Genomic DNA, 57,212 nt, shown 5'->3' with positions numbered 1-57,212 from the left:
CGCGGTGGGCCTGCTCGTCGGTCTCGGCCACGTAGATCGGTACCGAGAACGCGATCTTCTCCGGGTCGGGCGCGATCCCGATCTCCTCGGCCGCGCGCCGGTACCCGTCGAACCAGCGGCGGACCACGCGCGTGTCCGCGTACACCGACATGTACGTGTAGCCGTGCTCGGCGACGAACGTCATCGTCTCGGTGCTGCCCGCACCCGGGATGTAGATGGGCGGGTGCGGTTCCTGCAGCGTCCGCGGCCACACGTTGACGTACCGGTACTCGTAGTTGGGGCTGATCCACTGGAACGGCTCGTCGGCCGTCCACGCCTTGATGATCAGGTCGTGGGCCTCGTTGAACCGGTCGCGGGACCGGGTCGGGTTGACGCTGTGCCCGAAGTACTCCCAGCCGATGCCGCGGACGAAGCCGGAGACCACCCGCCCGTTGCTGAGGTGGTCGAGCATGGCGATCTCCTCCGCCACCCGGAGGGGGTTACCACGCACCCCGATCGCGTTGCCGAGCACCATGACCTGCGCCCGCTCGGTCCGTCTGGCGAGAGCGGCGGCCATGATGTTGGGCGACGGCATCAACCCGTACGCACTCTGGTGGTGCTCGTTGACGGCGATGCCGTCGAAGCCGAGCCTCTCGGCGTACTCGAGTTCGTCGAGGTACCGGTGGTAGAGCCGGTTGCCGAGTGCCCGGTCGAAGAACTTACGGGGGAAGTTCAGTGACGGCGACGGGTACCTCTCGTCGAAGTCGTCCGGCAGGTACGGGTAGGGCATCAGGTGGAAGAAGACGAACTTCATCGGCGCGCTCCACTCTCGTCGGCACCCGTCGTCAGGAACTTGGTGATGAGCTCGGCGAATTCGCCGGGGCGTTCGAAGTACATGGCGTGACCGCACTTCTCGACCAGCGCGAACCCGGCGTCCGGGATCCGTTCGGCGTACCGCCGCCCGTGCTCCACCGGGACGATCTTGTCGCCCGAGGGGCAGACCACCAGCGTCGGCGCGGTGATGCGGTGCAGCCGGCGTTCCAGCTTCGGGTTGCACAGGAACGGGTTCCACGCGAACCGGGCGAACGCCGTCATGTCGCGGTACGCGGTCAGCACGTCTTCGATGCTCGGCTCGGCGGGAAAGAGCGCCGAGGCCTTTGCCGGGTCGGCGAAGAGCGCACCGGGGAGCTGGTCGGGCGTCAGCAGGAACAGGTCGGTGACCGGGTGGTCGGGAAGCCGCAGCCCGGCCGGGCCGAGCAGTACCAGCGAGCCGATCGCATCCGGGCGTGCGACGGCGAGCTCGGCCGCGACCCAGCCGCCGAACGAGGCCCCGACGACGTGCGGACGCTCGAGCCCGAGCCGTTCGATGAGGTCGAGGTAGTGGTAGACGAGGTCGTCGACGCCCTCGACCTCGGCCAGCTCGTCGGAGCCGCCGAACCCCGGGTGGTCGGGCGCGAACACCTCGAACCGCCGCGCGAGCAGTTCGTGGAATTCGTGCCACTCCCCCGCCCCGCCCGCTGCGTGCAGGAAGAGAACCGGGGTACCCGCACCGCCCCGGAACAGCTGGACCCGGCCACCGGGGAAATCGAGATATTCGACCGTTGCCTGCCCTACGTCGTTGGCCACCTGCGCCACGGCACACCTCCCGCGTCCGTCCTGCCGATGTGGACGTTGCCGACGGTAGGAGCCCGGTAAGCCGCCGACGAGCCGCTTTCCGCACCGTCGGGCCGGTTCCCGCACGCTGGTTGACTTTCCCGGCGTATCGCGGTGATTCTGCACATCAGCCGTCATGCATGGAGGTGGCCATGCCCGCGCCGTACGCGTCCATGGACGAAGAGCAGGACATCCGGCTTCCGCACCCCACCGTGATCCGCACCGGGGTCATGTCCGAGGCGAGGACCCGGACGCAACGACTCCTGAACAACATCCACCACATGAGGGTGCTCGACCGCGAGCGCCGCTTCCTCGCCCGCGTCCAGTACCGGTCGGTCAACGGACTGGGCCTGATGTCGTCCACGTACGGACCGGCCGTCGAGATCACCTGCTCGCCGCCGATCAGCCTGGTGACCGTGAGCTTCGTGTACGGCGGCGCGATGCTCACCGAGGTCGCCGGGCACACCGTCGTCGCCGGTGGCACGCGTGCAGCCGTCTTCTGCTACCGCGACACCGTCGCGATGCGGTGGACCCCCGGCATGCGGCAGCTCATGCTGACCGTCGAGAAGCCCCTCGTCGAGCGGTACCTGCGGAACCTGCTGGACGAGCCCATCCACCAGCCGGTGGTCTTCCAGCCGGAGCTGGACCTGGAGAGCGGGGGCCAAGGCGTGACGGCGGCGGTGCAGACCCTGCGGCTGGCGCTCGAACGGTGTGGCAAGGCCGGCCCGCCCCCGGTCCTGGCCGCGGAGATCGAGCACGGCATCCTGACGGCGCTTCTGCTGGGCCAGCGGCACAACTACACCGACGCCATCTTCTCGGCACGCTCGCTGCCGGCGCCGCGGGTCGTTCGCCGGGTCGTCGAGCTCATCCACTCGTCGCCGCAGACGGCCTTCACCGTGGCCGACCTGGCCGCGTTCGCCGGCACCAGCGAACGCTCCCTGCACGCGGCGTTCCGCCGGCAGCTGGGTACCTCACCCATGTCGTACGTGCGCCGTCACCGCCTCGAACAGGCGCACGAGGAACTGCTGCGGCTGGATCCCGCCACCGGGGTCACGGTCACCGACGTGGCGATGCGTTACGGGTTCACTCACACCGGCCGGTTCGCGGCCGCGTACCGGGCGCGGTTCGGCGAACCACCCTCGGCCACGCTGCGCCGCTGACTCAACGTGATGGTTTGCGCGCGTACTCCCCCAGCCCCTGTTCCAGCATCGCGAAAGCGGTCCGGCTCAGCTTGCGGACGTCGTCGCGCTTCGCGCGCTCTCGTCGGCGAGCGCACCGGCCTGCCAGGGTGACGGCAGCGAACGCGCCTTCCGGTCGAAGGCGCGTTCGCGTGTCATCACCGTCCGGTGACCGCCGCTACCCGGGCGGCCGAACTATGCCGCTAAATCTGTTTGCAGCTCTTGTCCTGGAACATCATCAACGCGGGCCAGATGTAGACCTGCACAACCGTGCACCAGTTGCCGGGCGAGTACGTCCACGTGGCGGTGTCGCCGTAACACATCTTGCCGTCCAGATCACTGAAGCAGGTGTGCTCGGTCTTCCCGAGGTAGTTGGCTCCGCCGTTGGAGTAGACCTCGACCGACACCCGCGCCTGGTTCCACTGGTTGTAGTTCATGCAGGAGAACACACCATCGAACTGGATCCGTCCGCTCTTGTTCCACGGGTACATGGCCATCGCGTAGCAGTCGTCTCGCGGGGATGCCTGGCTCATCGTACTGACGGTGGACTGCTTCGCCGTGGCGGCGGAGCTCCCCACCTCAGCGGCGTGTGCGGGCGTTGCCATGAGGCCGAACACTGCCGCCGCGACACACGCGATCAGTCCTCGCCGTAGCTGCGCCGGTCGATTCATGAACGTTCCTTCCAGATCGTCACTGGTTGATCTCTGTACGCTCCACTGTCGTTCGGCCGGCATCCCGGGGCCAGGACGGCGAGCGGACATTGAGCGGACATTGACCGGACGGCACGGCCGGTTGCCCGTGCCGACGACCCATGAACGTCGGGCAGCCGGCGGACGCGCCGTCGTCAGCCCGGCCGGGTAGCGGGATCGCCGGCCTCGACACGAAGGTCGGCCGCCCGACGCCGGTGCTCGGCGGCGTGGTCGGGTCGACCGGCGCGCTCGTGCACCTCGGCGAGGAGGGCGTGGGTGCGGGTCAGCTCCAGTCGGGCGCCGGTGCCGCGCAGGGCCGTCACCGCGCACTCGCCGTCGCGGCAGGCCTCGGCGAGGCTGCCGACGGCCAGCTGGACGCGGGCAAGACAGGTCAGCGCCTGGGCGCGCAGGGTCGCAAACCCCATGTCGGTACTGACCCGCAGCGCCTCCCGGGCGAGGTCGGCGGCCTGGTCGTACCGGTCCTGCCGGGTCAGGACGGCGGCCAGCCCGATCAGGGCGGTGGCTTCGGCGTACGGGTTGCCGATCGTCCGGGCCGACTCGAGGGCCCGCTCGTGGTGGTCACGTGACCTCTGACAGCAGCCCAGTTCCCGGTACACCGTGCCCAGGACGTTGAAGGCGTCGGCACGGAACTTCTGGTAACCCGTGCCGTCGGCCAGTTCGAGAGCGGCGCCGGCCAGTTCAAGGGCCTCGGCATGACGGCCCGCGTCGCGGTGCGCCGCCGCCAGGCCGTTCAGCGCATCCGCCTGGCTTCCCCGATTGCCCAGTTCCCGGTGGAGTGCGACGGCGGCGTCCAGATGCGACACGGCTTCGTCGAGGTACCCCATCCGTTGCTCGGCCTGACCGAGGTTGGTCAGCGCGAACGCCTCGCCGCTGCGCGAGCCGGTCTTCTGGTACAGCACGATCGCCTGCCGGGCATGGTCGGCGGCCTGTTCCAGGTCTCCGAGGTCCGCGTGCAGGTACGCGAGGTTGTTGAGGTTACTGGCCTGCCCCGCCAGCCGGCCCAGTCGCCGGTTGATCTCCAGTACGTCGGCGAGCCGGCGGGCGGCCTGCTGCCGGTGGCCGAGTTCGATGTCGATCGCGGCGACGTTACCCATGGCGGCCGCCACGCCCTCCTCCCAGCCGGCGAGTCCGGCCAGCTCACACGCCCGCAGGTACTGGTCGCGGGCCTCGGCGGCCCTGCCGCGCAGCCACTGCGGTGTGGCCAGGCCGATCCGGGCGGCCGCCTCGCCGGCCAGGTGCCCGGCCGCTCGGGCGGCGCGCAGCGCGGCGGTGGCGGCGGCGAGCGCGTCCGGCACGTGCATGCCGAGCGCGAGCACTCCGCGCGCGGCGTCGGCGAGCAGCCAGGCCACCGGCAGGGGCCCGTGGTCGGCGGCATGGGAGATCGCGGCGACCAGGTTGGCCCGCTCGGAGTCGAGCCAGGCGACCGCCGTGGTGCGCTCGTCGAAGACCGCCGAACCGGATCCGGCGGGCACCGGCAGCCGCACCAGATGCGGGTAGACGACCCGGGCGGCCGCGTCGGCGGTGTGGAGGTAATAGTCGAACAGCCTCCCCAGGGCGGCCCGTCGCGCGGCCTCGTCACAGTCGTCGTACACGCGGCCGGCCGCATACGCGCGTAGCAGATCATGGCAGGTGTAGCGGTCGGGCACGTGCTCCTCGAGCAGGCACGCGGCGGTCAGGTGCGCGACCGCCTGAGCGGCCTCGCCGGTCGTGGCGTCCAGCAGCGCGGCCGCCGCGGCGACCGTGAGATCCGGGCCAGGTACGAGGCCGACCAGGCGGAACAGACGGCTGGCCGCGGCCGGTAGCGCCGCGTACGACAGATCGAAGGTCGCCCGTACCGTCGCCCGCTCGTCGCCGGTGACCGTGAGGGCCGCCAGTCGGTTGCCGTCCCGTAGGTCGGCGGTGTACGCGGCGAGGCTTCGCCCCGGCCGGGCCAGGTTGGCTGCGGCGACGCGCACCGCGAGCGGGAGGTACCCGCACAGCCGGGCCAGGTCGGCCGCTGCCGTCGGCTCGCCGTCCACCCGCTCGGCGCCGAGGATACCGGCCAGCAACGTCCGGGCCTCGTCCGGCGAGAGCACCTCGAGGAACAGTTCCCGGGCGCCGTCCAGCGCGACGAGTCCGCCGAGTCTCCGCCGGCTGGTGACGACCACGAAGCTGGACGAGCCGCCCGGCAGCAACGGGCGCACCTGCTCGGCATCGGCGGCGTTGTCGAGGAGCACCAGTACCCGCCGGTCGGCGAGCACGCTGCGGTACATCGCGGCGGCATCCTCCAGTCCAGGCGGTATCCGTTCGGGCGCGACACCGAGCCCGCACAGCAAGTGCCCCAGCGCCTGGACCGGTGGTACGGGCGGACGCGGGTCGTAGCCGCGGAGATTGACGTAGAGCTGGCCGTCGGGGAAGCGGCGACGGGCCCGGCTGGCCCAGTGCACCGCCAGCGCCGTCTTGCCGACGCCCGCGCTGCCGGTGATGGCCACGACGACGGCATGCGCGTCCGGCTGCCCCTCGTCCGGGAGCAGACCGTCGAGCTCGGCAAGATGCGCGGCCCGGCCGACAAACCCCGTCGGCTTCGGCGGCAGTTGGGCCGGCCGGACCGTACCGCCGTCCGGCGACGGCGGGGGTACCGGCCGGGCCAGCGTCACCGGGCCGGGTGCGGGCGTCCTCAGCCCGGGGTCGCCGGTCAGTATCGCCGTGTGCAGCCGCTGAAGGTCCGGACCGGGTTCGACGCCGAACTCGTCGACCAGCCGCCGCCGTAGCTGCCGGTAGGCGGCCAGCGCTTCCACATGGCGGCCGGCGCGGTACAGCAGGCGCATCCACTGTCCGACGAACACCTCGCGGTGCGGATACTCATCGACGAGTCGGCCGAGCTCACCGCTCACGCGCTCGTCGCGCCCGAGCGCGAGTTCCCATTCGACGTACTCCTCGAGGGCGGTGATGCGCTGCTCCACCAACCGGGTGGCCGCCGACCGGATGAAACGGCCGTCCATTCCGGTGAAGGGGTCGCCACGCCACAGTCCCAGGGCCGCCCGCGCACCGTCGGTCGCCTGCTCGAGCCGGCCCTGGCGCGCCAACAGCCTGGCCCGGTCGAGGTTCTCGGTGAACCGCCGGGCGTCGACGCACCCGGGCTCGATCGCCAGCCGGTACCCGCCGTGACCGGCGACGACGATGTCAACCGGCGCGCCGGCCGCCACCAGCGCACGCCGCAGCGCTGCCGCGCCATTCCTCACCTGCTGATCAGCGCTGGACGGAGCGTTTCCGTCCCACAGGGCGGCCGTCAGGTTCGACAGCGTGACCGACCGGTTCGGCTCCAGCAACAGGGTGGCGAGGATCCTTTCCACCCGGGGCGGACCCACCGCCACGACGCGACCCCCGACCGCCGCCTCGAGCGGCCCGAGAACGCGAAAATCCACGCGGTCCTCCCCCATCACCCCGCATCCACGCATCGTACCGATAGGCCTCGATAGCTCCGACACGTATCGAATGACACACGTGTGACACATGTGTGACGAAGGCCGCCACGCTGTCGGCACACAGACGGACACCGGTGTCCGTCCGAGAGGAGCCGTAGTGCCGCGCACTGTGATTGATGAACCCGACGCCGGCCTCGCAGCACTGCTGCGCGGCTTCCGCCAGCGCGCGCTGCTGACCCAGGAGGAGTTGGCCGCGCAGACCGGCTTGAGCGCCCGTACGATCCGCCGGTTGGAGTCCAGCCAACTCCTGCGGCCGCGCGCCGCGACGATCCGGGTACTGGCTGGTCACCTGGGGCTCAGCTACACCGAACAGTGCGCGCTGGTGGTGGCCGCGGTCACGCCCTCCGCAGTCGAGCCGAGCGAGGCCGACCAGCCACCGGTGCCGGGCGGCCCGAATGAGCTGCCCCGCGACATCGCGGACTTCACCGGCCGGTCCGAACTGATCGCGGCGGTCAGCGCGGCTGTCGAACTCGTACGGGCGGCCGCGGTGAACGACCGCTGCGCCCTGCGGCACCGGCACGCCGGTCCGCCTGGCCAGCTCGCCGATGCTCAGCAGCGGAGTGTCCTCGACATGCACACCGGCCCACCATCCGGTCCCTCCCGGTGGGAAAGTCAACCCGGTTGAGCCAGGCCAGGGTCCGGGCGGTGGCGCCCTTCGTCGAAGCCCTTCCCCGTGGCCGGTCGTCGTCCGGTTGCCAGCAGGTACGCCAGGGCTCCGGCCCCGTTCGGTGTGATCCTGCCAGATCCAATGCATTCTTCTTTTGAAGAATTCCAGTTTTGGATCCCCCGTCCGGGGTACGGCGGAAGACCTGCCACACCCGCCGATGGAGGAACTCGCCGATGGATGCCAGCAAGCCTGCCAAGGCCGTCAAGGACGTCGTGGAGAACGCTGCCGAGAAGGTCGCCGACCTCCTGACGCCGGACGTTCCCGGCTCGCCGGGCAGTGCCCCGGCGACTCTCGAGGAGCCGACGACGCCGCACGACCCGTTGCCGCCGAAGAAGGAGCAGGGCACTCCCGAGACCGTCACGCCGACCGGCGCGACGACCGGTGTACCCGCCCCCGCGAAGGCTCAGCAGGGCCCCTACCTCACGACCGCGCAGGGAGCGCGGCTGCGTGACACCGACCATTCGCTGAAGGCCGGACCGCGCGGTCCGATCCTGATGCAGGACCACCACTTCCGCGAGAAGATCATGCACTTCGACCACGAGCGCATCCCGGAGCGCGTGGTCCACGCCCGCGGCGCCGGAGCCCACGGCGTGTTCGAGGGCTACGGCACGGCCGAGGGGATGACCCGGGCGGGCTTCCTGAAGAAGGGGAAGAAGACTGACGTCTTCGTCCGGTTCTCCACCGTCCTCGGCTCCCGCGGATCGGCCGACACCGCCCGGGACACCCGCGGCTTCGCGACGAAGTTCTACACCGACGAGGGCACCTTCGACCTCGTCGGCAACAACATTCCGGTCTTCTTCATCCAGGACGGCATCAAGTTCCCCGACGTCATCCACGCGGGCAAGCCGCACCCGGACCGCGAGATCCCCCAGGCCCAGAGCGCGCACGACACGTTCTGGGACTTCGTCTCGCTGCACACCGAGGCGCAGCACCACACGATGTGGAACATGTCCGACCGCGGCATCCCCCGCTCGTACCGGACGATGGAGGGCTTCGGCGTCCACACCTTCCGCCTGGTCAACGCCGCCGGGGAGACGGTGCTGGCCAAGTTCCACTGGAAGCCCAAGCTCGGCGTGCACTCCCTCACGTGGGAGGAGTCGCAGATGCTCGCCGGCATGGACCCCGACTACCACCGCCGGGACCTGTACGACGCGATCGAGGCCGGCGCCTACCCCGAATGGGAGCTCGGCATCCAGGTCTTCCCCGACACCCCGGACGAGACCTTCGAGGGCATCGACCTGCTCGACCCGACCAAGATCGTGCCCGAGGAGCTGGCACCGGTGCAGCCGATCGGCAAGATGACGCTCAACCGTACGCCCACGAACTTCTTCGCCGAGGTCGAGCAGGTCGCGTTCCACCTCGGCCACCTGCCGCCGGGCATCGACGTCACCAACGACCCGCTGTTCCAGGCCCGGCTGTTCTCCTACCTGGACACACAGATCACGCGGCTGGGCGGCCCGAACTTCTCGCAGATCCCGATCAACCGTCCGCACGCCGCGGTCAATGACATGTTCCGCGACGGCCTCCACCAGCACGCCGTCCACGCCGGGGTCGCCCCCTACCGGCCGAACTCGCTCGACGGGGGCAACCCGTTCGTGGCCGGCGACGAGGAGAACGCGTTCGTCGACGTACCCGTGAAGGTGGCCGAAGCGAGCAAGGTCCGCGCCAACCCCGTCTCCTTCGACGACCATTACAGCCAGGCCCGCCTGTTCTGGCAGAGCATGTCTCCGGTGGAGAAGGAGCACATCATCCGGGCCTACACCTTCGAGCTCGGCAAGTGCTACGAGCAGGCGATCAAGGAGCGTCAGCTCCAGTGCCTGGCCAACATCGACCCTCTCCTGTGCCAGGAGGTCGCCACCGGCCTGGGCCTTCCCGCGCCGGAGCCGACCGTCCCGCTCGCCGACGTCGTGCCCAGCCCCGCGCTGTCGCAGGTGGGCAAGGAGTGGCCGGCCGACGGCCGCATCGTCGGGATCGTCGTCGACGACGACACCGACCTCGACGACGTCCGCGCGCTGCGCATGGTGGTGTTCACCGCCGGCATGGTGCCGCTGCTGATCGCCCCGCACGGCGGCATGCTCGGTGACATGCCCGTGCAGCGGACCTTCGCCACCGGCCGGTCGATCGAGTTCGACGCCCTCCTGCTGGCTGCCGCCCCGGCGCCGGCGCCCGACGCGATGCCGGCGCGCGACGCCAAGGCCGGCGCGAACGGCCCAGCGGCGGACAACTCGGCGGCCGTGGATCCGCGCGTGACGCTCCTGATCGACGAGTGCTGGCGGCACGCCAAGGCGATCGGCGCCTGGGGTGCCGGCGTCACCGCGCTCAAGCAGGCCGGGGTCACCGGTACGCCGGGCGTCGTCTCCGGTGACTCCGGGGAGAACGTCTTCAGCGACGTGCGGCAACTGATGGCGTCCCACCGGGTCTGGGAGCGGTTCCCGGCGTCGGTCGCCTGACGACATCCCGCGGGGCCGCCTTTCCACGTCACCGGAGAGGCGGCCCCTTCGGTTCGTCTGCGCCACGCCGCCCGCACCCGTCGCGCACCCGAAATCACCTCGCCCGAGCCCCGTCGCGGCCGATCGACTTCAGGAGTGAGGGGGTGTGCTGTCGTGCCTGACCTGCCCGTAAGTCGCCGGCCCGGGCTGGCGCGATGGTCCTCCCGGATGGCGATCGCGGAACTGCCCCGGCGTGCGCTGGTCTACGTCCTCGCCGTGGATCTGCTGTGCGTCGGATGGCTGCTGGCGACCGCCCGGCTGGCGACGCCGACGACGCGTGACGCGACGGTCGCCGCGCTCCTGCTGGGGTGCATCGTCCTGACCGTGGAAGTCTCCCGGGTCGCCATCCCGAGCGGCAGCAGGCTCGGCACGGTGTCGCTGGACGGCGCGTGGACGCTCTCGGCGGTCGTCCTGCTGTCACCCACGGCGGCCGCGCTGGTCGTCGCGGCGGCCACCGTATACCTGCGGATCCGCCTGGCGGGCCGGGACCACTGGTACCGGGTGATCTTCACCGTACTGGCCATGGCGAGCACGTACTCCCTGGCCAGCACCGCCTACCAACTGACCGGCCTGCCCTCGATCGCCTCGCACCCGTCGGCGGCGAACCTGGCCGCGGTCGTCGTCTGCCTGCTCGGCGGCGAGCTTGTCGATTTCGTCGTCGTCGGCCTGGCGATTCGCGCCTCCGACCCGAGCATCCCGTTCCTCAGCGCGATCGGCCTTCGCCGGGTCGGCGTCTACGCGACGGCGGCGAACCTCGGCCTGGCGGTACTGGTGACCATCGCCGGTACCGTGTCGCCGCTGTTCATCGTCGCCGCCATCCCGGTGGTCATCGCCGTGCAGCCGCTGATGCGGTACGAGGGCCTGGAGATGGCCGCGCGTACGGACGCCAAGACGGGCCTGATGCGGCACGAGACGTGGCAGCAGGAGTGCGCGGTGCGGCTGAGCCCCGCCCGCGACGCCGAGGACGCGGTCATCATGGTCGACATCGACCACTTCAAACGCTTCAACGACGGGTACGGGCACCTCGCCGGCGACAAGGCGCTGCGAACCGTGGCGGGGTGCATCGCCCAGAGCATCCGCCCCCAGGATCTCGTGTGCCGGTTCGGCGGGGAGGAGTTCGCGGTCTTCCTCGCGGCGACGTCCGTGGCCGAAGCGACCGCGGTCGGTGAGCGGATCCGACGCGCGGTCATGCTCCGCCCCGCCGTGGACGCGCCCAGCAGCCCGGACAACCCGGCACCCACGATCACCGTCTCCGTCGGCGTCGCCGCCGCCCCCGGCGGCACGGCGCTGGAGGACCTGGTCGAGCGTGCGGACAAGGCGCTCTACGACGCCAAGAACAGCGGCCGCAACCAGGTGCGGCAGGCTCCCGGGGTAGGGGGGATCATCCCCCCGTACCGGTGACGTCCGTCGTACGGGCTGTTGACGCCGGACGCCCGCTGTCATCGACAGGTGCGGGACCGCCGATGACAGCGGGCGGTCGGGTCAGCCCGCCAGGTCGGGGCGTCGGTCCGCCCAGGGACGGGCCTGCTCGAGCTGGGAGGCCAGCCGGATCATCATCCCCTCGGCGCCGAGTGCGCCCACGAACTGGGCGCCGATCGGCAGCCCGTCGGGCGTCCAGTGCAGCGGAACGCTCATGGCCGGGCGGCCGGTGAGGTTCGCCAGCTGGGTGTACGGCACCCATCCGAGGTGCTCGGCGATGAGCTGGTCGACGATCGGGGTCAGCCGGAGCAGTCCGCTGGCGCGGACGGCGAGCGTCACCTTCTGCGCCAGCCGCAGTGCCGGCGGCGGATCGAAGGCCCCGATGCGCGGCGGCGGGGTTGCGGTCGTCGGGGTGAGGAGCAGGTCGTACTCCTCGTGGAAGGCCGCGAGCCGCCGCACGTGCTCGTGCCGGCGCTCGATCGCGCGGATCAGCGCGACCGGGCGGGTCGCCCGGCCGAGTGCGGCGATGAGCAGGGTGTCGAGCTCGAAGCCCGAGTCGCCGGCGCCACTTGCCGCCTTGGCCTCGTCCACGGCGTCGGCGGCGTGGACGAACCACGTGGTGAGGAAGTCCTTGGCCAGGGTGGCGTCGTCGAACGGCGCCTGCGTCAGCTGTACGACGTCGTGGCCGAGCGCGGTGAGGAGCTCGGCCGTCTCCACCGCCGCCGCCACGGCCTCGGGGTGCGGGTCGGAGTTGATCGAACTGGCGGTGCACACGCCGATGCGAAGACGTCCAGGCTCGCGCCCCACCTCGTCGGCGTACGGCGTCGTCGGCAGCGCCGGCAGGTACGGCGAGACGGAGGTGGGGCCGGCCAGTACGTCCAGCATCGCAGCGCTGTCACGCACCGAGCGCGAGATGACACCGTTCGTGGCGGTACCGCCGAGGCTCTCGCTCTGCGCGGGCCCGGCCGGGACCAGCCCGCGCGAGGGCTTGAGACCGAACAGGCCGCACGCCGAGGCCGGGATGCGGATGGACCCGCCACCGTCACTGGCCGCCGCGCACGGCACGATGCCGGCCGCCACCGCCGCCGCCGAACCACCCGAGGAACCCCCGGGCGTGTGGTCGGTGTTCCAGGGGTTCCGCGCCGGACCGAACAGGTCGGGCTCGGTGATGCCCTTGGCGCCGAACTCCGGCGTGTTGGTCTTACCGAAGATGACGAGGCCGGCGTCGAGCCAGCGCTGCACCACAGTGGCGTTCTCCTTCGCCGGTACCGCCGCCAGCGCACGGGAGCCGTTGCTGGTCGGGTAGCCGGCGAGGTCCTGGTACAGATCCTTGATGAGGAAGGGCACTCCCGAGAAGGGCGCGCCCGGACGCTCCACGGCGACGGCCGGGGCGATGTCGACCACGATCGCGTTGATTCGGGGGTTGACCGACGCCGCCCGCTCCCGGGCGGCGTCGAGCAGCTCGGCCGGCTTGACCTCGCCGGACCGTACGAGTTCCGCCAGTCCCACCGCGTCATAGTTCTGATAACTATCCATATGTCGAACTCCTCCCGACGCGGCGCGTTGCCACTCTGGACGCGGTAGAGCCGGCCTGGCCCCGCGGCGGCTGTCACGGTACTTGCCGACGTGTCACATCGAGAAGAGCTGTTTGATCATTTTCCGGCTCGGCAACTCCGGTCAGGACGACATGACGTACCGGACGCAGCGCAGGAACAGGATCCCGGTGCGGATCCGCGAGCGCTGCGGCGACCGTGCACTGAGGACCGACCGGTTCCGGGCGGTCTCGGCGAGCGTGTCGAACGGCGCGAACGGGAAGTCGTAGATGTAGACCCGGCCGCCCGGGCGGAGGACCCTCGCCAGCTCCGGTACGGCGGCCTCGGGGTGGTCCCAGTGGTGCAGGCTCAATGAGGAGACGATCAGGTCGAACGAGCCGTCCGGGAACGGCAGGCTGGTGACGTCGCCGACGTGCGCGGAGGCCCGCTCCCCGAAGGGGCGGAGGTTGCGCGTCGCCGCGGCGATCATGTCGTCGGACAGGTCGACGCCGGTCAGCCGCATGTCCGGGCGGCGTTCGGCGAGCTCGACCAGCAGGACGCCGGGGCCGGTGCCGACGTCCAACACGGCGCCACCGTGGGGCGCCGTGTTGGCCACATCGGCGGCCAGCCGGCGGTACACGCGGCGCAGCACCCGCCTCGACATGAAGTCGTAGATCCGGCTGGACCGGCCCTGGAAGACCTCGGGCAGGTTGTGGCCCCTGCCGTGGAGCAGACCGTGCATGGCAGCCTCCTCTGAGTTGTGTGTTACAACCCTCATCGACGGTACGGCTGAGAGTTGTAGAGCACAACTGTTGTTCGGGGCGGGGTGGCGACGTGGGAACAGATCAGGTGGACCCCGCGGAAGCAGTGCGCCTCCACGACCTGCTGATGGACCTCATCCGGGCCGCCGGCCTGTTGCAGCCCGACGAGGCCTTCGCCGGGCACCCGGTCTCCCTGTCGCAGGGGTTCGCACTGCATGAACTGGATGCCGACACGCCACTGTCCCAGCGCGAACTGGCCGAGCGGCTGCGCCTCGACAAGAGCAGCGTCAGCCGGTTGGCCGCGGAGATGGAGCGCAAGGGTCTCCTGGTACGCGAGCGGGATCCGAACAACCAGCGACAGTACCGGCTCCGCCTGACCGACAAGGGCCGCGCCATCCACGTACAGATGCGAACGACCTTCCACAAGCAGTACGAGTGCTGGGTGACCGCGATGACCCAGCACGAACGCGCCGCGCTCCTCGAGGGCCTACCGGCTCTGGTCAGGGTGATCCGACAGCACGTCGACTGATCGGACATCTCTGCTGTACCGCCCACCGTCACCCCTGCACCGCATCATCATGTCGGCGCGCCGACACCCGGAGCGGGTCATGGACGCCTGCGGGCTCGCAGAACGGCGTCGTGAATGGCGACCTCGTGGCCGTGGGGGTCGGTGGCCGATCGGGCCCTGGCCTCGGCTACGACGATGTCCCACCGGTCCGGATCGAGGCCGGCCGCCACCTGCTCGGCCGTGAAGAACAGCTCCGGTACGGCGGGGCGCGGCATCGTGGTCTGCAGATCTGAGGGGTGGTGGCCGACGATGAGCAGCGTGCCGCCCGGCGCGACGGCTGCCGCCAACCGGCGGAACAGCGCCTCGCGCGATGCCGACAGGTGCACGTAGTGGGCCGAGACCAGATCGAAGCGTTCCTCGGGGGGCGCCCAGCCGGTCAGGTCCGCCTGCACCCAGTCGATCCGGTTCACGGCGTCGGCGCCGAGGGTTTCGGCGTGTTCCCGCGCGCGGTGCAGCGCGGCGGTGGCGAAGTCCACCGCCGTCACCCGCCAGCCGCGCGAGGCGAGCCAGATGGCGTCGGCCCCCTCGCCGCACCCCGCATCCAGGGCCGCGCCGGGCCCGAGCTCCCCGACCTCCGCCACGAGCTGCGGATTGGGCCGTCCACTCCAGACCGCGGTATGGCCGCGGTAGCGCTCTTCCCAGAACTCCTTGCCGAATTGTTCGTACACAATGAACTCCTTCCGTGGTTCACGTCATAGCCGTCGCTCAGCTCGTCGGCACCGTGACCACCTCCACGACAACCATGCGGGCGCACCGGCCAGTACGGCAAGCTTTGTTGCTGTTCTGGCAAGCTGGAGGCATGGACGACGACCTCGACCAGGCGCTCGACGCGGTCGGACCCCGGCTCCGCGCGCTGCGGCGGCAGCGCGAGACCACCCTCGCCGACCTGTCGGCGGCGACCGGCATCTCCGTGAGCACCCTGTCCCGGCTGGAGTCGGGCACCCGCCGGCCGACCCTCGAGCTCCTGCTCCCCCTGGCCAGGGCCTACGGCGTCACGCTCGACGAACTCGTGGACGCCCCACCGACCGGCGACCCGCGCATCCACCTGCGCCCGGTCACCCGCCACGGCCTGACCATGCTGCCCCTGACCCGCCGATCCGGCGGCATCCAGGCGTACAAGCTCGTGATCGGAGCCAGCAGCCGCCGGCGGGAGCCCGACCTGAAGACCCACGAGGGCTACGAATGGCTGTACGTCCTCAATGGACAGCTGCGGCTCGTGCTCGGTGAACACGATCTGGTTCTCTCCCCCGGCGAAGCGGCCGAGTTCGACACCCGCGTACCGCACTGGTTCGGGGCGGCCGACGCCCACCCGGTCGAGTTCCTCAGCCTGTTCGGCGGGCAGGGCGAACGCGCACACCTCCGCGCCCGCCCCATGATGAAGGACCCGACCGGACGACCCGACCGGGACTGACCGTCAGCGGCGGACCAGTCCTCGCAGCCACCCGCTCACCCGTCCCCGGACGGGACGGGTACGCCTCCGGGTCCCCTGGCCGATCCAGGACGTGTCGAAGACACCGGGGCGATCGGCGAGGACCGCGATCTCCGGGGTCGGTAGCCGTACCGGTGCGGGGCCGCCGGTGAAGCAGGTACAGCGCCCCTCCGGGTGTACGTGCCGCCATCCCCCGGCCCCGGGGTCGGCGGCGCACGGCACCGGATCGACCCGTGCCCTGGTCAGCCGTTGGCGGCCCATGGCGCTCCTCATCGACTCGGGGAGGCGGTAGAGGAACGCCACCGCTCGTTGGAGAGGTCACCCTACGACATCCGCGGCCCGGCTCGTCGGACGTGTCGTCGACCCGCGGCTACACCTGCTCGGTGGCGGCGCCGCGGGGCGCCCCGGTCCTGACCCTGCCGGTGGCGTGGCGAGCGGCACGGTACCCGAAGAGACGGCCGGTGCGATGGTGGAGCCCGGGCCGGGGTAGGTGCGGCCCATGACCGAGGCGGTGGTGTTGCCGGGCCGCGTAGAGCCCGGCGATGGGCGCGCCGTCAACCGGACGATCCGGTCCGGTTGTGCGTTAAGCTAACACCGTGCCAGGCCCACGTCGAGAAAATCGAGGTCGCAACGCCGCGGCGGCAAACCGGACGGCCCTGCTGAGCGCGGCGCGCCAGCGGTTCGCCGTCGACGGATTCGACGCCTCACTCAGCGCTATCGCCCGGCAGGCCGGAGTGGGTCAGGGCAGTCTCTACCGCCACTTCCCCGACCGGATCAGCCTGGCCGTCGCGGTGTTCGACGACAACGTCGCCGAGCTGGAGACCCTCGCCGCCCGGCCGGAGACGTCGCTGGACCACCTGCTCAGCCTGCTCACCGAGCAGACCATCGCGTCGGTCGCGTTCATCGACATGCTGCGCGCCTCGGATGACGACCCGCGACTGCGCGGCGTCGTCGAACGGGTGACCGAGGTGCTCGGCCGGAAGCTGCGCGCCGCGCAGCGGGAGGGCGAGGCCCACGAGTCGGTCGCCCCACGCCAGCTGCTGCTGGCCGTCGAGATGGTCGCCGCCCTGATGGCCAAGACGCCCGCGCGAACCCGTCGCGACGTCGCCGGCCAGGCCTGGGCGATGCTGCGCCCGTCGATCTTCCGGTGACGTCGCGCCCCAACCACCCCTGAGGAGACCTACATGAAGCTGGCGGGGAAGGTCCTGGTCGTCACCGGGGCCGGAAGCGGCATCGGCCGAGCGGTCGCGCTCGAGGCGCTCCGGCGCAGAGCGAAGGTCGCCGCCGTCGACCTCAACCGGACCACTCTCGAGGAGACCGCGAGCCTGGCCGCGGCCGACGGCGACCTGTCGACCCACCCGCTGGACATCACCGACCGGGCGGCCGTGGAAGCACTGCCCGAGCAGGTGACAGGGCGGTTCGGCGCCGTCGACGGGATCGTGCACTGCGCCGGGATCATCCAGCCCTTCGTCACGCTGCGAGACCTCGACTACGCCGCGATCGAGCGGGTCTTCGCCGTCAACTGGTCAGGGACGCTGTACCTGACGAAGACGTTCCTGCCGCCGCTGCTCGCCCGGCCGGAGGGGCACATCGTCAACGTGGCGAGCATGGGTGGCTTCCTGCCGGTGCCCGGCCAGACCATCTACGGCGCGTCGAAGGCCGCGGTCAAACTGCTGACCGAGGGCCTGCACTCGGAGTGCGCCGGCACGAACGTCCACGTCACCGCGGTCTTCCCCGGCGGGGTCGCCACGAACATCACCACGAACTCGGGCGTGGCGATCCCGGTGGGCGACCCCGAGGCCGCAGCCCAGGCTCACAAGATCACAACGCCGGACAGGGCCGCACGCGACATCCTCGACGGCGTGGAGAAGAACGCGTACCGGGTGCTGATCGGACGGGACGCGAAGCTGATGGATCTGCTGTACCGCGTCAACCCGCGCCGCTCTGCCGGCCTCATCGCCGACAAGATGAAGGATCTGCTGCGCGGATGACGCGGGCGGCACGCGGTACGCGGTACACCGGATCCAGCACCACGGTACGCCGCCTTCGTGCCAGGCGAAAACCCGGCGCGGGCATCCGGTCAGCGCGGGTCGAGCGCCCGGTTGATGGCGTTCAGCAGTACGTCTGCCTGGATCGGTTTGCTGAGCAGGCTCACCTCAGACGGCATTGTCTTCTGAATGGTCAGCAAGGGCTCGGCGTATCCGGACATGTAGACGACCCGCAGGTCCGGGTGGCTGGCCAGTAGTTCCCGGGCCAGGTCGTGGCCGAGCATCTGGGGCATGACCACATCGGTGAGGAGCAGGTCTATCGGGCCGGCGTGCTGCCGGGCCACAGCGAGCGCCTCCGCACCGTTGGCGGCCGTGATGACGTGGTAGTTGTTGCGGGTCAGGATCCGCTCGGTCAGGGCGCGCAAGTTGTCCTCGTCCTCGACGACGAGTACCGTCTCGCCGCGTCCCTGCCGTGGCGCGGCGGTGACGGTCTCACCCGAAGGCGTGGTGTCGGAGGTGGCCGGCAGGAGAACGGTGACAGTGGTGCCGACGCCCGGCTCGGAGTAGATCTGGGCGTACCCGCCCGCCTGAGTGACGATGCCGTAGAGAGTGGCCAGACCGAGACCGGTGCCCTGGCCTACCGGCTTGGTGGTGAAGAACGGCTCGAACGCGCGCTCAACGGTGTCCGGGCTCATGCCGGTGCCGGTGTCGCTGACGCGTAGCCGGACGTAGGCGCCGAGGCGGGCGCCCGGGTGGTGGGCGGCGTAGTGCTCGTCGATGGCGAGGTTGTCGGTGTCGATGACGAGGATGCCGCCGGCGGGCATCGCGTCGCGGGCGTTGACTGCGAGGTTCACCAGCACCTGCCCGATCTGGCCGGGATCCACCTTCACCGGCGAGTCGGCACGAAGCCGGGTACGCAACTCGATGTCCTCGCCAAGGGTGCGCCGCAGCATCTTCTCGATGTCGACAACGATCGCGTTGAGGTCGATGACCTCGGGGTTGACGACCTCACGGCGGGCGAACGAGAGCAGTTGCCGGGTGAGGTCACTGGCCCGGTCGGCTGCCTTCAGGACCTGGGTGAGGTCGTCGTGCGCTGCCTGCCAGTGGGCGTCGGCGCGGGCGGCCAACTCGATCTCTTCCGCGGCAAAGGTCGCGTAGCCGACGATGACCCCGAGCAGGTTGTTGAAGTCATGGGCGACGCCGCCGGCGAGCTGACCGAGGCTCTCCATCCGCTCGGATTGGCGTAGCCGCCGCTGGAACTGTTCCTTTTCGGTGACGTCCTCGATGACCGCGCACCGGGCGGGCACGCCGTTGAAGGTCAGGGCGTGGGATGTGCCTACGACCGTGATGACGGTGCCGTCCTTCTTGACGTGGCGCACCGGGCCGCCCCGGTCGGTAGCGGCCATGGCCCGGAGGGACTCCGTCATCGCCGGGCGGTCCTCGGGCAAGCGTATGTCGGCAAGTGTCATTGAGAGGAACTCGTCGCGGGAGTACCCGTAGTGCGCCACGGCCGCGTCGTTGACCTCAAGGAATGCGAGGGTCAGCATGTCGACCACCCACATCGGGTACGGGTTGTTGTCGAACAGTTGGCGATAGCTGCGCTGCGACTCCTGGGCGGCTTTCTCGGCGTGGCGGCGTTCGGTCAACTCGTGTCGCACCGCGTGGGCCAGTGCGTCGAAATTCTCGGCGAGCGCGCTCACCTCCGCCGGCCCGCCGGCCGCCGCGGAGACCTGGCGCTCCCTGTCGTCGACGGTCGCGGCCTGTACCGCCAGGCTCAGCCGGCCGATCGGGCGGGCTATCCTCCGGTACACGACGAACGCTGCGGCGAGCGCGACGAACAGGCCGAACACGACGATCAGGAACTGCTGTCGCGCCAACCGGCTGGCTGCGGCGATCGCGCCGGCCCGGTCGGCGCCGGCGTAGACCCGCCATCCGAGTCCTTCGACGTCGGCGTGACCGTACAGTCTGATGGCGCCGGTGACGTCGGGGTGCTCACCGGAGCCAACTCGGGTACCGAACGGTGTCCGCTGCAGCGACGCTCCGGCCCAGCGTTCCGGATCCACGGACCGGGTCAGTGCCGTCGTGCCGTCGGCGGTCGTCACCAGGAACTCCAGTCCGCGTGGGCCGCCGTAGTAGGCCGCCATCTCCGGTCCGAGCCAATGAAGGTTGATGAACCCGGCCATGACCCCAAGGCCGGGTACCGGCACCGTCACCAGGGCTGCGGGGCGACCGGTGGCCGGGTCCGGTACCGGTGCGGACAGCACCGGTTCCTGCCGGGCGTGGGCCAGCCAGGCCGCACCGGCGTACCCGGTCCGGGTGGCGGGTGCCGGCGGCAGTGAGGAGCAGACCACGGACCCGTCGGCGCGCAGCAGGTCAAGGTGCCCGGTGTCACCCCCGCCAGGTAGCTCGAACGACAGTGCGCAGGTACTGGGGTCGGCGTAGACCTGGGCGATGCCCGGATGCGCTGCCACCTGCGTAACGCTCCGGCGTACCGCCGCGACGGCCCTGCCCGTTTCGCCCGCCGCCATCCGGGCGCCGAAGGACGCGTCCGCGCTGGCTGCCCGAAGCGCCTCACGGCGGCTTTGCACCCACCCGTACCACGTGCCGGTGGCTGCGGCCACGACGAACAGCACGACCAGTCCGATCAGGTACCGGCGTAGCGGCCAACCGCGGCGGCGGGCGTTCGGCTCGGCGAACGGACGGGTCAGGGGCATGCTCATGGCGTTTCCGCAGCCGACGTCGGCCAATGGCGCATTCGGGACTCCTCGACCTTCACCGCATACCGACGAGGCCGCCCAGAACCGTCTGCTGCAGGATCTCACGCCAGTTACGTAACAAACCGCTACATAGTAGGCGAGCAGTTGTCGGCGGCGACAAGCCGGCCTTTGGGCTCGTCGGGTTCCTCCGGGCCGCGACCTTCCACAGGCCCGGCATGTACCACAATCTGCGTCCTGGAGGGCTTGCGGCGGGCGACAACGGCATGGTCGACGGTTGGACACCTCGTACCGAGATCTTCGGCGTTGTCCGGTAGGACTGGCCCGTTTGACGGAACGAGGAATCGGAGACTCTATGCGCATGCGTAGATGGCCGGTCGGTCTGGTTATGTGGTTGCTCGTCCTCGCCGGTGCCGAGCTGGCGTGCTTCGCGGCGATCTGCCACTTCTTCGTGCGAACCGAACACGGGCAGATGCTCGACCTGGTGGCGTTGACCGGCAACACAGTCGGACAGTCCCGGGTCGAGGGTCCGGTGGACACCATCCTCAACACCATGTCGGCGCTGTCGCTGGCGATCGCCACGGCGGTGGTCGGCTTCATCGCGCTGATCCGGCGCCGGGTCGCGCTCGCGGTCGGCGCCATCCTCCTCGTGGGCGGCGCCAACGTGACGACCCAGCTCCTCAAGCAGATCATCTACCGGCCCGAACTGGGCGTCGACATGGAGCGCGCGGCGGCCGGCAACAGCCTGCCCAGCGGGCACACCACGATCGCCGCCTCGGTGGCGGTCGCGCTCATCCTGGTGCTGCCGGCCCGGCTGCGCGGAGTCGGCGGCGTACTCGGCGCTCTGTTCGCCGCGGTCGCCGGGGTCGCGACCCTCTCGGCCGGCTGGCACCGCCCCAGCGACGCGATCGCCGCCCTCCTGATCGTCGGTGCCTGGGCGTGCGCCGCCGGGGTCTTCATCGTCATCGCGCAGCACCATCACGGCGGCGTCGAGTACGGGCCGGCGAACCGGTTCGCGGTGCGCGCCCTCGCCGTCGCCGGCCTCGTGCTGCTGGCCGGCTGCGGTGTCGCGGTGATGCTGACCGAACAGGTGCTGTCGACCCCGCCCGACGAGTTGAGCCGGCTCCGGCTGCTGACGGCCTACGCCGGGGGCGCGATGGGCATCGCCGGCACGGCCGGCCTCGTCCTGGCGTTCGTCCTCGCGACCGTTCACCGGGTCGTGCCACAGCTCGTGCCGCCGCCCGTCGAGGAAGCCGACCGGGAGATGGCGGCCGTGGCGGGCTGACCCGTCAGTCCCGCCGGGGCTCGCCCGCCTGCTCCCAGATGGACTTCATCTCGTTGAGGGCCTGCTCCATGATGTGCACCATCGCCTCCCTCGCCCGCCCGCCGTCGTGGCGCAGGATCGCCTGCGCCACGTCGGCGTGGTGCTGGAGCGCCTGCTCGTCAGGGTGGTGCGGCATCAGCTCGTAGTGGTGGCGGCCGGTGAGCACCTCCGCCACGAGTTCCTGCAGCTTGACGAACATCTCGTTGCCGGAGCTGATCAGCACCTGCCGGTGGAACTCGATGTCGAGCCGCAGGAACTCGTCCTGGTTGCCGGCCTTGCCCGCCGCCCACATCTTCGCGGCGAGTCCGACCAGGTCGCTCGCCGCGTCCGGAGTGGCGCGCTCGGCCGCGAGGGAGGCCGCCTGCGGCTCGACCGCGGTGCGCAGTTCAGTCAGGGAACGGAGTTGCGCAATTCGGTCACCGGACGCCAGCCGCCACCGGATAAGCTGCGGGTCGAAGACGTTCCACGAGCTGGCGGGGCGGATCTGGGTGCCCACCCGGCGCCGGGTGTCGACGAGCCCCATCGACGCCAGGACCCGCAGCACCTCACGGACGACCGACCGGGACACGGCGTACCGGTCGACCAGCTCGTCGATGTAGAGGACGGAACCCGCCACCAACCGACCCGAGCAGATCGCCGTGCCGAGCTGCTCGAGCAGGCGTGCGTGCAGTCCTGTCTGGGCGGCGCCAGGTGAGGGGTCGACGTCTGCCAACGGCGGGGTAGCCATCGACAAAACATACCAGTCACGTAAAGGTTCTTGCATACGTCAGATTTATTGGCCTAGCATCCCCGCATTAGGCGGATGTATTGGACACATGGCGCCGGTGTTACGGCAGGGCAGGCGCGCTGAGAGGCCAGCCTCGACAGAAGTAGGAGATGCGCATGTTGCGTCGGTCGGTCATAGGAGGGTCGCTGGCCGTGGCCGTGGCCATCGGCCTGTCGGCCTGTGGCGGTAGCGGTGGCGGCGAGGGCGACACCGGGTCGAAGACGGTTCGCGTGACGCTCGCGAACCACGTCTGGACCGAGAACCTCAAGAAGGCGCTGCCCGCGTTCGAGAGTCAGAGCGGCCTCAAGGTCGAGATCACCCAGCTCGGTGAGGACCAGCTCTCGGACCAGTACAACGTCAAGCTGAACGCGGGCTCCAGCGACCTCGACGTGATGATGTACCGCCCTCTCCAGGAGGGGAAGCTGTTCGCGAAGAACAAGTACCTGGCCGACCTGTCGGACCAGACCAAGGCGAGCAAGGACTGGGACTTCAGCGACTTCCAGGCCGGCCCGGTGGAGGCCACCTCGTACAAGGGCAAGCCGGTCGGCGTACCGATCATCACCGAGCGTGAGGTGCTCTACTACCGCAAGGACCTGCTGGCCAAGGCCGGCCTGACCGCCCCGCCGAAGACGCTCGACGAGCTCAAGACCGCGGCCGCCGCGGTGAAGGCCGCCGACCCGGGCGTCGCCGGCTTCGTCGCCCGTACCGGTAAGTCCCCGGCGGTCACGCAGTTCTCCAGCTACCTCTACAGCTTCGGTGGCGACTTCGACTCGGGCGGCAAGTCGGCCGTCAACAGCGAGGCAGCCAAGAAGGCGTACGCCTTCTACGGCGGGCTCATCAAGGACAGCGGCCCGGCCAACGTCAGCACCGACATGAGCTGGCCCGAGGCGATGGCGATCTTCACCCAGGGCAAGGCCGCGTTCTACACCGAGGCCGACTCGCTGTACAAGAACGCCACCGACCCGGCCAAGTCGAAGGTCTCCGACACGGTCGGCTTCGCGCCGTTCCCGGCCGGCCCGGCCGGCTCCAAGCCGTACAACATTCCCTCGTGGGCGCTGGGCATCAACGACGCCTCGAAGAACAAGGCCAACGCCTGGAAGTTCATCGCGTGGGCCACCGGCAAGGAGCAGACCCTCGCGCAGCAGAAGTCCGGCGTCCCGAGCGCCCGTACGTCCGTGTGGGCGAACCCGGAGGGCACCGCGACGTACCCGAAGGACCTCGCCGAGGCCATCGCCGCCAGCGCCAAGGGCGGGGTCGGTCACGACCGGCCGCAGGTCGTGAAGGTCGCCCAGGCCCGTGAGATCGTCGGCCAGCCGATCGTGGACGCGATCACCGGCAAGGAGCCCGGCGCCTCCGCGGACACGGCCAACCAGGCCTTCCAGAAGTTCCTGGACGACGAGCAGAAGTAGGCCGACCTCAGGTGGCGGAGCCGACCGCTCCGCCACCTGAGTCGACCTGGAGAGAACTGATGGCTACCGTCACCACACCCGCCCCGGCATCCGACACGTCAGCGTGGTCGCGCTGGGCCAACGACCACCGCAAATGGCTCTTCGCGGCGCCCGCCATGGCGTTCGTCGCCGCGCTCATCGTCTTCCCGCTGGCCTGGACGGTCTACCTCAGCCTGACCGACGCCGAGGGGTCGGTACGGGCCGAGTCCGAGTTCATCGGCTTCAAGAACTACCTCGACGTGCTCTCCGACACCGACCGGTTCTGGCCGGCCGTGGCGCGGACCGTCTCGTTCACCGGTATCGCGCTGCTCTTCGAGGTCGTCGCAGGCATGGGGATCGCCCTGCTGCTGTGGCGGCCGTTCCGCGGTGAGCGGTGGGTACGGGTGGCGATCCTGATGCCGCTGGTGGCCACGCCGGTCGCGGTCGGCATGATGTGGCGCCTCATCTTCGACCCCAACATCGGGATGGCGAACCAACTGCTGGGCTGGGTCGGGATCGGGCCGCAGCCGTGGCTCGCGGGTAAGGCCTCGGCGCTGCCGACGACGATCTTCATCGACATCTGGCAGTGGACCCCGATGGTCGCGCTGATCCTGCTCGCGGGTCTGACCTCCCTGTCGGACGAGCCCCAGGAGGCGGCGCTCATCGACGGCGCCAGCACCTGGCAGCGGTTCCGGCACGTCACCCTGCCGCTGGTGATGCCCACGGTGATCGTGGCGGTCCTGCTGCGCGGCATCGACGCCCTGAAGACGTTCGACATCCTCTACGCCACCAAGGGCAAGGGCGGCGGCTCGTTCCACGAGGTCGAGACGCTCAACGTGTACGCCTACGGGCTCAGCTTCGACTACAACGAGTACGGCGTCTCCTCCACCGTCCTCATCATCTTCTTCCTGATCATTATCGGCTTGATGTGGGCCCTGACGGCCCGCCGGAAGAAGGAGGCCCAGCGATGAAGACCCGTACCCCCTACCGGGTTTTCCGCGTGGTCGCCCTGGTCGTCGTGGTGCTCTCGATGGTGGCGCCGCTGCTGTGGATGGTCGCGGCCTCGTTCAAGACGAACGTCGACATCTACGACTCGAGCAAGGCGCTGGCCTTCTCGCCGACCCTGGAGAACTACACCAAGGTCCTGCAGCAGGCGAACTACGTCCAGTTCATCGGCAACAGCCTGTGGGTCGCGTTCGCGGCCACCGTGCTGTCGCTGATCCTGGGCGTGCCGGCGGCGTACTCGATGAGCCGCTTCAGCATGAAGAAGTCCGCGCTCGTGGTGCTGATGGCACGGGTCATCCCCGGCGTGTCGCTGCTGGTGCCCTGGTACTACGTCTTCTCCAACCTGCGCATGGTCGGCGGCTTCACCGTGCTGATCCTGAGCCACATGTTCGTGTCGCTGCCACTGATCGTGTACATCATGATGGGCTTCTTCGACGGCCTGCCGATGGAGCTCGAGGAGGCCGCGCTGGTCGACGGGTTGACCCACATCGGTGCGTTCCGCCGGATCACGCTGCCGCTGTCCATGCCGGGCATCGCGACCGCCGGGATCCTGTCGTTCATCTTCTCCTGGAACAACTTCATGTTCGCGCTCGTACTGTCCGGGGCCGACACCAAGACGCTCCCGGTCGCGATCTTCGACTTCGTCGGGTACGCGAGCATCGACTGGGGCGGGCTGATGGCCGCGGCGACCGTGGTCACGCTACCGATCATGCTGATCGCGCTGTTCGTCCAGAAGTACGTCGTCTCCGGCCTGACCGCCGGCGCCACCAAGGGCTGAGGGCATGACAACGACAATCACCAGGGTCGAGACGTTCCTCGTCCCGCCGAGGTGGCTCTTCGTCCGGGTCGAGACCGAAGGCGGCATCGTCGGCTGGGGCGAGGCCACCTGCGAGGGGCGGTCGGAGACCGTACGCACCGCCGTGGAGCAGCTCAGCGAGCTCCTGATCGGCCGGGACGCGCTGCGCATCGAAGACCACTGGCAGGTGATGACCAAGGGTTCGTTCTACCGGGGCGGGCCGATCCTCGCCAGCGCGGTGTCAGGGCTCGACCAGGCGCTGTGGGACATCGCCGGCAAGCACTACGGCGCGCCGGTGCACCAGCTGCTCGGCGGCCCGGTCCGGGACCGGATCCGGGTGTACGGCTGGGTCGGCGGTGACGAGCCGAGCGAGGTGCGCGACCACATCGCCGCCCAGGTCGAGGCCGGGCTGACCGCGGTCAAGATGAACGCCTCCGGCCGGATGAGCCCGGTCGCGTCCGTCGCCGAACTCGACGAGGTGGTGCGGCGGGTGGAAGCCGCCCGCGACGTGCTCGGCAACGACCGCGACGTCGCCGTCGACTTCCACGGCCGGTTCACCCTCGCCAACGCCCGCCGGGTCGCGCCGCTGCTGGAGCCGTTCCGGCCGTTCTTCCTCGAGGAGCCGGTGGTACCGGAGAACTCGCACCTCATCGGCGAGTTCGTGCGGTCGACCAGCACGCCGGTGTCCACCGGCGAGCGGCTGTACAGCCGGCAGGAGTTCCTGCCCGTGCTCCAGGCCGGCATCGCGGTCGCCCAGCCGGACCTGTCGCACGCCGGCGGCATCACCGAGGTACGCAAGATCGCCGCACTGGCCGAGGTGTACGACGTGCAGCTCGCGCCGCACTGCCCGCTCGGGCCGCTGGCCCTCGCGGCCTGCCTGCAGGTCGGGTTCGCCACGCCCAACTACCTGATCCAGGAGCAGAGCATCGGCATCCACTACAACCAGGGCGCCGAGGTGCTCGACTACTGCCTGGACAAGACGCCACTGGCCTTCGTGGACGGGCACATCGAGCGGCTGACCGGGCCGGGTCTGGGCATCGAGATCGACGAGCAGGCGGTACGGGAAGCCGACAAGCGCGGTCACGCCTGGCGCGGCCCGGTGTGGCGGCACCCCGACGGCTCGTTCGCGGAGTGGTGAGCGGGATGGCCGTCGACTTCACCGCCCAGCTCGCCGCCGCGCGGATCCTGGCGATCATCCGGGGTACCGACACGGACGCGGCGATCGCGGCCGGACGGGCGCTGCTGGCGTCAGGGGTACACCTCGTCGAGGTGGCGCTGACAACTCCGGGCGCGCTGCGCGCCATCGAGGCGATCCGCTCCGACGCCCCTTCGGGTTCCCTGGTTGGCGCGGGTACCGTGCTCACACCCGCCGCCGTCGCCGACGTCGCCGCGGCGGGGGCGCAGTTCGTGGTGACCCCCGCCGTCGTGGAGTCGATCGCGGAGGCGGCCCGCCGGGGACTGCCGGTCGCGGCCGGTGCGCTCACCCCGACCGAGGCGTACAACGCGATCGCGATGGGCGCGTCCGTGGTCAAGCTGTTCCCGGCGTCACTCGGCGGTCCCGCGTACCTCAAGGCCCTGCGTGACCCCTTCCCGGACATCCCGTTCGCCGCGGTCGGCGGCGTCGGCCTGGACCAGCTGCACGGCTACCTCGACGCCGGCGCGATCGCCGTCGGCGTCGGCAGCCCCCTGGTGGGGGACGCCGCGTCCGGCGGCAGCCTGGACGACCTGCGGGCCCGGGCCCGCGCCTACCTCGCCGCGGTCGCGGAACGGCCGGCATGACCCTGATCCCCGACGTCCTCACCTTCGGCGAGTCCATGGTGTCGCTGCGCTCCGCCGGGCCGCTCGCGGACGGCGGCGCGCTGGGCATGCACCTGGCCGGCGCGGAGTCCAACGTCGCCATCGCCCTGGCCCGGCTCGGCCACCGGTCCGCGTGGGCCGGCCGGGTCAGCGCCGACGAGCTGGGCGAGTACGTGCTGCGCCGGCTGCGCGGCGAGGGCGTCGACACCGGCGGCGCGGTCCGCGACGCCGAGCGGCCGACCGGCCTGATGTTCCTGGAGCAGCGCACCGCCGACCTGACCCGGGTGCAGTACCGCCGGGCCGACTCGGCCGGTTCGGCGCTGGCGGTCGACGACCTGCGCGGGCCGCTGGCCGCCGGCGCCCGCGTCCTGCACCTCACCGGGATCACCCCGGCCCTGTCCGAGAGTGCCCGGCAGGCCACGCTGTGGGCCGCGAAGACCGCGTCGGCCGCGGGCATCCCGGTCTGCCTCGACGTCAACTACCGGGCCCGGCTCTGGTCGCGCGACGAGGCACGGGCGGTCCTGGCGCCGCTGTCGTCGTACGCCTCGATCGTCGTCGCCTCGGAAGACGAGCTGGACCTCGTCGGCGACCCGGGCGCGGACGGCCCCGCAGTCGTTGCCGGCCTGCGCGACCGCGGCGCCGGGACCGTCCTGGTCAAGCTCGGCGCCGCCGGCGCCCGGGCGTACACCCCCGACGGCGTCCACACCGCCGGCGCCCTGGCCGTGACCGCGGTCGACACCGTCGGCGCCGGCGACGCCTTCACCGCCGGGTACCTGTCCGGCCGGCTCGACGGCCTCGACGTCGCCGGTTGCCTGCGCCGCGCGGTCACGCTCGGCGCCTTCGCGGTGTCGAGCCGCGGCGACTGGGAAGGCCTGCCGCGCCGGGACGAACTGTCGATGCTGGACGGCCACGAGCCGGGAAGCACCATCCGCTGAACCACCTCGCAGTAGCACCGCAGAAAGGTACGCCGTGAAGATCGTCAGCGCGGACGTCATCGTGTCCAGCCCCGACCGCAACTTCGTCACCCTCAAGATCACCACCGACGAGGGGCTCACCGGCCTGGGCGACGGCACGCTCAACGGACGTGAACTGTCCGTCGCGTCATACCTGGCCGACCACGTCGTACCGCTGCTGATCGGCCGGGACCCGCACCGCATCGAGGACACCTGGCAGTTCCTGTACCGCTCGGCGTACTGGCGGCGCGGGCCGGTCACGATGGCCGCCATCGCCGCCGTGGACGTGGCGCTGTGGGACATCAAGGCGAAGGCCGCCGGCATGCCCCTGTACCAGCTCCTCGGCGGCGCGTCGCGGACCGGCATCATGGCGTACGGCCACGCCTCCGGCCGCGACCTGCCGGAGCTGTTCGACTCGATCCGCTCGCACCTCGAGATGGGCTACAAGTCGATCCGGGTGCAGACCTCGGTCCCGGGCATCAACGCCGTGTACGGGGTGGCGGCGCAGCCCGGCACCGACGGCAAGCGGTACGACTACGAGCCGGCGCAGCGCACCCCCCTGCCGGCCGAGGAGGACTGGGACACCCGCGCGTACCTGCGCCACCTACCCGGTGTCTTCGAGGCGGTCCGCAACGAGTTCGGCCCCGACCTCCCGCTGCTGCACGACGGCCACCACCGGATGACGCCGATCCAGGCCGCCAGGCTCGGCAAGGCGCTCGAACCGTACGACCTGTTCTGGCTGGAGGACTGCACCCCGGCCGAGAACCAGGAGGCGCTGCGACTGGTCCGCCAGCACACCACCACTCCCCTGGCGATCGGCGAGGTCTTCAACACAGTCTGGGACTACCAGACCCTCATCCGCGAGCAGCTCATCGACTACGTCCGCTCGGCGGTCACCCACACCGGCGGCATCACCGCCATGCGCAAGCTGCTCGACTACGCCGCGCAGTACCAGATCAAGTCGGGTATCCACGGCCCCACCGACATCTCCCCCGTCGGCATGGCCGCCGCGCTGCACCTCGACCTGGCGATCCACAACTTCGGCATCCAGGAGTACATGCAGCACGGGCGGCTCACCAACGAGGTGTTCCGGCAGTCCTTCACGTTCACCGACGGCTACCTGCACCCCGGCGACCAGCCCGGGCTCGGCGTCGAGCTGGACGAGGTGGCGGCCGCCCGGCACCCGTACGTGGCGGCCTACCTGCCGTTCAACCGACTCAAGGACGGCACCGTCCACGACTGGTGACGGCGCCGAGGTCATAGGGTGCGCCCATGACCAATCCCGCCGGCACGATGCCGCCCCGCCCCGACCGGCTCTTCGTCGCTGACGACATCCTGTCCGGCCGGGTCCGGCTTGATGCGTACCCGTTCCGCTACATCCTGATCGGATCGTCACCGTCGCGGGCGGTGGGCGTGGCGTTCGGCGGCCGGTCCGGCGCCAACGCGATGATCGACGTGATTCTCACCGCCGTGGAGTTCCTGGAGGACCACGGGTGGGAACTGGTCAGCATCGACCAGGGCGGCACGGTCGCCTGCATGCGCCGGGCCCCACGCCGCTAGCCACGACAACCTGGCCGTGCTGGCCGGCCGGCCCTCGACCGGGCTCTTCGAAGACGTCCTCGCCTTCGAGGAGTCGTTCGGCGCTGCACGGCGAGCGCAAGGAGGACGCCGCGCTGCCGGTGAGCTGGCGGCGATCGACTCCTGTGATTCAGCGCGCGCGGCGGTAGTGCATGGCCACCGCGCCGTTGCGGAGCGGCTCCGCTGAGAGCAGCTCGAGCCGGCGCGTGCCGGGCAGCCCGCCCTGGTGCAGCGTCGGGCCGTGGCCGGCGATCCTGGGATGGACGAGCATCTTGTACTCGTCGATCAGGTCGAGCCGGTCGAGCTCGGTCGCGAGCTTGCCGCTTCCGAGGAGGACCCCGGCCGGGGTCGCGTCCTTGAGCTTCTGCACGCCCTCGCGCAGATCACCGGCGATGTGGTGGCTGTTGGCCCACGGGAAGTCCTTGCGCGTCGACGACACCACGTACTTGGGTTTGGCCTCCAGCTTGACCGCCCACTCGCGCATGGCCGGCGGCGCCTCCTCGTCGCCGCGGGCGACGGCTGGCCAGTAGCTCTCCATCATCTCGTAGGTGACGCGACCCCACAGCATTGCCCCGCCCTCGTCCATGAGACGGGTGAAGAAGGCGTGCGTCTCGTCGTCGGCGATGCCCTCCTGGTGGTCGACGCAACCGTCCAGGGTGAGGTTGAGGCTGAAGGTAAGCAGTCCCATGGCCGGCGAGTCTAACGCCACTACGGCGTCGGCCCAGGCGGCGTCGCGTCAGCGAGCTCGAGGTGCACGCGCCCCGGGTCCCAAACTCACGCCGAAGGAAGCGCGCCGGAAGACACCAGGACCCAAACTCGCGCTCAGTCGGGATCGCTACTCGCGGCTCAGAACCATGTCATCCAACACCATGAACGTTCGTGGTCACGGCACTAGCGACGACAACCTGGCCGTGCTGGCCGGCCGGGTCTAGCGGATCAGGCTCCGCGACGCATGGCCTCGTACGTCTCGCGCAGATCGCGGGCCTCGAGCAGGCCACGCGACTCGGCCGCTGCCACTACTTCCAGCGCCCGCCAGTGATTCGACGGAACGACGCGGCCGGACTCAAGCGCGTTCTGCGCGTGGGCGCACGCTTCATCGAGCTTTTCGACGGCGAGAAGCGCGAGCGCCAGGTCGAGTTGGGCGGATGCGACCCGGCGGGGCCAGCGTCCAGCGGTCTCGGCGGTCCGCATCCGGTAGATGACCTCCCGCGCGTACGACTCGGCTGCGGGATCCCCGACCCATGCGAGAGTGGTCGCGGTGTACGCGACCGCCTTGCCCGGGTCGTAACGGTAGTGGTGTTCGGGGCGGTCCGGTCTGGGCATGGGCGAGACCAACTTGGCTACCCGGTTGAGCGCGTCAGAGGTCTCCTTGCGCTGTCCCAGTCGTGCCCACGCGCGTCCCTCCTGCGCGGTGGCCTGTACGTGAGCCGAGCTGCCAGGTGGCGCAATCCGTTGCGCTGCTTGGGAAAGCGCGAGCGCATGGGAATAGTCGCCGTCGGTCAGGACGCTCCACGCCTTCGTCTCCAAGCACCACGCATGGATCTCGGCGTGCCCGGCTTGTAGCGCCAGGGCCTGCGCGGTACGCAGATGAGCCCGCGCGGCTCGATGGTGTTTGAGGTCGATGTCGAGCGTGGCGGCCAGCAGCGACAGCCAGCCTCCGACGACCACGAGACGCTGGTGCTCGCCGAGAGTCTTGCGGGCCTCCACGAGACGCGCCACGTACGACAGGTGCCGTCGCACGGCTTGCAGCAGCTCGTCGGGCGGAGTCACCGGGTATCGGGTCGCCAGGTCGTCCACGGCCTGCTCCAACCGGGCCAACGTCTCTTCCCCGACGTCGGTCACCGCGACTCTCCTTGCCAACTCCAGCGACTCAAGCTCTTGATCTGGCGAGCCGTGGTCGAACCGCGTCGATGACGAGCCGTCCGCGATAGCGAGCGCGACCGTATCCAGGCTTCCCCGTGCGGCAAGACCGAGAGTGATTCGCGCATGATCAGGCATGGCACAGCCATCCGCGATGCGCTCCAGGACGTCAATGGCCATGACCTTGCGCCCAGCCATGATGCGACTAACGTAGCCCTGTTCCAGACCGGCCGCGATACCGAGCTGAGTCTGGCTCGCGCCGGTGTACCGCTGGATCAGCTTGAACAGCGCTCCCACGTCGCGGTCGCGTAGCCCGGCCGCAACGTCATCGCGGTGCCAGAATTCGTCCGGCACGCGCAGCGGTTCGAGGCCCCGATTCGGCATGTCCACTCTCGGTCCGCGCAATCCTCTGGCCCGAGCATATGCCGCGTCTTCGCACCGGTCGAGGAATGTCATGTCACGGTGACATGGCCGGCCTACATGGGCCTGCTTCGCTGCTTCCGCGACGGTGTCTCGTACGAAAGACAACCCGCGGTTCCTCGCTCACTAGCAGGCACCGGGGCGGGTGCTGGGCAACGGGGACGGCGTCAGAACCGCCTGCTGCCTTCGACCCCGCTCGCCTCGGTGCCGCTCCATCGATGAGGGGAGACAGGTCGTGAACGCGCCCCAAGCATTGCCCTACGATCCGGACAACCCGCCGATGAACCCGCCCGACGGTTGCGAGAACCGGCTCATGTGGCAACTCGCACGGCGACTGTTCGGCGACCACCGGCCAGGACTGGACGGGTACTGCCTGGCGTGCCGGCCCTACCAGTTCTACCCGTGCGTCGGACGGCAGCTCGCCGACATCGGGCTGGCGGCGGCGTACCACCAACCGGACGGCGCACCCTGGCGCGTGCCACGCGCGGGCACCCGCGATCCGGGTCGGAGCCGGGCATGAGCGTGCTCAAGCCCGGAGACGAGGATCTGCACTACTCCGATGGTTCTCATCGCTGGATGTGCCCGGACCTCAGGCGCGATGAGGACGTCTGGTCGGAGCGGGTCAAGGACCACATGCGAGCGCACGGCTACCGGCGAGACTCCCCTAGCCGATTGATCATCACGCCGGCTCGTCGGCAGGAAACGGAGCACGGATAGACCGGAGCCCCCTTGGACATGCCGCAATCGTCAGAGCATGTCCTCGTTGCGGCGACGGCGGATCGGCGCCACGTACGACGCGAAGGCGGCCAGGTAGATGCCGCCGGCACAGACCACGTCGGCGGTGGTGGCCTGGTCGGTCATGACGGTGGCCCACCAGTAGTAGCCGAGCCCGTTGTTCGGGTACCCGAACAGCATGCAGGCCATCGTGTACGTCAGGGCCGGCAGCCAGGTGAGGTGCGGGTAGCCCAGGGCCAGCACGATCAGCCCCAGCCCGTTGTAGATGAGCAGGTTGCGGACGATCGCGCCCCAGCCCGCCGGCGAGCCGACGAGGATGCCGGCGGTGGTCGCGAGGCCCGCGGCGGTGGTCCAGGCGGCCGCCCAGACCGCCCGCGCCAGCTTGGCCCCCGGCGGGTCGGGCAGCGGCAGCCGGGCGGTGTTGTCGCACGCGATCGCCGCCGCCGCGCCCGCGATGACGGGGAGCAGGAGCAGGGCCGACATCGGTGAGATCAGGCGCACCATGCCGAAGTCGGAGAACGACACCTGGGAGAGTACGAGCGAGCCGACCGCGATGACGGCCAACGTTCTGCCCGCGGTCGCGGTGGAGTGGACGCCGGCCCACGCCCGGAGAACATCCCAGCGGCCGGAGCCGGCACTCGATGCCGGGCCCGGCCGCGTGGCGTTCGGTCGGCTCACAGCCGGGCGTCCAGGCGGCAGTTCGCGAAGTTGTCCAGGACGGTACCGACCTCCTGCGGGCTCAGCAGCTTCGGCGGCATCGGCGTCATGACCTCCTGGACTCCGGCCAGGCTCAACCAGGTGACGAGCAGGGAGAAGTAGTTGAACGTGAACTGCTCCATGTCGACCCCGCCGATGGAGGGGTTCTGGACGAAGTCGCAGTGCGTCGGGTTGAGGATGGCGCTGGCGGCATCCTGCAGGGTGAACCGGCCACCCTCGTAGACCTCGGTCGGCAGGTAGAGCGCGAACACCCCGGGGCCGGTCGGGTGGTAGCTGCGGCTCTCCTCGACGATCCGCTCGGGTACGAACCTCGGGTAACCACGGGCCTGGGCCGCCTCGGCCAGCGTGTTGACCGACCGGGTCACGAGGTCGGCGTACCGGCTGTGCTCGGGGTACAGGCAGATCTGCGGTTTCGTGCCGGTACACGCCGTCGGCGGCTGAGGCGTCGACGTGTACCGCTGGGACGGCAGGGTCGCCGGTGCGACCACGATCGCGGCCACGGCGGCGACGGCCGCTGCCGCCGCGCCGATCGACGGTACGCGTACCCCCGAGCGGGACCGGACCCGCAGGCCGAGGAGGACGGCCGCGGTGGCGATGAACAGGCCGGCCTGCGCGGCCAGGTAACCGGTGTTGAACGACTTGCCGATCATGGTGATGGTCGCCGCGCCCAGGTTCAGCAGCTGGAACGTCGGCTTGCCGGCGAACGCACCGCCGATGACGTAGCTGAGCGCGAACGCGCCGACGCCGCCGACCAGGCCCGCCACCAGGGTGCTGGTGAACCGGCCGATCGCCGATCCCAGGGCGACGTACCAGACGATGCCCAGGCACTGGACGAGCGCGCCGGCCAGCAGCGACCACCAGCTCACGCTGGGCTGCGAGACCCCGCCGGCGACCAGGGCGACCACGATCGTGGCCAGGTGCAGGCAGACCAGGGGTACGGCGCACCAGGCCGCGGCGCGCAGGTATGCCCATCCGGGCCGGGCGACCGACAGTACGAGGTGGATGTTGCCCGGTCGGGACAGTCGGGCCGCGTCGATCGCGGCGACGCCGGCGCACGCGGGGCCGATGATGAACAGCGAGATCGCGAACCAGTCGACGGTCCACAGCCCCTCGCCGCGCCACGGCGCGCCGCGCAGCAGGAAGTTCGTCACCTCCATGCCGAGGGCCGGTACGACCAGCCAGGGACCGAGCAGGGTGCGCAGCGCGTACCGGATCCGCGACGTCATGCCGAGGCTCCCATCAGGTTCGCGATCGACCGCTCCAGGTCGGTGTCGCCGGGCGCGTCCGGAGTCGCGCGCTGCTCCAGACCGGCCACGTCCCCGTCGAACACGACCGTGCCCTCGGACAGGACGACCACCCGGTCGGCGAGTCCGCGGATGTCCTCGACCAGGTGGGTCGAGACGATGACCACCTGGTCGCCGCCGAGGTTGGCGATCGTCTCCCGCAGCCCGATGCGCTGCCGGGGGTCGAGGCCCACGGTGGGCTCATCCAGCAGGAGGAGGGCGGGGTCGTGCACGATCGCGTGGGCGATGCCCAGCCGCCGCCGCATACCACCGGAGAGGCTGCGTACGGTCGCGGTCCGCTGCTCTGCCAGCCCGACCCGCGACAGCGCGTTGGTGACCGCCTGCTTTCTGGCCGCCGACGGGACCTTCTGCAGCCACGCCACGTAGGTCAGGAACTCCTCGCACGTCGCCGCCGGGGGCAGGGTCGGCTCCTGCGGCAGGTACCCCAGGGCCGCCCGGCTGTCGCCCGACTCCAGGCGGACGGTCCCCGAGGTCGGCCGGTCCACTGTGGCCGCGAGCCGGAAGAACGTCGACTTGCCCGCGCCGTTTGCTCCCACGAGGCACGTCACGCCCGCGGAGATATCCAGGCTCAGCGGCCCCAGCCGGAATCCGTTGTTATAGGTCTTCGTCAACTCTTCGCAGACGAGGCGGTTCGCGCTCATACCAGTCGGTTCTCTTCCGTTACGCGGGGCCCGGCCGCCGGGAACGCTTCCCGGCGGCCGGGGATGTGCTCAGTAGGGCTCGCCCTGGGTGTAGGTGGTTCCGCTGCACGGGTCAGTGCGGACCGGGACGTCCAGGCAGACCCGCTGCTGCGCCCGCGCGGTGTTCCCGCTCGCGTCGGTCGCGGTACTGAAATCGAGCCACTGGCCGCCCGTCACGTTGGAGTGCGTGCTCTCCTTCGACGTGTAGTTGTAGAAGGAGGCGGTGCAGCTCGTGTACTCAGGCGCGTAGCAGATACCGGCGTTCGACTGGGTCATCATCCAGCCGTACTTCTTGTGATTGTCCGCGTTGGAGTACCAGTAGTAGCCCGAGGTGTACGACCGGGTGCCCTGGGAGTTGTCGACCACCCGCCATTTCCCGTACCCCTTCGCCGTGCTGCCGTACCCGGACGCGGTCAGGGGGCTGGAACTGGAATTCCAGTTGACCCAGGTGCCCTTCGCCGCCGCCTGGGCAGGCGCCGCCGCCGTGAAGGCGAGTGCGCCACCGGCCGCGACCGAGAGGAACGCGACGCCAAATTTCCTTGATAAACTTCTCACTGCCCTCATGTCCATCCTTTCGCCGGGAGCAGAGGGTCGGGGCGGGCATTGCGCCAACAATGCCCGCCCACTTGATCTAACGAGGTGGATGCTAACAAGCAGTTGACCACCTTGGAGTCTTTCAATTCTTGGCCGATCGGCCACCCCGGAAAGACGGTCGCCCTACAGGTGGATTGCGGGTCTCGGCAACAAAGAAACCCACTGCCGGAAACTTCCGCCCACGAATGCTCCAGTGGGCGTTTCCGCATTACTTTCAGTACTGGCTAGGTAACCGCAATTAGCGAGCGGTGGCGAGGCTGTCGTTGTCGCCCCAATGGCCGCCGGACGGCTCCGTGTCGAAACGAGCGGCCCGGATAGCGTTGCCGTCCAGGTTGTTGTCGTCGACCCAGCCCGACGCGCAGGTACCGCTGTCGGTGATCCACAGCCCGTAGCACTGGGTCTTACGACGCTGGCTGTCCCAGATCCGGTTGCCCCGGATCGTGGGGCGGTCGGTGGCGCAGTCCAGGGTGATCCCGGCGCGCGGATCCGGTGCGCCGGGCAGGCTGTACCCGACACCCCTGGCCGGAGGCCCCGCCGCCCACGCCGTCGTCGCGCCGGGACGGAACGGAGCGAGGTGCAGCTCGGTGGGGCTGTTGCCGATGACGATCGCGCGCTGCGAGCCCACCGTCACCGGCTTGCCCACGTGCCCGTCGGGGATCCAGTGGGCACCCGCGTCCAGCATGGACATCTCCGTGTACGAGACGCCGGACCCTCCCCCGGACCCGCACGGCGCGCAGCGCCGGCCGTTGTCGAGCACCCGGTTGTCGACCAGCGTGGCGTCGACGGTGGCCGCACCGGTACGAATTCCGTCGAGGGCGTTGTTGTCGATCTCGTTGCTGTCCAGGACGATCAGCGCGGCGGGTTCCTGGTCGCCGATGGACAGGTTGTACTGCCAGTACCCGTAGCAGCCGTTGCCGCTGATGCGATTACCGCGGAAGGTGTACCGGCCGGGGGTGTTGCCGACTACCAGCCCGTGGCGGACGTTGCGGTCGATGACGCAGTCGGTCACGATCCCCTTGCGCCCACCGACCCGGGTGGTGCCGTGGGCCGAGATGTCGAATCCGGCCACGTGGTTGGCGGTCAGCGTGCAGGCCGAGACGATCATCCCGTCGGCGCCCCAGTCGGAGATGCCGAAGTGGTTGTCCTCGGCGTGGCAGCCGACGATGCGGATGCCCCGGGGTGGCGTCCAGTAGCGCTTCTGCAGCTCGACGAAGAACCCGTTGGTACCATTGCCGACGGCCGTACAGCCGCTCATCGTGAGCCGCTCGACCGGGCCCCAGCCACCGATACCGATGCCGAACCCGGCTCCGCCGATCCCCGTACCGCTGTTCAGCCGGCCGCACCCCTCGACGACGACCCCCTCGATCATGGTGTCCTGCAGGAAGTCGCAGCCGAGGCCGCTGGCCGCGGTGTCGTGGATGTACAGCTCACGGAAGTGTCCTCGCAGCACGTACTGCAGCCCCAGCCCCTTCGCGAGCACGTTGTACGTGGGGCTCTCCACCCCGGAGCCATCGATCTCGAAGCGCGCGAACGTGCAGTCGGCGACGTGGTTGTCGCGGCTCGCGCCGTGCTCCAGCGTGGTGAAGAAGGCCAACGGGGACGGGTCGGTCGGCCTACCGGGGTTCGACAACAGGAACCGGGTCACCCCGGGGCCAGCGCCGACCAGCGATACGCCGCTGCGCCACACGGTGCCGGCGTCGCGCATCGAGTACGCACCGGGCGGGCAGTAGATGACACGCCCCAGACCGTCGGCGTCGTACGCCTCGCCGAGCGCGTCGACCAGCGCCTGCAGTGCGGGTTGGTCGTTGGTGACGCCGTCACCGGCCAGGCCGCCGTCGCGGGCGTTGACCACCGCCGGGCCCGCGACGTCGGTCACCGGGGCCGTGGTCGCCGGGGCCGTGGTCACCGGGGCCGTGGTCGCCGGCGCGGGCCGCGCCTGAGCGGCGCCGCTTCCCCAGACGCCGGCGGCCCCGCCGAGGACGGCCAGGCCCGCCGTGGTCAGGAAGCGCCGCCGGTCCAGCTGCGGGCGCTGCGCTCGCTGTGCCGGCTGCGCCGTGGTCGCGCGCATGTCACTCTCCTGTCGCCGAAGCCGGGTACGCAACGGCGGGCGAGAGTGACCAAGGCGCACGCAGACCGGCCGGGGCCGCGAACTGCGCGACCTCGGCCGCCGGTCTCCTTGCCGGACGGGCGGTCAGTTCGTGCCGGACACCCGGAGGCGTCGACGCCCGCCGTACCGATCCAGTCCGATTACCAGCTAACTCATCCGCGATTCCCAGGTTGGCAGCGCGCAAACGCCGACGGCGGCTCCGGCTCCTCGGTGCGCGGCCGTGCAACGAGCTGGCCGTTACACGTACGCGACGTGCGCCGCACGCAGCGCAGTCGCGGAGGAGGAGCAGCCCGAGCGCGGTCACGCCGAGCAGGTGCGGGCCCCGCCCCAGAAAAACTTTGGCGGTCGTGTCGATTCCGGTCGACGCGGTTCGACGTCCAGGTGAAGGCCCGCACCGAACGGGCCGCCCCGGACCGGGTACCGACCCGCCTACGACGAGGAGCGCCACCATGACCGCCACGTCCGTCCCCGCCTCGACCGCCACCACCGACGCACGCCGCCGGCGCCGGCTGACCCGGGCCGCCTCGGTCATCGGAGCCTCGTGCCTGACGAGCGCGATCTTCGCGATCGGCAGGGCAGCGGGCACCGACTTCACGATCACCGACCCCGGCCCCGACGGTCAGTCGCACACCTTCGTACTCCCGGAGATCGCGATCATCACGCTGATCATCGGCCTCGCCGGCTGGGCGACGCTCGCCGTCCTCGAGCGGTTCACCTCCCGTGCCCGGGTCATCTGGATCGCTCTGGCCACCGTGATCGTGCTGCTGTCGCTCCCGCCGATCTGGATCGAGCAGGCCACGACCGGCACGCGGGCCCTGCTGGCCGTCATCCACGTGGCCGTCGGGCTGGCGCTGATCCCGATGGTGCGGGTCCCGGCCCGTCGCGGCTGAGCCCCCGTGGCGACCGGCTGCTGCTCGGGATCATCACCATGGTCGCCGTGACCAACCTGCTCGACCAGGGACTGATCGAGGTGATGCTGCCGGTCTGGGTACGCGACGAGGTCGGCTCGGCCGGCGCGCTCGGCGTCATCGTCGGGGTCGGGGGCCTCGGCGCCGTCCTGGGCAACCTGGTCGGCGCCTGGCTCGGGCCACGGGTGTCCCGGCGGACGCTCTACACCGTCGGCTTCATCCTGGGCGGCGCACCACGGTTCTTCGTACTCGCGATGACCGGAGCGCTGACACCGGTCCTTGCCGTCGTCGGAGTCGCTGAGGTGTTCGCCGGTTCACTGAACGCGGTGATCGGGGCGACGGCGTACGAGCGGATCCCCGAGGAGCTGCGGGCCCGCGTCCTCGGCACGGTAAAGGCCAGCGCCTGGATCGGCATCCCGTTCGGCGCCCTGCTCGGCGGGTACGCCGTCGAGACCCTCGGCGTCCGCGCGGCGCTGCTCGTATTCGGCGCCGCGTACCTGCTCACCACGCTGGCGCCCGTCGTCTTTCCGGCCTGGCGCCAGCTGCGCCGGCCCGACCCGGTCCCGATCGACGAACACCAGCCGATCGCGACCTGACAGCACCGGGCGCCCGGGTCCGAACCCGGGCGCCCTCCCCCGCTCACCAGGCCCAGGCCTCCGGGCCCGGGCCGCCCTTGCCGATCGGCGGGAACAGACGGTCCAGCCGGGCAAGGGTGTCGGTGGACAGTTCGGTACCCAGTGCGGCGAGGGCCGCGTCCAGTTGCCCGGCCGTCCGCGGACCGATGATCGGGGCGGTCACCCCGGGCCGGGACAGCAGCCAGGCGAGCGCGACCGTCGTCGGCTCCTCGCCGAGTTCGGCGCAGAGTTCCTCGTACCCTTCGATGGTGGCGCGGTGCGGTTCGACCCGCTCGGCGGCGTGCAGAACGGCCCGGCCGGTGGAGTCCTCCCGCTGTTTGCGCAGCGCGCCGGAGAGCGCACCGAAGTGCAGTGGCGAGTACGGCAGGATCCCGATGCCGAGTTCGATCGCCGCCGGCACCAGCTCCAGCTCCACGTGCCGGGTGATCAGGTTGTACCTGCACTGCTCGGAGACCAGGCCGAGGAAGTTGCGCCGGTCGGCCGCGGCCTGGGCGCGCGCCAGGTGCCAGCCTGCGAAGTTGGACGAGCCGACGTACCTGACCTTGCCCTGGGCGACCAGTACCTCCATCGCCTGCCAGATCTCCTCCCACGGCGTGTCCCGCTGCACGTGGTGCATCTGGTAAAGGTCGATCCAGTCGGTACGCAGCCGGCGCAGCGACGCCTCGCAGGCGGCGATGATGTGCCGGGCGGACAGCCCGCGGTCGTTGGGCCAGTCGCTCATGGGGGCGTAGACCTTGGTGGCCAGCACGACCCGGTCCCGCCGGCCGGCGTTGTCCAACCAGCTGCCGATGTACCGCTCGCTCAGGCCGTCACCGCGCTCGTTGCCGTACATGTTCGCGGTGTCCACGAAGTTCAGGCCCTCGTCGAGGGCCCGGTCCAGGATGGCGTGGCTGGCAGTCTCGTCGAGCAGCCAGCCGAAGTTCATCGTGCCGACGCAGAGCCGACTCACGGTCAGGCCGGTCCGGCCGAGATAGGTGTACTCCATGCCGCGAACGTAGGGCCCTTGATCCGTTCGCCGGTAACCATTCGACCGTGGTCGAATACCGGCGTGATCCACATCGAGTTCGCGCCGGCCGACCTGGTCGGTCTCAGGTTCGCACACTCGCCGCTGGTCGAGGTGGTGACCAGCGGCTTCGCGTTGAACCGGCCGACGACGTTCTGGATGTACGACTCCTGGCGAGCGCGGGTACGGCCACGGCTGAGTGGTGCGGGCCTGGGGACCCTGCAGGCCGTGGTCGCCGCCCCGACCTGCTACGTACCCGACTTTCTGACCCCGGTGCCGGCCACCGCCCGGCCCAGCCTGGACGAGGAGTTGCGGGTGGTGGCCGCGACCCCGCTGGACCGGGTCGCCGCCGAGGTCGACGCCGCCTGGGCCGGGCACCCGGCGCCACCGGAGATCCGCCGGTTCGGTACCGACCCGGCGGCCGCGCTAGCCGAGCTGGTCCGGCAGGTCCGGCGGTACTTCGAGCTTGCGGTCGCGCCGGTCTGGCCGCGGCTGTGCGCCGCGGTCGAGGGCGAGATCGCACACCGGGCACTGGCAGCCGCCGAACGCGGGCCAGGGGCGCTGCTCGCCGACCTGCATCCGAAGCTGGACTGGGACGGATCGGCCCTGCGACTCGGGTACGCCAAGAGCGGGCACTGGGGCCTGGACGGACATCCGCTGGCCCTGCTGCCGGCCGGGTTCGCCGGCCCGGTGGTGCACACCATGACCGAAGGCCGGACGGGCCGGGCGCTCTGGTACCCGCCGCGCGGCTACGGCCGCGTCTGGGATCCACCGGAGCGGGTCGAGCCCTCCACGGCGCTGGCCGGTCTGCTCGGTCCGACCCGTGCCGCGGTGCTCACCCTGCTGGCCGCGCCCTCCAGTACCGGTGAGGTGGCGAGCGCCCTCGGCCTGGCCCCGGCGACCGCCTCGCACCATCTGACCGCGCTGCGGGACGCCGGCCTGGTGGTCGGCGAGCGGGTCGGCAGGCGACTGCGCTACCTGCGTACCGGACTCGGCGAGCAACTCGCCGGTGCCGGTACCACGGTCGAGCGACCTTGAGCCGCCGCTGCCGGGCGCTACCCCGGGATCCGCACCCGCAGCGCCTGACGAAACCAGCCGAGCACCGGTGCCAGGCTCTCCGGGGCCGGCCAGCCGTTGACCACCGAGAGCAGTCGGAGGTACCGCTCCCGACGAGGGTCGTCGGCGGCCTCCAGCCGGGTCGACAGGCGCCGCCGCAGGTCGACATCATCGGGGCGACCCACGATGCGCGCGTACTGAGCCGTGACCGCCGCGACGACCGGATCGGCCCGGGGCGAGGCCGGGTCGACGGCGGCGGCCAGGGCCGGGGCGACCCGCTCACGGACCACCGCGACAGCATCACGGCGCACGCCCGGGACGCCGCCGGCGGCACGGTCGGCCGCGTGGTACTCGGCCATCCGCCGCAGGCTGGCCCGAAAGTCCGGGTCCTGCGACAGCTCGGCCAGCCCCACCCACGCCTCCACCTGTTCGACCTCGGGATCGTCGGGTAGCTCGGGGGTCAGCGAGCGCCTGATCCCGGCGAATTCGGAATCGGCCTCCACACCGCCGAACGCGATGTCGAGGAAATCGCCGATCAGCCGTCGGCGCTCGTCCTCCGAGAGTCTGGCCAGCTTGTGCATGAGCTCCATCTCCTCAGGCGTAGACCCGCGCTCGGCCACGACCGTCAGCACCGCGCGCCGCAGGCGCAGCCCTCGGATCTGTACCGCGAGTGCCTCGGCGTGCGCCGCGGCGACCTCGGGGAGTGAGAGTTCCCGGTCCACGACCTTCCGGATCGTGGCGAGGTCCAGTCCCAGGTCGCGCAGCGTCCGCACGAGGTCCAGGCGGGCGACGGCGTCGATGCCGTAGCGGCGGTGGCCGGCGGGGCTGCGGGTGGTCGGCGGTACGATCCCGCGGTCGGCGTAGAACCTGATGGTCTTCACCGTCAGTCCGGTCCGCCGGCCCAGCCCGCCGATCGAGTAGAGCGTCTCGCCGTCCATGCCCTCACCCTCCCGCCTCCCCCTGAGGGAGATTCAAGTCTTCCGCGGCTGCCTGACAAACCCGATCTTCAGCGAGTTGGTCCTGTCGGTCGCGGCGTTGCTCGTAGGGTGGGGTCATGACTGTTCGACCCCTGACGTTGATGGCTGTGCACGCCCACCCCGATGACGAGGCGACGGGCACCGGTGGTGTCCTCGCGCGGTACGCGGCGGAAGGGATCACGACGGTACTCGTGACGTGCACCGACGGGCGCTGTGGCGACGGCCCCGGCGGCGTCAAGCCCGGCGAACCGGGGCACGACCCGGATGCCGTGGCCGCGATGCGCCGGGAGGAGCTCGAGGCGAGCTGCGCGGCGCTGAAGGTCAGCCATCTCGAAATGCTCGACTACGCAGACTCCGGGATGATGGGCTGGGCGACGAACGACGTACCCGGCTCGTTCTGGACCACGCCCGTGGCCGACGCCGCGGCACGGCTGGCCGAGCTGATCCGGCAGTACCAGCCCGACGTCGTCGTCACCTACGACGAGAACGGCTTCTACGGTCACCCCGACCACATCCAGGCCCACCGCGTCACGATGGCCGCGGTCGCCCTGACCGGCATCCCCAAGAAGGTGTACTGGACCACGGCGCCTCGCTCGGCGATGGAGAAGTTCGGGCAGATGATGCGGGAGTACGGCGTCGAGTGGGAGGAGCCGGAGGCGTCCCAGTCGGATGCCATGCCGGAGATCGGCCTGCCCGATGACGAGATCACCACCTGGGTGGACACGAGCATGTTCGGTGGGCAGAAGTTCGACGCGCTGGCCGCGCACGCCAGCCAGACCGAGAACATCTTCTTCCTGCGGATGGGCAGGGAACGGTTCACCGAACTGATGGGGATGGAGACCTTCGTACGGGTGCACGACACCACCGACGCCGTGGTACCCGAGGACGACCTCTTCGCCGGCCTGCGCTGACAAACCCGGCCACGGAAGACTCAACCATGGCCGTGAATGCCGCTCCCCCGCCGGGTTTTCACTCGGTGACGCCGCGCATGGTGGTCACCGATGCCGCGCGAGGAACCTGGGCACGACCATGCGCCAGGCCTCGGTCACCAGCTCGGTCATGTACCCGTGGTCGAGCCGGGCGAGATGACAGCAGACCCAGTGGAAACGCAGGTCGGACGCGCAGCGGTCAGCTACCGACGGACACCGACGATCCCCCGGAGGCCGACGGCGGCAGGTGATGAGACGCGCCCGGCGCGCCGGCGGAGGTGTCGGGTCGCGTGTCGCATTCAGCGGCAGGGGCGTCCGCCGGGGTCTCCTCATCGGATCCAGGCGCCGCTGCCCGCCCTCCCCGATGGGCGCGGACCTCTCTCAGGTGCATCACCACCACGACCAGGGCCGCCGCGATCGCCATGCACAGCAGACCCCACCGTGCCATCCAGTACGCCACCCTGCCCGTCACCCCTGTCCCGCTGCTGAGAGCAGTGGATATGTCTCCTCATCGTGTCAGCTGGTTGAATACTTCACCACCGGGATTCCGACACCCAACGGATCGATGACCCTGTCATTCAGGTTGATCGTTACGTCGGCCGGTGGTAGGGGCGTCACCGGTTCCGGTCGACGGGTGTCGCCGTTACGACCGATGACCTGACGGCGCGGTGAGAATGGCCGAAGCCGTCCAGCGGGAACTCGCCGGCTGGGCCCTGGCGGAGATCGACCGGATCATCACCGATCCCGCGGCACCGGTCTGAGCAGCTCCAGGACCTCCCGGTAGGCCCGCTCAACCTGCCCGTCCTCGGTGTGCACGACCTTCGCGGCCGGCCGGGCGGCGAGCATCGACACCAGCCGGTCGTACATCGCCGACAACTCCGCCAGGCCACCCATACGGTCCAGCATCTGCTGCGCCTCCACGTGCGCCGGGTCGGCCGCGGCGCGGCTGCGGTCGGTGAACCGGCGCAGCGCGTCCTCCCCGCGGTCGAGCAGGACGATCTCGTGGAAGTCGGCGTTGACCTCACGCGCGAGGTGCTCCAGTCGCTCGAGGAAGTCCGGCCGGGCCAGGAACTGCGGAATCACCACGTCGTGTCCGGCGACCAGATGGGTACGGGCCGCCGCGACGGCGAGCGCCCGAGCGAGCAGCCCCGCGGTGTAGAAATCGTCCCGCCAGCGGCCGAGCAGGCCGCGGATCCGGTCGATGTCCAGGTTCAGCGCGAGGGGGTGCTCGTCGACGTACCGCTGGGCCAGCGTGGACTTACCGCAGCCGGGTGGTCCGTTCAGTACGATCAGCCGCGGCACGCCCGTCAGTGTAGGAGCGCCAGGGCGCTCGCGGACCGGTCATGATTCCGGAGCCGGGCCCGCGCCGGGATACGCCCGTCCGTTGCTGAGCAGGCTGATACCGAGCGGGGTCAGGCTGTGTACGGCGAGGTTCGCGGTCCGGAGGGTCACGATGATGCCAGCCTCCCGCAGGGTCCGGGTGTGATAGCTGACGGTCGGGGCGGAAGCGCGGACCCGCCGGGCCAGCTCCGTGGTCGTACGCTCGCCGCGGGTCGCGATCTCTTCGAGGATGGCAGCCTTGGTCTCACCCAGCAGCGCCGCCAACGCCCGGCCCGGCGGTGCGCCGGGGTCGGTGGTCAACCAGCGCGGGTCCGGGCTGATCGGGTAGACCAGGACCGGCGGTAGATCCTCGTCGGCGAGCGTGATGGGGAACTGGTGGCAGAACAGGGAGGGCACCAACAGCAGTCCACGCCCGTTCAGGTGAAGCTCGTGGTCGTACGGGTAGTTGACCTCGAGGACCGGAGGTTGCCACCGCACCGACGGCCACAGGCTGGCCAGCAGGGCCTCCACGCCGCCGGCGGCCAGGGCGCGGGTACGCAGCGCGCGGTCGGTGTGGAAGCACGCCGAGATCTCGGCCTGGTAGGGCGCCAGGGCGAGGTCGAAGTAGGCGCCCAGCGCCTTCCCGAGTCGGGTCATCGCCTCCGGGTCGCCGGAGGCGAGCGCGCCGATCCAGGACGGGGACGGCCCCGGACCGGGCCGCACGAGGTCGAACCGTCCCAACTCTGCCCGCAGCTGGGACACGGGGGTCGCGCGTACCGCCTCCAGGCCGTCCTGAAGGGTCTGCGGAGAGCCCGACGGGGTGAGGAAGTCGGGGAAGTACCTGCTTCGCGCCGGCGCCAGCGACGCCAGCATCTGAACGGCGCCGGTCGCGCCACCACGCGAGATCGCGTCGGCCGCCGCGCGTCGCCAGGGACCGAACACGATCTTGGCGCTCGGCTGCAGGAACTGATGCAGACTCAGGACGAGCTCCCACATCGGGTCGGGCGTGAATGCGATGCGCGTACGAGCCAGATCGTCGCCTGTGACGTGGATCCGAAGCATCGGCGGTCCTCGCGGCACGGGAGTCCTTCGAACGTGCTCTAAGCACGCTCCATCGCGCACAGCGTACGCGCACGATGCATCCGAATGCCGGACATGAAGCAACCGCAGCGCTTTCAGGAGGTTCGATGGATAAACCACAGGTCCGGCGGTGGTTCGGCCGGTTGGTCCGCCCGCTGGCGGGCGTCACTGTCCTGGCCGGTATCGCCACGGCGGCCCTGACCGCCACGGCCCCGGCCGCCAACGCCGTCGACGGCATTCCGGGCGTCGACGTCTCCCGGTACCAGGGCACGATCAACTGGACCCAGGTGCGCGGCGCCGGCATCCAGTTCGCCTACATCGCCGCGACCGACGGCCCCTCGCACACCAGCGACGCGTTCAGCCGGAACTACCTCGGGGCCTACAACGCCGGGGTCATCCGCGGCGCGTACCACTTCGCCCGGCCGGACGAGTCCAGCGGGGTCCAGCAGGCCAATCACCTCGCCGACAACGGCGGCGCGTGGTCGCGCGACAACCTGACCCTGCCGGCCGCGCTCGACCTGGAGGGCGGCTGCTACGGCATGAGCCAGGCGGCCATGCGGAGCTGGATCGCCGCCTTCCTCAACCAGTACCGCGCCCGCACCACGCGGTACGCGGTCATCTACACCACGACGTCCTGGTGGACGTCCTGCACCGGCAACTACACCGCGTTCTGGGCTAACCACCCGCTGTGGCTCGCACGCTGGGCGAGCACTCCGGGCACACTGCCGGCCGGCGCGCCGTACTACACGTTCTGGCAGCACACCAACTCCGGCACCGTCCCGGGGATCTCCACCGCGGTGGACCGCGACACCTTCAACGGCACCCGCCCCCGGCTGGTGGCTCTGGCCAACAACACCCCCTAGAGACGGCCTCCCCGGTCGGCCCGCCGGGCCCCGCGCCCCGCCCCATACGGGGCCCGGCGGGCATCACCTCACCACCGCGGACCCGCGCCGCCGCGGACCCGCGGCGGCGTGACCAGATCGCGGCCAGTCCACCATGACGACGGGGTGTCCCCTGCCACCTCCGGGGTAGGGCACCGTCATGGTGGACTGGCGCGCTGCTGTCCTGCGTCGCCTCGCCCGGCGCTTCCATATCGGCGAGGACATCCTGCGACACCTGTCCACGCTGCAACGCTTCGGCGAGCGCTTCGAGATCAAGGCCCCCACGGAGATGGTGCCGGTCGGGGCGCGGACCCTGGCGCGGGCCATCCGTACCCGCGCCGCGCCGCAGATCCGGCCGGACTGGCTGTGGCCGTACTGGCTGGAGCGTCAGCTCGACCCGACGGATCGGTCGTTCACCCCCCGCGGCCACCTGCCGTTCCTCACCAACGTGACGCACCGCAACTGGACCGCGGTCGGCAACCCCGGCTCCGCCTGGGAGGCGGTGGTCGACCCGTCCGGGCTGGTGACCATGAGGCCCGACGGCTGGTCGCTGGACTGGTGGATCCGCGACGGAGACGTGTGGGTGCTGCCCAGCCGCATCGACCGGCCGCAGTGCGTCCAGGGGGTGGGCAGCTGCGTGCGGACCGCCGTCAACCTGCCCGGCGGCGGGCAGGCCGTGGCGGACGTGTACGCGCTGCGGGTGGCCGACGACGAGTACGTCGCGCTCGAGGTGACCAACCACGCCGGGCGCCCCCTGACGCTGGCGTTCGCGCTGCGCCCGTACGACCCGGAGGGGCTCGCCGTGGTGCAGGACGTCGGGGTCTCGGACGAGACGATCATGGTTGACGGCGAGCCGGCGGTGCTGTTGGAGACCCGGCCCGAGCGGGTCGCCATCTCGACCTTCCACTCCGGGGACTGCCTGCAGCAGTTCCGGGAGGGCACCGCACAGACCATCCGGCCGGTACACACGCGCGACGCCGCCGGCCTGGCCAACGCCGCCGTCAGCTACCCGCTCCAGCCGGATCAGACCCGGCGGGTCCTGATGCCGTTGCCGCCGACGCCCGGTACCCGGCCGGCCCGCGACATCTCCGCCCTGGTACGGGAGGCGCCCACCGCCGCCGAGATCGCGGAGCGGTGGCAGCGGGTCCTCGACCGCGGCCTGCGCGTCCGGCTCCCCGACGAGCGGCTCCAGGAGGCCGTCGACGCCAACCGCACGTACCAGCTCGTCCTGCACGACCCGGGCAGCATCACGCCGGGGCCGATGACGTACCACCGGTTCTGGTTCCGTGACGCTGCCTTCCAGCTCATGGCCCTGGACCGGTGGGGGTTCTACACCGAGGCCGCGGACGTGATCGACAGTTACCCCGAGCGACAGCGTCACGACGGCTTCTTCTACAGCCAGTGGCACGAGTGGGACGCCAACGGCGCGGCCATCATGAGCATCGCCGAGCACTACCGGCTCACCGGCGACCGGCACTGGCTGGTCCGGTTGATGCCGGCCGTGGCCAAGGGGGCGGACTGGATCGACCGGACCCGGAAGCGGCGCCGGGCCGCCGACGCCCGGGACCCCGGTCTGCTGCCGCCGGGGGTGTCCGCCGAGCACCTCGGGCCGTACGACGTGTACTACTGGGACAACTTCTTTGCCCTGCGTGGGCTGTGCGACGCGGCGTACCTCGCCGACGAGACGGGACACCCCGCCGACGCGGCGCGCTGGCGGGCGGCCGCGGACGACTACCGGGCGGACATCTTCACCTCGATCGCCCGGGCGACCCGGCACAGCGCGCGCCCGTACCTGCCGGCCGGGCCGAACCGCCGCATCGACGCCGGCATGATCGGTTCGCTCGTCGCGTGCTACCCCTTGGAACTGCTCGACGCCGACGACCCGCTCATCGCCGGCACGGTGGACCTGATCCGCGAGCGCTTCACCCTCGGCCCCGCCTTCTACCAGGCGATCGCCCATACCGGCCTGGGCACCTACCTGACGCTCCAGCTGGCCTTCGTGGAGCTGCTGGCCGGCGACCCGGTGGCCTGGGACCGGCTGCGCTGGATGCTGGACGCGGCGACGCCGACTTTCACCTGGCCCGAGGCGATCCATCCGCAGACGGGAGGCGGGTGCATGGGAGACGGCCACCACGGCTGGGCGTCCGCCGACTTCCTCAGCTTCGTCCGCGCCATGCTGATCCGCGACACGACCGATCGGCGTACGGCGGTGCTGTCGCTGCTGCCACCGGAGTGGCACGGCGCCGACGTAGAGGTACGCGACGCGCCGGTACACGGCGGCAGCCTGGACTACCGACTGACCTGGACCGACGACCGGCCCACCCTGGCCTGGAGCTGGCAGGGCACCGCTCGCACGCTGATCGCCCCGGCGCTCGACCCGGACTGGTCGAGCGCGGAGCCCGAGGGCGAGACGACGTTCAGCCCAGCCGTCGCAGCCGGTACGCGACGTACTCCCATCCCGCGACGCTGAGCATCGCCACCTTGCGGGCGAAGCCCACAAGCGCGACGCTCTCCTTCTGCTCCTTCGTGCGTTGGGACATCCCGTCGAGGATGAACGCCCGGACCACTCCGCCCCGCTCGGCGACGCACGAGTTGAGCGCCGCCTCGATCCGGTACCCCCGCGTGTCGGCCGGGTCCAGCGAGAGCAGCACCTCGCGGCGGAGGGCGCGCTCCCCGGTCAGGCGCGGCAGCAGCCGCAGGAACACCCAGTTGAGCCACGGCCCCCGGTCGAACAGGCCGAGCGCCATCGCGGCGTCCTCGTCGGCCACGGTACGCGCCAGCTTGTCGACGTGATCCGTCCGCAGACCGATGAGGTCGGCGTCGAGCAGGACCACGATCTCGGCGTCGCTGGCGCGCGCCCCGGCCACCAGGCTCTCCCCCTTGCCCCGGTGTCCGCCGCTGACCACACGGGCGCCGTGGGCGGTCGCCACCTCCGCGGTGTCGTCGTCGGAGCCGTCGTCGACGACGACGAGGTCGTCGATCAGTGCCACGCGCAGGGCGACGTCGACCACCTCGCCCACGGTGGCCGATTCGTTGTACGCCGGAATGATCACACTGATCCTTTGCCGGCCCACCACGAAACCCGGATCTACCCTGGTGTAGCCGCTGAAACCGAACCGGATTCGCGACGTCCCGGTGCCCCTCGGGCGACAATCGAGTTGTGAGTGAGTGGCTCACTCAGTAGCGTGCTGGCGTGGCCTCCACGACCTCCGACACTTGGCCCGCTGCGAGCACTCAGCCGCCCTCGCCCGCAGCCGCGGGCGACGAGCCGCCCGGGCGACGCGGCAGCGGCCGGGCCCGGCCGCTGCCGCGGGAGGAGCGTCGCGCGGCACTCATCGCCGCAACGCTGCCGCTGGTGGCCAAGCACGGAACGAAGGTCACCACCCGGCAGATCGCGAAGGCGGCCGGGGTCGCCGAGGGAACCATCTTCCGCGTCTTCCCGGAGAAGGAGTCCCTGATCCAGGAAGCGATCCGCGCGGCCCTGGATCCGGCACCGCTGCTGGACGACCTGAACCGGGTCGACGTGACGCTGCCCCTGCGGGACCGGCTGATCCGCGCGGCCGGCCTGCTGCAAAACCGGATGACCAGGGTCGTCAATCTGCTTATCGTCCTAAGGTTGCAGCAGCCGCCGCAGGACATCGCGGTGGACCGGGCGGCCGTCCGCACCACGAACAACCAGATCCAGGAGGCGTTCGTCCGCCTGCTGGAGCCCGACCGCGAGCATCTGCGGTACCCGGTGGAGGAGGCGGCGCGACTGCTGCGTCTGCTGATCTTCTCCGGCGCGCACCCGATGAACACCGAAGGCAACCCGCTCACCGCCGAGCAGATCGTCTCCGTCCTGCTCGACGGCGTGCGCCGGCACCACTGAGCAACCGGCACCACTGAGCAACCGGCACCAGCACGAGCAAGACTGAACCACCACCAACTGACCACAGCGTCATCGACTCGGGGGAAGTCTCGATGTTGGCTCGACTACTGCGCACCTACCTGCGTCCCTATGTCCGACCATTGTCGGCGGTGGTGCTGCTGCAACTCGTCGGCACCATGGCCTCGCTCTACCTGCCCAGCCTGAACGCCGACATCATCGACAAGGGCATCGCGCAGGGAGACACCGGCTACATCCTCAGGACCGGCGGCTGGATGCTGCTCGTCTCCGCGGTACAGATCGCCTGCGCGATCGTCGCCGTCTACTTCGGAGCCCGTACCGCGATGGGCTTCGGCCGCGACCTGCGCGCGGCGATCTTCCAGCGCGTCGGGGCGTTCTCGGCCCGTGAGGTGGCCCTCTTCGGCGCACCGTCACTGATCACCCGCAACACCAATGACGTGCAACAGGTACAGATGCTCGTGGTGATGACGTGCACCATGTTCGTCGCGGCGCCGATCATGTGCGTCGGCGGCGTCATCATGGCGTTGCGGGAGGACGTCGGCCTCTCCTGGTTGATGCTGGTCAGTGTGCCGGCGCTGGCCCTGGCCGTCGGCCTGATCGTCCGACGGATGGTGCCGCAGTTCCGGCTGATGCAGACCCGCATCGACGCCGTCAACCGGGTGCTCCGGGAGCAGATCACCGGCGCCCGGGTGGTCCGGGCGTTCGTCCGGGAACCGTACGAGACCGAGCGCTTCGGCGTGGCCAACGCGGATCTCACCGCCACCGCGCTGCGGGCCGGTCGACTGATGGTACTGATCTTCCCGACCGTGATGCTGGTCCTCAACGCGTCCAGCGTCGCCGTCCTGTGGTTCGGGGCGTTCCGGGTCGATGCGGGACAGATCCAGATCGGCGCTCTGACGGCGTTCCTCAACTACCTCATGCAGATCCTGATGTCGGTGATGATGGCGACCTTCATGCTGATGATGGTCCCGCGCGCCGCCGTGTGCGCCGAGCGCGTCGTCGAGGTGCTCGACACCGAGTCGTCGGTGACCCCGGCGGCTGAGCCGGTCACCGACCTGCGCGCCCGGGCCGAGTTGGAGCTGCGCGACGTACGGTTCCAGTACCCGGGTGCCGAGGAACCGGTGCTGCGTGACATCTCGTTCCGCGCCGAGGCCGGCCGGACAACCGCGATCATCGGCAGTACCGGTGCGGGCAAGACGACCCTGCTGTCGCTGGTACCCCGGCTGTTCGACGTGACCGGCGGCGCGCTCCTCGTCGACGGGGTGGACGTCCGTGAGCTCGACCCGGATCTGCTGTGGAGCCGGATCGGACTGGTACCGCAGCGGCCCTACCTGTTCTCCGGCACGGTCGCCAGCAACCTGCGGTACGGGAAGCCGGACGCCACCGACGACGAGCTGTGGACCTGCCTGGAGATCGCCCAGGCGCGCGACTTCGTCGAGGAGATGCCGGGCGGCCTGGAAGCGCCGATCGCACAGGGCGGCACCAACGTCTCCGGCGGCCAGCGGCAACGGCTCGCGATCGCCCGCGCGGTGCTGCGCCGACCCGAGATCTACCTGTTCGACGACTCGTTCTCCGCGCTCGACCTGTCCACCGACGCCCGGCTGCGAGCCGCGCTGCGCCCGGTCACCGCGCACTCGGCGGTGGTCATCGTGGCCCAGCGGGTGTCCACGATCGTCGACGCCGACCAGATCATCGTGCTGGAGGACGGCGCGATCGTCGGGGTCGGCCGGCACAGCGACCTGCTCGACACCTGCCCGACCTACGCGGAGATCGTCGAGTCCCAACTGACCGCGGACGTCGCGGCATGAGCGCACGGGGGGAAGCGGTGAACCAGAAGGTGGTGGACCCGAAAGCTGCGGGTCCGGTACCCAGGCGGCTGCCCGCCGCCGCGGGCCAGGCCGGCGGCGGCCCGCGGTGGATGGCCGCAGGGGTGCCCACGGAGAAGTCCATGACGTTCGGCCCGTCGGCGCGCCGGCTGATCGGGCGGCTGCGCCCGCAGCGCTTGCAACTGCTGGCGGTCATCGGCCTCGCCGTCACGAGCGTGGTGCTGACCGTCATCGGCCCGAAGGTGCTCGGGCACGCCACCGACCTGATCTTCTCCGGGGTGGTCGGCAAGCGGCTCCCGGCCGGCGCGGATCTGGCGCAGGTGGTCGAGCACGAGCGCGCCGCGGGTCACGGCGGGTTCGCCGACCTGCTGGCGCACATGCGGGTCGTACCCGGGGTGGGCATCGACTTCAACGCGCTCGGCCGGGTCCTGGCGCTGGCGCTGGTCCTGTACGTGGCCGCCAGCGTCCTGATGTGGGTGCAGGGATACCTGCTCAACGGCGTCGTGCAGCGCACCATCCTGGACCTGCGCGCCGAGGTCGAAGAGAAGCTCAACCGGCTGCCGTTGCCGTACTTCGACAACCAGCCCCGCGGTGAGCTGCTCAGCCGGGTCACCAACGACATCGACAACGTCTCCCAGAGCCTGCAGCAGACGCTGAGCCAGCTGCTCACCTCGCTGCTCACCGTCGTCGGCGTACTCATCATGATGTTCGTGCTCTCGCCGCTGCTCGCGGTGATCGCGCTGGTGGCGGTACCGCTGTCCATGGTGGTCACCAAGCAGGTCGCGAAGCGCTCACAGAAGCAGTTCATCGCGCAGTGGTCGCACACCGGCGCATTGAACGCGCAGATCGAGGAGGCGTTCACCGGACACGAAGTGGTCAAGGTGTTCGGGCGTCAGCGCGAGGTCCAGGCGGCCTTCACCGCAAAGAACGACGAGCTGTTCAAGGCGAGCTTCGGGGCCCAGTTCGTCTCCGGCATCATCATGCCCTCGATGATGTTCATCGGGAACCTGAGCTACGTGGCGGTGGCGGTGGTCGGCGGTCTGCGGGTCGCCTCCGGGGCGATGAGCCTCGGCGACGTGCAGGCGTTCATCCAGTACTCCCGGCAGTTCACCCAGCCGCTGACCCAGGTCGCCTCCATGGCCAACCTGCTGCAGTCCGGGGTCGCGTCGGCGGAGCGGGTGTTCGACCTGCTCGACGCCGAGGAGCAGAGCCCCGATCCGGCCGAGCCGGCGCGGGTCGACGACCGCCACGGCCGGGTGGAGTTCGAGCGGGTGTCGTTCCGGTACTCCCCCGACAAGCCGCTGATCGAGGACCTGTCGCTGGTGGCCGAGCCCGGCCACACCATCGCGATCGTCGGGCCGACCGGTGCGGGAAAGACGACCCTGGTCAACCTCATCATGCGCTTCTACGAGCTGGACTCCGGCCGCATCACCCTCGACGGGGTGGACATCAGCACGATGCGCCGGGATGAGCTGCGCGGCGGGATCGGCATGGTCCTCCAGGACACCTGGCTGTTCAACGGGACGATCCGGGACAACATCGCGTACGGCAACCCCGACGCCAGTGAGGAGGAGATCCTCGCCGCGGCGAAGGCGACCTTCGTCGACCGCTTCGTGCACAGCCTGCCGGACGGGTACGACACCGTCATCGACGAGGAGGGCAGCAACATCAGCGCGGGCGAGAAGCAGCTCATCACGATCGCGCGCGCGTTCCTGTCCCGCCCGTCGCTGCTGATCCTCGACGAGGCGACGAGCTCGGTGGACACCCGTACCGAGGTGCTGGTGCAGCGGGCCATGGCCGCGCTCCGGTCGGACCGGACCAGCTTCGTGATCGCGCACCGGCTGTCCACCATCCGCGACGCCGACCTGATCCTGGTGATGGAGAACGGTCGCATCGTCGAGCAGGGTACGCACGCCGAACTGCTCGCCGCGGAGGGCGCATACCACCGGCTGTACAACGCGCAGTTCTCGCAGACGGACGCGGACGCCGTCGAGGTCGCCGGGGCAGCGCAGCGATAAGAGGCGGTCGGGTCGCGGCGACGGCCGCGACCCGACCGTTTTCCAGACCTCAGTTTCCGTACGTGACGACCATGGGCGGCGGCTGGAGCGCCATCACCTCCTTCGGCGTCATCAGCCGGTTCTTCGACTCGAGCTGGTAGAAGATCTTGAATCCGCCGTACTGGAAGTTGCCGAAGCGCGCCATGTCCCGGCCGACCCACGCCCCGTACTGCTTCGTCTTCTCCTCGATGTCGCCGGGCCACCCGCCCACCGAGTCGACGTGCACCACGAGGTCCACCCGCGGGTCGTTGACCAGGTTGCGCTTGTCGGCGATCTCCGCCTGGCCCGGGGCGTACGGGTCGGGCAGCCCGTCACCGGTCGGACGGTACTGGTGGATGATGACGATCTTCCGCGGCACCCGGTACCGCGTCGGAAGCTCCGCCACCGTACTGATGATCGGGTTGAGATCGGCGGCGCGGACGTTGGACAGGTGGACCCCCGGTACCCCGTTGTGCCGGGGGAACATCCACTCCGGATCGATCGCCAGGTGGACGAAGGGCAACGCCAGGTACGGCAGGAAGTACCCGAGCTCCTGCTGCGGATCGGTCCAGCCGAAGCTGAGGTCGAGGAAGAGCAGCAGGCCGTTGGCCCGACAGAACTCGACGTACCGGTCCAGCGTGGCCCTGTCGAGCCGGTGGCTGTAACTGTTGGTGGGCCCGGGGTCGGAGTCGGGCACGCTGGCCACCAGGTCGATCCCGAGCACGACCGGGTGCGCCGGATCGAGCCGCTCGTACTCCGCTCCCTGCGCCCGCAGCCGGTCCAGCATGGCCGCGTCGAGGGTGTACGCCGGTCCGGTCACGTCGGCTCCCGGTACCCCGTAGAACGCGACCACCCGGCGGTGGGGCAGCATCGAACCCTGCGCCGGGTCGAACACCATCGGCGCGGCCAGCGGCGCCGCGGGTGTCGACCGCGGCTTCGACAACGGGGTGGCCGCCGCCACGGTCACGGTCACGACCAGTACGGCACAGGTACCGACGACCGCTGTCACCGTCGAGTGGTGGCGCACGGCCGGTCGAGACACCCCGGCGGGCAACCTCGGAAGCCGTGCCACCGAGAGCCGCCCGCAGATCCGCACCGTTGAACGCCGCGCCGCTGAAATGTGCGTCGCTGCGAACCCGCCGAGAATGCCGGCCTGTAGCTGGGTCAGTCGCGGAAGCTCATCCAGTCGCGATCGCCTCAACATCCAGCCCACGAGCAGCGTGCGCGGTTCGGCCGCGAGCTTCGTGGTCCGGAACCGCACCCGCTCGTTGACGGAGAAGACGGGGCCCGGCTCTTCCAGCCAGATGAGCACTGAGATGAGAATCCACAGGGGAACGGTGACGACCAGACCGATCAACGTGACGACGGCGACGAACGCCTGCCTCGGCCCGCTGGCGGCGGGAGTGGAAGGGCTCCGCCACGGCTCCGGCGTCGAACAGGACGCCGTGTTCTCGACGAGTCCCATGTCAACCGTGGTCGCGGCGATCCCGCCGGTAAGGGCCCCGGCCGTCGCCGCCAGTATTCCGTGCGCCGGCGACAGGCCGGTGACGTACAACGCGTACCAGGCCAGCGAGTACACACCTGCGCTTACGAAGACCGCATTACGATAGGCGCGTACCGGCGCCCTCGGTTGGTCCGATGACAATCGTGTCCAGACCAGAAACATGACCAGCAGTAACGCTCCGAAAAACAGCACATAGCTCACAGCCTGTACCTCCAGACGAATCGCCGAAAAGTAGTGCTGTGCAGGACCTACGGTGCCGTGTTCCCCGCAGCCGGTTGGCTCCCGTGCTGCGCGCCTAGCGAGTGCCGGTTCTCTTCACCCCTTTCGCCGTTGTCGACAATGCGGGACGTTTGGGTGGCGACGGCCCTACCCGGCTGCCAAGAGGTGAAACTCTGGTCCACTAGGGCGCCGACCGTCCACCTTGACCGGCACAACGTGTCGGAAGTTGTGCCGATCGACGCATGCGCGGTGGATCAGTGAGCGTGCTTGTGGTGGCCGGAGTACTTGCGGGTGCGTGAGTGTCTTGTCGTACGCCTGTGGCACGGTTTCTGGTGTGT

The 57,212-nt window shown here is 70.3% G+C and carries 50 protein-coding genes (1 of these 50 running past the window's edge); 27 read left to right on the top strand and 23 right to left on the bottom strand.

Features of this window, described 5'->3' with window-relative positions; all coding sequences use genetic code 11:
- On the bottom strand, positions 1-793 hold the 5' portion of the coding sequence (locus Pme01_RS21295; RefSeq protein WP_168114358.1) for an LLM class flavin-dependent oxidoreductase. The gene continues 371 nt to the left of window position 1, outside the view; only the first 793 of its 1,164 coding nucleotides appear in the window; its start codon is at positions 791-793; its stop codon lies off the left edge, out of view.
- Positions 790-1,605, bottom strand: a complete 816-nt coding sequence (locus tag Pme01_RS21290) for an alpha/beta fold hydrolase (RefSeq protein ID WP_168114357.1) — start codon at positions 1,603-1,605, stop codon at positions 790-792. Before Pme01_RS21290 ends, Pme01_RS21295 begins: the two co-directional genes overlap by 4 nt.
- 179 nt (positions 1,606-1,784) lie before the next feature.
- Here Pme01_RS21290 and Pme01_RS21285 point away from each other — a divergent pair, with 179 nt between their 5' ends.
- Positions 1,785-2,792, top strand: a complete 1,008-nt coding sequence (locus Pme01_RS21285) for an AraC family transcriptional regulator (protein ID WP_168114356.1) — start codon at positions 1,785-1,787, stop codon at positions 2,790-2,792.
- 221 nt (positions 2,793-3,013) lie between these two features.
- Here Pme01_RS21285 and Pme01_RS21280 read toward each other — a convergent pair whose 3' ends face one another.
- Both Pme01_RS21280 and Pme01_RS21275 read right to left on the bottom strand, forming a co-directional pair.
- Positions 3,014-3,343: a hypothetical protein gene (locus tag Pme01_RS21280; protein WP_168114355.1), complete on the bottom strand. Its 330-nt coding sequence runs from the start codon at positions 3,341-3,343 to the stop codon at positions 3,014-3,016.
- A gap of 311 nt (positions 3,344-3,654) precedes the next feature.
- Positions 3,655-6,924 carry an AfsR/SARP family transcriptional regulator gene (locus tag Pme01_RS21275; RefSeq protein WP_168114354.1) on the bottom strand — a complete coding sequence of 1,090 codons (3,270 nt, stop codon included), beginning with the start codon at positions 6,922-6,924 and terminating at the stop codon, positions 3,655-3,657.
- A 157-nt stretch (positions 6,925-7,081) separates the two neighbouring features.
- Between Pme01_RS21275 and Pme01_RS21270 the strand changes: the two genes are divergently transcribed.
- The 3 genes from Pme01_RS21270 to Pme01_RS21260 all read left to right on the top strand — a co-directional run bounded on the left by Pme01_RS21270 (position 7,082) and on the right by Pme01_RS21260 (position 11,541).
- Positions 7,082-7,609, top strand: a complete 528-nt coding sequence (locus Pme01_RS21270; protein ID WP_239088369.1) for a helix-turn-helix domain-containing protein — start codon at positions 7,082-7,084, stop codon at positions 7,607-7,609.
- A 215-nt stretch (positions 7,610-7,824) separates the two neighbouring features.
- Positions 7,825-10,101, top strand: coding sequence for a catalase (locus Pme01_RS21265; RefSeq protein ID WP_168114352.1), 2,277 nt, complete (start codon positions 7,825-7,827; stop codon positions 10,099-10,101).
- 207 nt (positions 10,102-10,308) lie between these two features.
- Positions 10,309-11,541 carry a GGDEF domain-containing protein gene (locus Pme01_RS21260; protein WP_168114351.1) on the top strand — a complete coding sequence of 411 codons (1,233 nt, stop codon included), beginning with the start codon at positions 10,309-10,311 and terminating at the stop codon, positions 11,539-11,541.
- An 81-nt stretch (positions 11,542-11,622) separates the two neighbouring features.
- Here Pme01_RS21260 and Pme01_RS21255 read toward each other — a convergent pair whose 3' ends face one another.
- Both Pme01_RS21255 and Pme01_RS21250 read right to left on the bottom strand, forming a co-directional pair.
- Positions 11,623-13,095, bottom strand: coding sequence for an amidase (locus tag Pme01_RS21255; RefSeq protein ID WP_168114350.1), 1,473 nt, complete (start codon positions 13,093-13,095; stop codon positions 11,623-11,625).
- 141 nt (positions 13,096-13,236) lie between these two features.
- Entirely contained in the window at positions 13,237-13,833 is a 597-nt protein-coding gene (locus Pme01_RS21250) for a class I SAM-dependent methyltransferase (RefSeq protein ID WP_168114349.1), read from the bottom strand.
- Positions 13,834-13,925: 92 nt separating this feature from the next.
- Here Pme01_RS21250 and Pme01_RS21245 point away from each other — a divergent pair, with 92 nt between their 5' ends.
- On the top strand, positions 13,926-14,381 hold the full coding sequence (locus Pme01_RS21245; protein WP_168114348.1) for a MarR family winged helix-turn-helix transcriptional regulator: 456 nt from the start codon (positions 13,926-13,928) through the stop codon (positions 14,379-14,381).
- Positions 14,382-14,458: 77 nt separating this feature from the next.
- Here the strand turns inward: Pme01_RS21245 and Pme01_RS21240 are convergent, their stop codons facing one another.
- Positions 14,459-15,088: a class I SAM-dependent methyltransferase gene (locus Pme01_RS21240; protein ID WP_168114347.1), complete on the bottom strand. Its 630-nt coding sequence runs from the start codon at positions 15,086-15,088 to the stop codon at positions 14,459-14,461.
- 131 nt (positions 15,089-15,219) lie between these two features.
- Between Pme01_RS21240 and Pme01_RS21235 the strand changes: the two genes are divergently transcribed.
- The gene (locus Pme01_RS21235; RefSeq protein ID WP_168114346.1) at positions 15,220-15,831 is read left to right on the top strand and encodes a helix-turn-helix domain-containing protein; all 612 of its coding nucleotides are present in this window, start codon (positions 15,220-15,222) and stop codon (positions 15,829-15,831) included.
- Between the two features lie 3 nt (positions 15,832-15,834).
- Here Pme01_RS21235 and Pme01_RS21230 read toward each other — a convergent pair whose 3' ends face one another.
- On the bottom strand, positions 15,835-16,110 hold the full coding sequence (locus Pme01_RS21230) for a hypothetical protein (protein WP_168114345.1): 276 nt from the start codon (positions 16,108-16,110) through the stop codon (positions 15,835-15,837).
- A gap of 335 nt (positions 16,111-16,445) precedes the next feature.
- On the opposite strand from Pme01_RS21230, the gene Pme01_RS21225 reads away from it, so the two are divergent.
- The gene (locus Pme01_RS21225; protein WP_203935779.1) at positions 16,446-17,000 is read left to right on the top strand and encodes a TetR family transcriptional regulator; all 555 of its coding nucleotides are present in this window, start codon (positions 16,446-16,448) and stop codon (positions 16,998-17,000) included.
- A gap of 33 nt (positions 17,001-17,033) precedes the next feature.
- Positions 17,034-17,840: an SDR family NAD(P)-dependent oxidoreductase gene (locus tag Pme01_RS21220; protein ID WP_168114344.1), complete on the top strand. Its 807-nt coding sequence runs from the start codon at positions 17,034-17,036 to the stop codon at positions 17,838-17,840.
- 89 nt (positions 17,841-17,929) lie between these two features.
- Here the strand turns inward: Pme01_RS21220 and Pme01_RS21215 are convergent, their stop codons facing one another.
- Positions 17,930-20,557, bottom strand: coding sequence for an ATP-binding protein (locus tag Pme01_RS21215; protein WP_168114343.1), 2,628 nt, complete (start codon positions 20,555-20,557; stop codon positions 17,930-17,932).
- Positions 20,558-20,912: 355 nt separating this feature from the next.
- On the opposite strand from Pme01_RS21215, the gene Pme01_RS21210 reads away from it, so the two are divergent.
- Entirely contained in the window at positions 20,913-21,836 is a 924-nt protein-coding gene (locus tag Pme01_RS21210; protein ID WP_420850489.1) for a phosphatase PAP2 family protein, read from the top strand.
- Positions 21,837-21,840: 4 nt separating this feature from the next.
- On the opposite strand, the gene Pme01_RS21205 is transcribed toward Pme01_RS21210, so the two are convergent.
- Positions 21,841-22,602, bottom strand: coding sequence for a FadR/GntR family transcriptional regulator (locus Pme01_RS21205; RefSeq protein ID WP_168114341.1), 762 nt, complete (start codon positions 22,600-22,602; stop codon positions 21,841-21,843).
- A gap of 155 nt (positions 22,603-22,757) precedes the next feature.
- On the opposite strand from Pme01_RS21205, the gene Pme01_RS21200 reads away from it, so the two are divergent.
- From Pme01_RS21200 to Pme01_RS21165, 8 genes are read left to right on the top strand one after another with little or no spacing between them, the layout of a single operon-like run.
- Complete coding sequence (locus Pme01_RS21200) at positions 22,758-24,050, top strand: ABC transporter substrate-binding protein (protein ID WP_168114340.1); 1,293 nt, start codon at positions 22,758-22,760, stop codon at positions 24,048-24,050.
- A 59-nt stretch (positions 24,051-24,109) separates the two neighbouring features.
- Complete coding sequence (locus tag Pme01_RS21195; protein WP_203935778.1) at positions 24,110-25,039, top strand: carbohydrate ABC transporter permease; 930 nt, start codon at positions 24,110-24,112, stop codon at positions 25,037-25,039.
- Positions 25,036-25,851: a carbohydrate ABC transporter permease gene (locus Pme01_RS21190; RefSeq protein ID WP_168114339.1), complete on the top strand. Its 816-nt coding sequence runs from the start codon at positions 25,036-25,038 to the stop codon at positions 25,849-25,851. The genes Pme01_RS21195 and Pme01_RS21190 overlap by 4 nt, the downstream gene beginning before the upstream one ends.
- Positions 25,852-25,855: 4 nt before the next feature.
- The gene (gene dgoD / locus Pme01_RS21185; protein WP_168114338.1) at positions 25,856-27,007 is read left to right on the top strand and encodes a galactonate dehydratase; all 1,152 of its coding nucleotides are present in this window, start codon (positions 25,856-25,858) and stop codon (positions 27,005-27,007) included.
- Positions 27,008-27,012: 5 nt separating this feature from the next.
- Entirely contained in the window at positions 27,013-27,648 is a 636-nt protein-coding gene (locus Pme01_RS21180) for a bifunctional 4-hydroxy-2-oxoglutarate aldolase/2-dehydro-3-deoxy-phosphogluconate aldolase (protein WP_168114337.1), read from the top strand.
- On the top strand, positions 27,645-28,601 hold the full coding sequence (locus tag Pme01_RS21175; protein ID WP_168114336.1) for a sugar kinase: 957 nt from the start codon (positions 27,645-27,647) through the stop codon (positions 28,599-28,601). The genes Pme01_RS21180 and Pme01_RS21175 overlap by 4 nt, the downstream gene beginning before the upstream one ends.
- Positions 28,602-28,635: 34 nt before the next feature.
- Positions 28,636-29,865 carry a D-mannonate dehydratase ManD gene (manD, locus tag Pme01_RS21170; protein WP_168114335.1) on the top strand — a complete coding sequence of 410 codons (1,230 nt, stop codon included), beginning with the start codon at positions 28,636-28,638 and terminating at the stop codon, positions 29,863-29,865.
- Between the two features lie 26 nt (positions 29,866-29,891).
- Positions 29,892-30,179 carry a hypothetical protein gene (locus tag Pme01_RS21165; protein WP_168114334.1) on the top strand — a complete coding sequence of 96 codons (288 nt, stop codon included), beginning with the start codon at positions 29,892-29,894 and terminating at the stop codon, positions 30,177-30,179.
- A 148-nt stretch (positions 30,180-30,327) separates the two neighbouring features.
- On the opposite strand, the gene Pme01_RS21160 is transcribed toward Pme01_RS21165, so the two are convergent.
- Both Pme01_RS21160 and Pme01_RS21155 read right to left on the bottom strand, forming a co-directional pair.
- Positions 30,328-30,885, bottom strand: coding sequence for a dihydrofolate reductase family protein (locus Pme01_RS21160; protein ID WP_168114333.1), 558 nt, complete (start codon positions 30,883-30,885; stop codon positions 30,328-30,330).
- Between the two features lie 248 nt (positions 30,886-31,133).
- The gene (locus tag Pme01_RS21155) at positions 31,134-32,441 is read right to left on the bottom strand and encodes a helix-turn-helix domain-containing protein (RefSeq protein ID WP_203935788.1); all 1,308 of its coding nucleotides are present in this window, start codon (positions 32,439-32,441) and stop codon (positions 31,134-31,136) included.
- Between the two features lie 271 nt (positions 32,442-32,712).
- Between Pme01_RS21155 and Pme01_RS21150 the strand changes: the two genes are divergently transcribed.
- Positions 32,713-32,997, top strand: a complete 285-nt coding sequence (locus tag Pme01_RS21150) for a hypothetical protein (RefSeq protein WP_168114332.1) — start codon at positions 32,713-32,715, stop codon at positions 32,995-32,997.
- 227 nt (positions 32,998-33,224) lie between these two features.
- Here the strand turns inward: Pme01_RS21150 and Pme01_RS21145 are convergent, their stop codons facing one another.
- From Pme01_RS21145 to Pme01_RS21125, 5 genes are all read right to left on the bottom strand, one after another.
- Positions 33,225-33,890 carry a hypothetical protein gene (locus tag Pme01_RS21145; protein WP_168114331.1) on the bottom strand — a complete coding sequence of 222 codons (666 nt, stop codon included), beginning with the start codon at positions 33,888-33,890 and terminating at the stop codon, positions 33,225-33,227.
- The gene (locus tag Pme01_RS21140; protein ID WP_168114330.1) at positions 33,887-35,155 is read right to left on the bottom strand and encodes a hypothetical protein; all 1,269 of its coding nucleotides are present in this window, start codon (positions 35,153-35,155) and stop codon (positions 33,887-33,889) included. The genes Pme01_RS21145 and Pme01_RS21140 overlap by 4 nt, the downstream gene beginning before the upstream one ends.
- Positions 35,152-35,874, bottom strand: a complete 723-nt coding sequence (locus Pme01_RS21135; RefSeq protein WP_168114329.1) for an ATP-binding cassette domain-containing protein — start codon at positions 35,872-35,874, stop codon at positions 35,152-35,154. Before Pme01_RS21135 ends, Pme01_RS21140 begins: the two co-directional genes overlap by 4 nt.
- 69 nt (positions 35,875-35,943) lie before the next feature.
- Positions 35,944-36,477 carry a hypothetical protein gene (locus Pme01_RS21130; protein ID WP_168114328.1) on the bottom strand — a complete coding sequence of 178 codons (534 nt, stop codon included), beginning with the start codon at positions 36,475-36,477 and terminating at the stop codon, positions 35,944-35,946.
- Between the two features lie 268 nt (positions 36,478-36,745).
- Positions 36,746-38,575, bottom strand: a complete 1,830-nt coding sequence (locus Pme01_RS21125) for a right-handed parallel beta-helix repeat-containing protein (RefSeq protein ID WP_168114327.1) — start codon at positions 38,573-38,575, stop codon at positions 36,746-36,748.
- Between the two features lie 488 nt (positions 38,576-39,063).
- On the opposite strand from Pme01_RS21125, the gene Pme01_RS21120 reads away from it, so the two are divergent.
- Together Pme01_RS21120 and Pme01_RS21115 are read left to right on the top strand one after the other, a co-directional pair.
- The gene (locus Pme01_RS21120; protein ID WP_168114326.1) at positions 39,064-39,504 is read left to right on the top strand and encodes a DUF6069 family protein; all 441 of its coding nucleotides are present in this window, start codon (positions 39,064-39,066) and stop codon (positions 39,502-39,504) included.
- 47 nt (positions 39,505-39,551) lie between these two features.
- Complete coding sequence (locus Pme01_RS21115; protein WP_168114325.1) at positions 39,552-40,118, top strand: MFS transporter; 567 nt, start codon at positions 39,552-39,554, stop codon at positions 40,116-40,118.
- A gap of 43 nt (positions 40,119-40,161) precedes the next feature.
- Here Pme01_RS21115 and Pme01_RS21110 read toward each other — a convergent pair whose 3' ends face one another.
- Positions 40,162-41,142: an aldo/keto reductase gene (locus Pme01_RS21110; protein ID WP_168114324.1), complete on the bottom strand. Its 981-nt coding sequence runs from the start codon at positions 41,140-41,142 to the stop codon at positions 40,162-40,164.
- A 63-nt stretch (positions 41,143-41,205) separates the two neighbouring features.
- Here Pme01_RS21110 and Pme01_RS21105 point away from each other — a divergent pair, with 63 nt between their 5' ends.
- Positions 41,206-42,198, top strand: coding sequence for a helix-turn-helix domain-containing protein (locus tag Pme01_RS21105; protein WP_168114323.1), 993 nt, complete (start codon positions 41,206-41,208; stop codon positions 42,196-42,198).
- Between the two features lie 17 nt (positions 42,199-42,215).
- Here the strand turns inward: Pme01_RS21105 and Pme01_RS21100 are convergent, their stop codons facing one another.
- A complete protein-coding gene (locus Pme01_RS21100) occupies positions 42,216-43,154 on the bottom strand; it encodes a MerR family transcriptional regulator (protein WP_168114322.1) in 939 nt (312 codons plus the stop codon).
- 116 nt (positions 43,155-43,270) lie between these two features.
- Between Pme01_RS21100 and Pme01_RS21095 the strand changes: the two genes are divergently transcribed.
- Positions 43,271-44,104: a PIG-L family deacetylase gene (locus Pme01_RS21095; RefSeq protein ID WP_168114321.1), complete on the top strand. Its 834-nt coding sequence runs from the start codon at positions 43,271-43,273 to the stop codon at positions 44,102-44,104.
- Between the two features lie 753 nt (positions 44,105-44,857).
- Here the strand turns inward: Pme01_RS21095 and Pme01_RS21090 are convergent.
- A complete protein-coding gene (locus tag Pme01_RS21090) occupies positions 44,858-45,424 on the bottom strand; it encodes an AAA family ATPase (RefSeq protein WP_168114320.1) in 567 nt (188 codons plus the stop codon).
- Positions 45,425-45,463: 39 nt separating this feature from the next.
- Positions 45,464-46,438, bottom strand: coding sequence for a winged helix-turn-helix domain-containing protein (locus Pme01_RS21085; RefSeq protein WP_168114319.1), 975 nt, complete (start codon positions 46,436-46,438; stop codon positions 45,464-45,466).
- A 191-nt stretch (positions 46,439-46,629) separates the two neighbouring features.
- Between Pme01_RS21085 and Pme01_RS21080 the strand changes: the two genes are divergently transcribed.
- Positions 46,630-47,385 (top strand): GH25 family lysozyme, encoded by a 756-nt coding sequence (locus Pme01_RS21080; RefSeq protein ID WP_168114318.1) that lies wholly within the window; start codon positions 46,630-46,632, stop codon positions 47,383-47,385.
- 178 nt (positions 47,386-47,563) lie between these two features.
- Complete coding sequence (locus tag Pme01_RS21075; protein ID WP_168114317.1) at positions 47,564-49,873, top strand: glucosidase family protein; 2,310 nt, start codon at positions 47,564-47,566, stop codon at positions 49,871-49,873.
- Here Pme01_RS21075 and Pme01_RS21070 read toward each other — a convergent pair.
- Positions 49,821-50,456: a glycosyltransferase gene (locus tag Pme01_RS21070; protein ID WP_168114316.1), complete on the bottom strand. Its 636-nt coding sequence runs from the start codon at positions 50,454-50,456 to the stop codon at positions 49,821-49,823. The two genes, Pme01_RS21075 and Pme01_RS21070, sit on opposite strands and share 53 nt — an antisense overlap.
- Positions 50,457-50,596: 140 nt before the next feature.
- Between Pme01_RS21070 and Pme01_RS21065 the strand changes: the two genes are divergently transcribed.
- From Pme01_RS21065 to Pme01_RS21055, 3 genes are all read left to right on the top strand, one after another.
- Positions 50,597-51,271 (top strand): TetR/AcrR family transcriptional regulator, encoded by a 675-nt coding sequence (locus Pme01_RS21065; protein WP_168114315.1) that lies wholly within the window; start codon positions 50,597-50,599, stop codon positions 51,269-51,271.
- A gap of 92 nt (positions 51,272-51,363) precedes the next feature.
- A complete protein-coding gene (locus Pme01_RS21060) occupies positions 51,364-53,097 on the top strand; it encodes an ABC transporter ATP-binding protein (RefSeq protein ID WP_168114314.1) in 1,734 nt (577 codons plus the stop codon).
- Positions 53,094-55,133 (top strand): ABC transporter ATP-binding protein, encoded by a 2,040-nt coding sequence (locus Pme01_RS21055; RefSeq protein WP_168114313.1) that lies wholly within the window; start codon positions 53,094-53,096, stop codon positions 55,131-55,133. Before Pme01_RS21060 ends, Pme01_RS21055 begins: the two co-directional genes overlap by 4 nt.
- Before the next feature lie 49 nt (positions 55,134-55,182).
- Here the strand turns inward: Pme01_RS21055 and Pme01_RS21050 are convergent, their stop codons facing one another.
- Complete coding sequence (locus Pme01_RS21050; RefSeq protein ID WP_168114312.1) at positions 55,183-56,730, bottom strand: sugar transferase; 1,548 nt, start codon at positions 56,728-56,730, stop codon at positions 55,183-55,185.
- Positions 56,731-57,212: the final 482 nt, after the last annotated feature.

Source organism: Planosporangium mesophilum, assembly GCF_016863255.1.
Taxonomy (GTDB): Bacteria; Actinomycetota; Actinomycetes; order Mycobacteriales; family Micromonosporaceae; genus Planosporangium; species Planosporangium mesophilum.
The sequence above is the reverse complement of the archived record's forward strand: the minus strand, read 5'-3'. Positions and strand labels throughout refer to the sequence as shown.

What these genes read in the sequence shown, in the direction of transcription:
- Pme01_RS21285 (WP_168114356.1), top strand. Translation starts at nt 1,785, where the DNA reads ATGCCCGCGCCGTACGCGTCCATGGACGAAGAGCAGGACATCCGGCTT.
- Pme01_RS21280 (WP_168114355.1), bottom strand. Translation starts at nt 3,343, where the DNA reads ATGAGCCAGGCATCCCCGCGAGACGACTGCTACGCGATGGCCATGTAC.
- Pme01_RS21265 (WP_168114352.1), top strand. Translation starts at nt 7,825, where the DNA reads ATGGATGCCAGCAAGCCTGCCAAGGCCGTCAAGGACGTCGTGGAGAAC.
- Pme01_RS21260 (WP_168114351.1), top strand. Translation starts at nt 10,309, where the DNA reads ATGGCGATCGCGGAACTGCCCCGGCGTGCGCTGGTCTACGTCCTCGCC.
- Pme01_RS21255 (WP_168114350.1), bottom strand. Translation starts at nt 13,095, where the DNA reads ATGGATAGTTATCAGAACTATGACGCGGTGGGACTGGCGGAACTCGTA.
- Pme01_RS21250 (WP_168114349.1), bottom strand. Translation starts at nt 13,833, where the DNA reads ATGCACGGTCTGCTCCACGGCAGGGGCCACAACCTGCCCGAGGTCTTC.
- Pme01_RS21235 (WP_168114346.1), top strand. Translation starts at nt 15,220, where the DNA reads ATGGACGACGACCTCGACCAGGCGCTCGACGCGGTCGGACCCCGGCTC.
- Pme01_RS21230 (WP_168114345.1), bottom strand. Translation starts at nt 16,110, where the DNA reads ATGGGCCGCCAACGGCTGACCAGGGCACGGGTCGATCCGGTGCCGTGC.
- Pme01_RS21220 (WP_168114344.1), top strand. Translation starts at nt 17,034, where the DNA reads ATGAAGCTGGCGGGGAAGGTCCTGGTCGTCACCGGGGCCGGAAGCGGC.
- Pme01_RS21215 (WP_168114343.1), bottom strand. Translation starts at nt 20,557, where the DNA reads ATGAGCATGCCCCTGACCCGTCCGTTCGCCGAGCCGAACGCCCGCCGC.
- Pme01_RS21210 (WP_420850489.1), top strand. Translation starts at nt 20,913, where the DNA reads ATGCGTAGATGGCCGGTCGGTCTGGTTATGTGGTTGCTCGTCCTCGCC.
- Pme01_RS21205 (WP_168114341.1), bottom strand. Translation starts at nt 22,602, where the DNA reads ATGGCTACCCCGCCGTTGGCAGACGTCGACCCCTCACCTGGCGCCGCC.
- Pme01_RS21200 (WP_168114340.1), top strand. Translation starts at nt 22,758, where the DNA reads ATGTTGCGTCGGTCGGTCATAGGAGGGTCGCTGGCCGTGGCCGTGGCC.
- Pme01_RS21195 (WP_203935778.1), top strand. Translation starts at nt 24,110, where the DNA reads ATGGCTACCGTCACCACACCCGCCCCGGCATCCGACACGTCAGCGTGG.
- Pme01_RS21190 (WP_168114339.1), top strand. Translation starts at nt 25,036, where the DNA reads ATGAAGACCCGTACCCCCTACCGGGTTTTCCGCGTGGTCGCCCTGGTC.
- dgoD (WP_168114338.1), top strand. Translation starts at nt 25,856, where the DNA reads ATGACAACGACAATCACCAGGGTCGAGACGTTCCTCGTCCCGCCGAGG.
- Pme01_RS21180 (WP_168114337.1), top strand. Translation starts at nt 27,013, where the DNA reads ATGGCCGTCGACTTCACCGCCCAGCTCGCCGCCGCGCGGATCCTGGCG.
- Pme01_RS21175 (WP_168114336.1), top strand. Translation starts at nt 27,645, where the DNA reads ATGACCCTGATCCCCGACGTCCTCACCTTCGGCGAGTCCATGGTGTCG.
- Pme01_RS21165 (WP_168114334.1), top strand. Translation starts at nt 29,892, where the DNA reads ATGACCAATCCCGCCGGCACGATGCCGCCCCGCCCCGACCGGCTCTTC.
- Pme01_RS21160 (WP_168114333.1), bottom strand. Translation starts at nt 30,885, where the DNA reads ATGGGACTGCTTACCTTCAGCCTCAACCTCACCCTGGACGGTTGCGTC.
- Pme01_RS21155 (WP_203935788.1), bottom strand. Translation starts at nt 32,441, where the DNA reads ATGCCGAATCGGGGCCTCGAACCGCTGCGCGTGCCGGACGAATTCTGG.
- Pme01_RS21140 (WP_168114330.1), bottom strand. Translation starts at nt 35,155, where the DNA reads ATGACGTCGCGGATCCGGTACGCGCTGCGCACCCTGCTCGGTCCCTGG.
- Pme01_RS21135 (WP_168114329.1), bottom strand. Translation starts at nt 35,874, where the DNA reads ATGAGCGCGAACCGCCTCGTCTGCGAAGAGTTGACGAAGACCTATAAC.
- Pme01_RS21130 (WP_168114328.1), bottom strand. Translation starts at nt 36,477, where the DNA reads ATGAGGGCAGTGAGAAGTTTATCAAGGAAATTTGGCGTCGCGTTCCTC.
- Pme01_RS21125 (WP_168114327.1), bottom strand. Translation starts at nt 38,575, where the DNA reads ATGCGCGCGACCACGGCGCAGCCGGCACAGCGAGCGCAGCGCCCGCAG.
- Pme01_RS21120 (WP_168114326.1), top strand. Translation starts at nt 39,064, where the DNA reads ATGACCGCCACGTCCGTCCCCGCCTCGACCGCCACCACCGACGCACGC.
- Pme01_RS21110 (WP_168114324.1), bottom strand. Translation starts at nt 41,142, where the DNA reads ATGGAGTACACCTATCTCGGCCGGACCGGCCTGACCGTGAGTCGGCTC.
- Pme01_RS21100 (WP_168114322.1), bottom strand. Translation starts at nt 43,154, where the DNA reads ATGGACGGCGAGACGCTCTACTCGATCGGCGGGCTGGGCCGGCGGACC.
- Pme01_RS21095 (WP_168114321.1), top strand. Translation starts at nt 43,271, where the DNA reads ATGACTGTTCGACCCCTGACGTTGATGGCTGTGCACGCCCACCCCGAT.
- Pme01_RS21085 (WP_168114319.1), bottom strand. Translation starts at nt 46,438, where the DNA reads ATGTGGGAGCTCGTCCTGAGTCTGCATCAGTTCCTGCAGCCGAGCGCC.
- Pme01_RS21080 (WP_168114318.1), top strand. Translation starts at nt 46,630, where the DNA reads ATGGATAAACCACAGGTCCGGCGGTGGTTCGGCCGGTTGGTCCGCCCG.
- Pme01_RS21075 (WP_168114317.1), top strand. Translation starts at nt 47,564, where the DNA reads ATGGTGGACTGGCGCGCTGCTGTCCTGCGTCGCCTCGCCCGGCGCTTC.
- Pme01_RS21060 (WP_168114314.1), top strand. Translation starts at nt 51,364, where the DNA reads ATGTTGGCTCGACTACTGCGCACCTACCTGCGTCCCTATGTCCGACCA.
- Pme01_RS21055 (WP_168114313.1), top strand. Translation starts at nt 53,094, where the DNA reads ATGAGCGCACGGGGGGAAGCGGTGAACCAGAAGGTGGTGGACCCGAAA.